Annotated in this window: 56 protein-coding genes, 2 tRNA genes and 1 riboswitch (1 of these 59 running past the window's edge); of the genes, 52 read left to right on the top strand and 6 right to left on the bottom strand. The window is 66.2% G+C overall.

Features of this window, described 5'->3' with window-relative positions:
* Together F4Y72_10015 and F4Y72_10010 are read right to left on the bottom strand one after the other, a co-directional pair.
* Window positions 1-908, bottom strand: the 5' portion of a protein-coding gene (locus tag F4Y72_10015) for an MmgE/PrpD family protein (protein MXZ28623.1). It extends 502 nt beyond the left edge of the window; only the first 908 of its 1,410 coding nucleotides appear in the window; its start codon is at window positions 906-908; its stop codon lies beyond the left edge, outside the window.
* Window positions 857-1,696 (bottom strand): hypothetical protein, encoded by an 840-nt coding sequence (locus F4Y72_10010; protein ID MXZ28622.1) that lies wholly within the window; start codon window positions 1,694-1,696, stop codon window positions 857-859. The genes F4Y72_10015 and F4Y72_10010 overlap by 52 nt, the downstream gene beginning before the upstream one ends.
* Here F4Y72_10010 and F4Y72_10005 point away from each other — a divergent pair.
* A complete protein-coding gene (locus F4Y72_10005; protein ID MXZ28621.1) occupies window positions 1,625-2,707 on the top strand; it encodes an NAD(P)H-binding protein in 1,083 nt (360 codons plus the stop codon). The two genes, F4Y72_10010 and F4Y72_10005, sit on opposite strands and share 72 nt — an antisense overlap.
* Before the next feature lie 9 nt (window positions 2,708-2,716).
* On the opposite strand, the gene F4Y72_10000 is transcribed toward F4Y72_10005, so the two are convergent.
* Window positions 2,717-3,301, bottom strand: coding sequence for a hypothetical protein (locus F4Y72_10000; protein ID MXZ28620.1), 585 nt, complete (start codon window positions 3,299-3,301; stop codon window positions 2,717-2,719).
* A gap of 154 nt (window positions 3,302-3,455) precedes the next feature.
* Here F4Y72_10000 and F4Y72_09995 point away from each other — a divergent pair, with 154 nt between their 5' ends.
* The 27 genes from F4Y72_09995 (at window position 3,456) to pmbA (ending at window position 31,550) form a co-directional block, all read left to right on the top strand.
* On the top strand, window positions 3,456-4,076 hold the full coding sequence (locus tag F4Y72_09995) for a hypothetical protein (protein ID MXZ28619.1): 621 nt from the start codon (window positions 3,456-3,458) through the stop codon (window positions 4,074-4,076).
* A gap of 67 nt (window positions 4,077-4,143) precedes the next feature.
* Window positions 4,144-4,216: transfer RNA gene (locus tag F4Y72_09990), tRNA-Ile, on the top strand.
* Between the two features lie 67 nt (window positions 4,217-4,283).
* Window positions 4,284-5,765 carry an FMN-binding glutamate synthase family protein gene (locus F4Y72_09985; protein ID MXZ28618.1) on the top strand — a complete coding sequence of 494 codons (1,482 nt, stop codon included), beginning with the start codon at window positions 4,284-4,286 and terminating at the stop codon, window positions 5,763-5,765.
* A 9-nt stretch (window positions 5,766-5,774) separates the two neighbouring features.
* Window positions 5,775-6,281 carry a tetratricopeptide repeat protein gene (locus F4Y72_09980; protein ID MXZ28617.1) on the top strand — a complete coding sequence of 169 codons (507 nt, stop codon included), beginning with the start codon at window positions 5,775-5,777 and terminating at the stop codon, window positions 6,279-6,281.
* Between the two features lie 54 nt (window positions 6,282-6,335).
* Entirely contained in the window at window positions 6,336-7,640 is a 1,305-nt protein-coding gene (locus F4Y72_09975) for an ABC transporter substrate-binding protein (protein MXZ28616.1), read from the top strand.
* Window position 7,641: 1 nt separating this feature from the next.
* A complete protein-coding gene (locus F4Y72_09970) occupies window positions 7,642-8,379 on the top strand; it encodes a hypothetical protein (protein ID MXZ28615.1) in 738 nt (245 codons plus the stop codon).
* Between the two features lie 2 nt (window positions 8,380-8,381).
* On the top strand, window positions 8,382-9,695 hold the full coding sequence (locus F4Y72_09965; protein MXZ28614.1) for an OFA family MFS transporter: 1,314 nt from the start codon (window positions 8,382-8,384) through the stop codon (window positions 9,693-9,695).
* Window positions 9,696-9,816: 121 nt separating this feature from the next.
* Window positions 9,817-12,438: a TonB-dependent receptor gene (locus F4Y72_09960; GenBank protein MXZ28613.1), complete on the top strand. Its 2,622-nt coding sequence runs from the start codon at window positions 9,817-9,819 to the stop codon at window positions 12,436-12,438.
* 127 nt (window positions 12,439-12,565) lie between these two features.
* Window positions 12,566-12,832 carry a hypothetical protein gene (locus F4Y72_09955; GenBank protein MXZ28612.1) on the top strand — a complete coding sequence of 89 codons (267 nt, stop codon included), beginning with the start codon at window positions 12,566-12,568 and terminating at the stop codon, window positions 12,830-12,832.
* A gap of 37 nt (window positions 12,833-12,869) precedes the next feature.
* Complete coding sequence (locus F4Y72_09950; GenBank protein MXZ28611.1) at window positions 12,870-13,184, top strand: 2Fe-2S iron-sulfur cluster binding domain-containing protein; 315 nt, start codon at window positions 12,870-12,872, stop codon at window positions 13,182-13,184.
* Window positions 13,185-13,220: 36 nt separating this feature from the next.
* Entirely contained in the window at window positions 13,221-14,372 is a 1,152-nt protein-coding gene (locus F4Y72_09945) for an acyl-CoA dehydrogenase (protein ID MXZ28610.1), read from the top strand.
* Window positions 14,372-15,163 (top strand): hypothetical protein, encoded by a 792-nt coding sequence (locus F4Y72_09940; GenBank protein ID MXZ28609.1) that lies wholly within the window; start codon window positions 14,372-14,374, stop codon window positions 15,161-15,163. The genes F4Y72_09945 and F4Y72_09940 overlap by 1 nt, the downstream gene beginning before the upstream one ends.
* Window positions 15,164-15,472: 309 nt before the next feature.
* Window positions 15,473-18,079, top strand: coding sequence for a leucine--tRNA ligase (locus F4Y72_09935; GenBank protein MXZ28608.1), 2,607 nt, complete (start codon window positions 15,473-15,475; stop codon window positions 18,077-18,079).
* 5 nt (window positions 18,080-18,084) lie between these two features.
* Complete coding sequence (locus tag F4Y72_09930; protein MXZ28607.1) at window positions 18,085-18,603, top strand: hypothetical protein; 519 nt, start codon at window positions 18,085-18,087, stop codon at window positions 18,601-18,603.
* Entirely contained in the window at window positions 18,600-19,982 is a 1,383-nt protein-coding gene (locus F4Y72_09925) for a cysteine--tRNA ligase (protein MXZ28606.1), read from the top strand. The genes F4Y72_09930 and F4Y72_09925 overlap by 4 nt, the downstream gene beginning before the upstream one ends.
* A gap of 7 nt (window positions 19,983-19,989) precedes the next feature.
* Window positions 19,990-20,460, top strand: a complete 471-nt coding sequence (hisI, locus tag F4Y72_09920; GenBank protein ID MXZ28605.1) for a phosphoribosyl-AMP cyclohydrolase — start codon at window positions 19,990-19,992, stop codon at window positions 20,458-20,460.
* A gap of 80 nt (window positions 20,461-20,540) precedes the next feature.
* Window positions 20,541-20,891: a SufE family protein gene (locus F4Y72_09915; protein MXZ28604.1), complete on the top strand. Its 351-nt coding sequence runs from the start codon at window positions 20,541-20,543 to the stop codon at window positions 20,889-20,891.
* Complete coding sequence (gene yidD / locus F4Y72_09910; protein ID MXZ28603.1) at window positions 20,882-21,130, top strand: membrane protein insertion efficiency factor YidD; 249 nt, start codon at window positions 20,882-20,884, stop codon at window positions 21,128-21,130. Before F4Y72_09915 ends, yidD begins: the two co-directional genes overlap by 10 nt.
* 15 nt (window positions 21,131-21,145) lie before the next feature.
* On the top strand, window positions 21,146-21,403 hold the full coding sequence (locus tag F4Y72_09905; protein ID MXZ28602.1) for a hypothetical protein: 258 nt from the start codon (window positions 21,146-21,148) through the stop codon (window positions 21,401-21,403).
* Window positions 21,394-22,419 (top strand): DNA polymerase III subunit delta, encoded by a 1,026-nt coding sequence (gene holA, locus F4Y72_09900; protein MXZ28601.1) that lies wholly within the window; start codon window positions 21,394-21,396, stop codon window positions 22,417-22,419. The genes F4Y72_09905 and holA overlap by 10 nt, the downstream gene beginning before the upstream one ends.
* On the top strand, window positions 22,416-23,075 hold the full coding sequence (gene nadD, locus F4Y72_09895; GenBank protein ID MXZ28600.1) for a nicotinate-nucleotide adenylyltransferase: 660 nt from the start codon (window positions 22,416-22,418) through the stop codon (window positions 23,073-23,075). Before holA ends, nadD begins: the two co-directional genes overlap by 4 nt.
* A 23-nt stretch (window positions 23,076-23,098) precedes the next feature.
* On the top strand, window positions 23,099-23,431 hold the full coding sequence (gene rsfS / locus F4Y72_09890) for a ribosome silencing factor (GenBank protein MXZ28599.1): 333 nt from the start codon (window positions 23,099-23,101) through the stop codon (window positions 23,429-23,431).
* A gap of 14 nt (window positions 23,432-23,445) precedes the next feature.
* Entirely contained in the window at window positions 23,446-27,420 is a 3,975-nt protein-coding gene (locus tag F4Y72_09885; protein MXZ28598.1) for a hypothetical protein, read from the top strand.
* A complete protein-coding gene (locus tag F4Y72_09880; protein MXZ28597.1) occupies window positions 27,417-28,244 on the top strand; it encodes a carbon-nitrogen hydrolase family protein in 828 nt (275 codons plus the stop codon). The genes F4Y72_09885 and F4Y72_09880 overlap by 4 nt, the downstream gene beginning before the upstream one ends.
* Window positions 28,241-29,716, top strand: coding sequence for a metalloprotease TldD (tldD, locus tag F4Y72_09875; protein MXZ28596.1), 1,476 nt, complete (start codon window positions 28,241-28,243; stop codon window positions 29,714-29,716). Before F4Y72_09880 ends, tldD begins: the two co-directional genes overlap by 4 nt.
* Before the next feature lie 42 nt (window positions 29,717-29,758).
* Window positions 29,759-30,244 carry a 5-(carboxyamino)imidazole ribonucleotide mutase gene (gene purE / locus F4Y72_09870; protein ID MXZ28595.1) on the top strand — a complete coding sequence of 162 codons (486 nt, stop codon included), beginning with the start codon at window positions 29,759-29,761 and terminating at the stop codon, window positions 30,242-30,244.
* Complete coding sequence (gene pmbA, locus F4Y72_09865) at window positions 30,231-31,550, top strand: metalloprotease PmbA (protein MXZ28594.1); 1,320 nt, start codon at window positions 30,231-30,233, stop codon at window positions 31,548-31,550. Before purE ends, pmbA begins: the two co-directional genes overlap by 14 nt.
* On the opposite strand, the gene F4Y72_09860 is transcribed toward pmbA, so the two are convergent.
* Window positions 31,530-32,192: an AhpC/TSA family protein gene (locus F4Y72_09860; GenBank protein ID MXZ28593.1), complete on the bottom strand. Its 663-nt coding sequence runs from the start codon at window positions 32,190-32,192 to the stop codon at window positions 31,530-31,532. The genes pmbA and F4Y72_09860 overlap by 21 nt on opposite strands.
* A gap of 107 nt (window positions 32,193-32,299) precedes the next feature.
* On the opposite strand from F4Y72_09860, the gene F4Y72_09855 reads away from it, so the two are divergent.
* Together F4Y72_09855 and F4Y72_09850 are read left to right on the top strand one after the other, a co-directional pair.
* Entirely contained in the window at window positions 32,300-33,574 is a 1,275-nt protein-coding gene (locus tag F4Y72_09855; protein MXZ28592.1) for a bifunctional tetrahydrofolate synthase/dihydrofolate synthase, read from the top strand.
* An 87-nt stretch (window positions 33,575-33,661) separates the two neighbouring features.
* Window positions 33,662-33,730: transfer RNA gene (locus tag F4Y72_09850), tRNA-Arg, on the top strand.
* Window positions 33,731-33,772: 42 nt separating this feature from the next.
* Here F4Y72_09850 and F4Y72_09845 read toward each other — a convergent pair.
* Window positions 33,773-34,645, bottom strand: coding sequence for an amidohydrolase (locus F4Y72_09845; protein MXZ28591.1), 873 nt, complete (start codon window positions 34,643-34,645; stop codon window positions 33,773-33,775).
* Window positions 34,646-34,733: 88 nt separating this feature from the next.
* Window positions 34,734-34,837, top strand: a riboswitch (TPP riboswitch).
* Here F4Y72_09845 and F4Y72_09840 point away from each other — a divergent pair.
* The 15 genes from F4Y72_09840 to F4Y72_09770 all read left to right on the top strand — a co-directional run bounded on the left by F4Y72_09840 (window position 34,826) and on the right by F4Y72_09770 (window position 48,863).
* Window positions 34,826-36,949: a TonB-dependent receptor gene (locus F4Y72_09840; GenBank protein ID MXZ28590.1), complete on the top strand. Its 2,124-nt coding sequence runs from the start codon at window positions 34,826-34,828 to the stop codon at window positions 36,947-36,949. Its footprint overlaps the riboswitch before it by 12 nt.
* Before the next feature lie 11 nt (window positions 36,950-36,960).
* Entirely contained in the window at window positions 36,961-37,230 is a 270-nt protein-coding gene (locus F4Y72_09835; protein MXZ28589.1) for a hypothetical protein, read from the top strand.
* 20 nt (window positions 37,231-37,250) lie between these two features.
* Complete coding sequence (locus tag F4Y72_09830) at window positions 37,251-37,811, top strand: nicotinamide mononucleotide transporter (protein MXZ28588.1); 561 nt, start codon at window positions 37,251-37,253, stop codon at window positions 37,809-37,811.
* A complete protein-coding gene (locus tag F4Y72_09825) occupies window positions 37,769-38,593 on the top strand; it encodes a phosphotransferase family protein (protein ID MXZ28587.1) in 825 nt (274 codons plus the stop codon). The genes F4Y72_09830 and F4Y72_09825 overlap by 43 nt, the downstream gene beginning before the upstream one ends.
* A 29-nt stretch (window positions 38,594-38,622) precedes the next feature.
* Window positions 38,623-40,119, top strand: coding sequence for an aldehyde dehydrogenase (locus F4Y72_09820; GenBank protein ID MXZ28586.1), 1,497 nt, complete (start codon window positions 38,623-38,625; stop codon window positions 40,117-40,119).
* A 3-nt stretch (window positions 40,120-40,122) separates the two neighbouring features.
* Window positions 40,123-40,572 (top strand): VOC family protein, encoded by a 450-nt coding sequence (locus F4Y72_09815; protein MXZ28585.1) that lies wholly within the window; start codon window positions 40,123-40,125, stop codon window positions 40,570-40,572.
* Window positions 40,553-40,957 (top strand): DUF485 domain-containing protein, encoded by a 405-nt coding sequence (locus F4Y72_09810; protein ID MXZ28584.1) that lies wholly within the window; start codon window positions 40,553-40,555, stop codon window positions 40,955-40,957. The genes F4Y72_09815 and F4Y72_09810 overlap by 20 nt, the downstream gene beginning before the upstream one ends.
* Window positions 40,947-42,515, top strand: a complete 1,569-nt coding sequence (gene actP, locus F4Y72_09805) for a cation/acetate symporter ActP (GenBank protein ID MXZ28583.1) — start codon at window positions 40,947-40,949, stop codon at window positions 42,513-42,515. The genes F4Y72_09810 and actP overlap by 11 nt, the downstream gene beginning before the upstream one ends.
* A gap of 17 nt (window positions 42,516-42,532) precedes the next feature.
* Window positions 42,533-43,504 (top strand): biotin synthase BioB, encoded by a 972-nt coding sequence (gene bioB, locus F4Y72_09800; protein MXZ28582.1) that lies wholly within the window; start codon window positions 42,533-42,535, stop codon window positions 43,502-43,504.
* Window positions 43,501-44,637, top strand: coding sequence for an 8-amino-7-oxononanoate synthase (locus tag F4Y72_09795; protein ID MXZ28581.1), 1,137 nt, complete (start codon window positions 43,501-43,503; stop codon window positions 44,635-44,637). Before bioB ends, F4Y72_09795 begins: the two co-directional genes overlap by 4 nt.
* Before the next feature lie 75 nt (window positions 44,638-44,712).
* A complete protein-coding gene (locus F4Y72_09790; GenBank protein ID MXZ28580.1) occupies window positions 44,713-45,258 on the top strand; it encodes a peroxiredoxin in 546 nt (181 codons plus the stop codon).
* 78 nt (window positions 45,259-45,336) lie between these two features.
* Entirely contained in the window at window positions 45,337-45,948 is a 612-nt protein-coding gene (gene bioD, locus F4Y72_09785) for a dethiobiotin synthase (protein ID MXZ28579.1), read from the top strand.
* On the top strand, window positions 45,945-47,246 hold the full coding sequence (bioA, locus tag F4Y72_09780) for an adenosylmethionine--8-amino-7-oxononanoate transaminase (GenBank protein ID MXZ28578.1): 1,302 nt from the start codon (window positions 45,945-45,947) through the stop codon (window positions 47,244-47,246). The genes bioD and bioA overlap by 4 nt, the downstream gene beginning before the upstream one ends.
* 244 nt (window positions 47,247-47,490) lie before the next feature.
* On the top strand, window positions 47,491-48,291 hold the full coding sequence (locus tag F4Y72_09775) for a crotonase/enoyl-CoA hydratase family protein (GenBank protein ID MXZ28577.1): 801 nt from the start codon (window positions 47,491-47,493) through the stop codon (window positions 48,289-48,291).
* Between the two features lie 125 nt (window positions 48,292-48,416).
* Complete coding sequence (locus tag F4Y72_09770) at window positions 48,417-48,863, top strand: acetylacetone-cleaving protein (protein ID MXZ28576.1); 447 nt, start codon at window positions 48,417-48,419, stop codon at window positions 48,861-48,863.
* 155 nt (window positions 48,864-49,018) lie between these two features.
* Here F4Y72_09770 and F4Y72_09765 read toward each other — a convergent pair whose 3' ends face one another.
* The gene (locus F4Y72_09765; protein MXZ28575.1) at window positions 49,019-49,876 is read right to left on the bottom strand and encodes a hypothetical protein; all 858 of its coding nucleotides are present in this window, start codon (window positions 49,874-49,876) and stop codon (window positions 49,019-49,021) included.
* 149 nt (window positions 49,877-50,025) lie between these two features.
* Between F4Y72_09765 and F4Y72_09760 the strand changes: the two genes are divergently transcribed.
* Genes F4Y72_09760 through gloA form a run of 7 tightly spaced genes read left to right on the top strand, consistent with a single transcriptional unit; the run spans window position 50,026 to window position 56,002 of the window.
* Window positions 50,026-51,423 carry a TonB-dependent receptor plug domain-containing protein gene (locus tag F4Y72_09760; protein ID MXZ28574.1) on the top strand — a complete coding sequence of 466 codons (1,398 nt, stop codon included), beginning with the start codon at window positions 50,026-50,028 and terminating at the stop codon, window positions 51,421-51,423.
* Entirely contained in the window at window positions 51,242-52,216 is a 975-nt protein-coding gene (locus F4Y72_09755; GenBank protein ID MXZ28573.1) for a TonB-dependent receptor, read from the top strand. The genes F4Y72_09760 and F4Y72_09755 overlap by 182 nt, the downstream gene beginning before the upstream one ends.
* 4 nt (window positions 52,217-52,220) lie before the next feature.
* A complete protein-coding gene (locus F4Y72_09750) occupies window positions 52,221-52,949 on the top strand; it encodes a DUF2796 domain-containing protein (GenBank protein MXZ28572.1) in 729 nt (242 codons plus the stop codon).
* A gap of 5 nt (window positions 52,950-52,954) precedes the next feature.
* On the top strand, window positions 52,955-53,683 hold the full coding sequence (locus tag F4Y72_09745) for an ABC transporter ATP-binding protein (GenBank protein ID MXZ28571.1): 729 nt from the start codon (window positions 52,955-52,957) through the stop codon (window positions 53,681-53,683).
* Entirely contained in the window at window positions 53,673-54,917 is a 1,245-nt protein-coding gene (locus tag F4Y72_09740; GenBank protein MXZ28570.1) for an FtsX-like permease family protein, read from the top strand. The genes F4Y72_09745 and F4Y72_09740 overlap by 11 nt, the downstream gene beginning before the upstream one ends.
* Before the next feature lie 26 nt (window positions 54,918-54,943).
* Window positions 54,944-55,432 carry a DUF3299 domain-containing protein gene (locus F4Y72_09735; protein ID MXZ28569.1) on the top strand — a complete coding sequence of 163 codons (489 nt, stop codon included), beginning with the start codon at window positions 54,944-54,946 and terminating at the stop codon, window positions 55,430-55,432.
* Window positions 55,433-55,450: 18 nt separating this feature from the next.
* Entirely contained in the window at window positions 55,451-56,002 is a 552-nt protein-coding gene (gene gloA, locus F4Y72_09730; GenBank protein ID MXZ28568.1) for a lactoylglutathione lyase, read from the top strand.
* Window positions 56,003-56,090: the final 88 nt, after the last annotated feature.

The following is a 56,090-nucleotide window of genomic DNA, read 5'->3' as shown; positions in this document are numbered from 1 at the left end:
GGCCGCAATGCGAGCGCGCATTCGATCGGGGCGTGGGTGATAGTTTCGGTGGGCACCGACTTGTAGCTCTGGCCGTGGATGCACCAGGGGTCCGCCAGCGAATCGAGGACTTCTTCGATTTTCCCGGCCGGTTCGTCCGAGTACGACTCGCGCATTCCCTTGTCGCCTTCGAAGGCGGTCGCGGGCGCGTCCATTCCGCGCCCGGCCAGTTCGGCCGCGGTCAGTCCCGACATGGCGGTCGCACCGGTGATGTAGGACAGCGTCATGCTCCCCACCGACTCGTAAGTGCCGAAGGCCGTGCACATGGCGATGGCCAGCGCGTTGCGCATGCGCTGGCCGTCCAGTCCCGCCAGCAGCGAGCAGGCGGCGGCCGCGCCGACCCCGCCCGTCAGTCCCGCCGGTACGAAACCGCGGTAGTAGCCGGTGGGCATCAGCGCCCGGGCGCAGGCCAATTCCACTTCGATGCCCAGCGACAGCGCGTCCACCACGTCACGCCCGCTGTTGCCGCCGGATTGTGCCGCCGCCAGCACGGCGGGCAGTACCGCGGAGGTAGCGTGCATGTAGCAGGGAATGTAGGTGTCATGAAAATCCAGCACTTCGAACAGGGCGCCGTTCACCATCGCCGCGCGGGCCGGCTCCATGCGCGTCCCCAGCCACAGTACCTGCGCATTGCCCTCGCCGCCGGTCGCGCCGGCCCAGTCGTTGAGAATGCGCACCACTTCGTGATCGGTCGCGCCCACCGAAGCCTTGAGCTGATTCAGCAACAGGCGCTTCGCCTCGTGGCGGACATCGTCCGGAACGCCGTCGCCGGCATGTTTCCGGGCAAACGCCACCAGCCGTTCGGCCACCGTGAGATTCACACGCCCTCTCCGGATGTGCCATCGCTCGCCACGGGCCCGTACATCCATTCCAGCAGGCCGGGTTCCGTCTGGTTGTCCGCGCCCAGCGCCCCGATGGCCTGGTGGGCGGCATATCCGCGTAGCCCGACGAGGGTGGGCCGGCCGGCGTAGACACTGGTGTAGCAGGCCGCCACCGGATAGGCGTGAATCGTGCGGATCGGGCCTGCCCAATCCACGCCGACCCGGTCACTGAGCAGATCCCGGCCCACCTCCCGCTCGCTCAAGACGATTTCAATTGTGGCCTGGTATTGCTGCTCCGTCGGGTGTGTCTTGATCGGATAACCGGCCTTGCGCTCGGCCTCCATGTCCGGGACTTCGAACAGGCTCATGCGGACCCGCAGCACGCCATCGAACTCCGACCAGCGCCGGGCCAGGGTCCGGACGCATGCCCGAAAAGAGGATTCGTCCGCCCGCTGCCGCATGAACAGGGCGTAAGCCGGTTTGGCCGGCGGACCCTGGGGCGCGGCGTCGGCCGTGCGGTCCACCAGGGTGAGGGCATTCGAACCCACGGCGCGATAGGTCGTGCTCCTTTCCACGATCAGATCGATGTCGCCGAGCAGGTGGGGCTTCACTTCGGGCGGCGGCATGGCGTCGAAGGCCGCCAGGCCGGCCTCGTCCAGGTAACGGACGTCCGAATTCCACATGAGCCGCTCGCCGAGGGGACAATCGAGTTCGACACCCTTGACGGCGCCGAACAGCGCGGAATCGACCTCGTCGTACTGGTAATGCCGGTAATCGTAAATTCCGGCCCGGCGTGTAATGGCGGGGCTATGGACGTCCCGCCAGTAGCGGCGCACCCAGGAAAGCGGCAGTTCCGGCTTTTTCCAGCCGCAGGTGATGCGGGCGAGTCCGGCCCGGTTTTCAATATCGGTCAGGGTGCTCATTCCTTGCGATGCTTCGGCCGTGTTTATAACATGTACGGCGCGAATTTCTTCAGTCAGACGGAACCTGTTCATATGACCATTCTCGTAGCCGGCGCGACCGGCAATGTCGGCCGCCCGACGGTGGCGGCCCTGCTTTCCTCGGGTGAAACGGTGCGCGCGCTGAGCCGCTCGGAAGACAAATTGGGCGCCCTTCCGGAGGGCGCGGAAGGGGCCGTGGCGGACCTGGAAACGGGCAGCGGCCTGGACGCGGCTTTCGACGGCGTGGACCGGTTCTTCCTGATCACCGCCAACGGGGAAACGGAGACGCAACGCGGCCTGAACGCCGTCAACGCCGCGAAGGCGGCCGGCGTCGGAAGGATCGTCTACCTGTCGGTCCACAACCCGGACCAGGAGCCCCCGATTCCGCACAGCCGCAGCAAACTGCCCATCGAGGCGGCGATCAGGGAAAGCGGCGCCGAGTACACGATCCTGCGCCCGAGTTACTTCAACCAGACCGACCTGTCCGTGGTGCGCGTCGTCAAGGACTTCGGCGTCTATCCGATGCCCATCGGGACGATCGGCCAGAACCGGGTGGACACGCGCGACATCGCCGACTGCGCCGTGCGCGCATTGACGGAAGACGGACACAACGGCGCCGAATACGACCTGCACGGCCCGGACACGATCAGCGGTCCCGGGGCGGCGGCGGTCTACGCCAGGCACTTCGGGCGCGAGGTCTTTTACGGCGGCGACGACGTGGAGAAATGGGGCGAGTCGGTCAAGGCCTTTCTCGCGCCCTGGCTGCTGGATTCGCTCAAGAAGATGTTTCTGGCCCAGCAGGCGCATGGCCCCGCGGCCAGCGAAGCCGAGGTCGCCGCGTCACAGGAGGCGGTCGGCCATCCCCTGCGCAGCTTCGACGCTTTCGTGGCCGAACTGGCCGGGTAATTGGGGCCGCTACCGCTGCTGATACCGCGCCCGGCCAGCTGGCCGGGGCGGATCGCAGAATGGGCTGCGCCCATAGTCCAGGGCGTACGCGTCATGGACATATAACGCGCCGCAGTAATCGCACTCCGTGATCACAAGTTCGTGCGTCTCCCCCAGGGCGCGTAGCAGGGTGGCGGCGAGTTCCAGCGACATTTCTCCGCCGGGCATCATGCGGCGGTGCATTTCGTAGGCGTCGCACAGGCGGCGCCCCTGCGACAGAAGGCTCAGCGAACCCGGCACCCTGCACCGGGCCGGGCCGTCCGGCACGAGCAGTCCGGCGTGCATGAATAGCGAAACCAGGACGGTCGATTCGCAATGCCGGTGGCGGGTCTTGAAGAAATGGGCCACGCGGCTGGGTGGCCGGCCCCGCTTGCGCCGGGGCAGCCTGTTTTTGCCATGCTCGGCCACATAGCTGACATAGGCCTTGCGTATGCGGTCGCTGGAGAGGCCCGTGTACCGTCCGATTGTGCTCGTGCGGGCCTGCAATCCGAGCATGCGGATGGCCAGATGGAAGCGGTCCAGTTCACCGTCATAACGGCTTTGCGTTACACGCATGGGGCAGGCTTTCTACCGAATTCCAACCGCGATTGCAATCGAAAAATTGGACAATCAGGCCACTTTTTCGGGGTTGATCGCGAACGCGGTGTTTGTCTCAATAGTAAAGGAAAGAAAAACAACGACAATATGTCGAACCCGCAAGGAGTAACGAATGGCAGACGAATCAGAAGAACGAAAGCGACTGGAAGAAATCTTCGAAATCAACCGTCGCTTTGTCGATTTGATTGCTCAACTTGACGGTGAAGCAGCCGAAAGCAAGTATGGGCTTCCCGAAGAATTATGCCGCGAAATCAGGGCATTGACGGATTCGCAGCGCGATCTGGTGGCTAGCGTGCCGCTGCTGCTGGTTACCGTTACCCGCGGCGCCGTCGAGAAGGCGGAGACGGTGCGTGACAGCGAAGAAGGAGAGGACCGGGGCATGCTCGGGAACGAGGCCGCGGAGCAGGTGTTCGGCGCGGCGCTGATGACCTGGCTCACACAGGACGCCCAGCAGAAGCACACGCTCTCGTCGCTCTGGCTGGGCGCCGCCGGCCAGGAAGGAGAACCGGTGCGCAATCTGAACTTCGGCGACATTCAGGGCCTGGCCCCCCACTCGGGTAGCATTCTGAAGGCCCGGTTCGCCGACCGGCCCAAGGTATGGAGCGAACTGCTGGAAGCTGCGAGATCCGATGATCCGCAGCGCCAGCATCTCGCCCGGCTGGCCGTGCTTCCGCACTCCTATCCCATCAGGGGCAACACCGGACCCGGTTCCTGGCGCAAACGCCGGCGCTAGAGCCGCGGCAGCGGGGTCGGGCGACCCGGCTAAAAACGCTGGTGCGGCTATACTTCGAGCCTTCGGAGGGCCTGTAGCTCAGTGGTAAGAGCAGGTGGCTCATAACCACTTGGTCGCAGGTTCGAATCCTGCCAGGCCCACTGTGTGCTGTCGGACAGCACACCAGGCCGCCCCTTCCGAAACCGGGTGGCCGCATGGGGGTTGAGCATGATGGAATTCGTTGATCAGGCCGTCGAACTCCTGACGCGCCTGTTTCTTCTTGCGGTCGGGACCACGCTGCTGGCGCTGTTCGTGCTGCTGATCGTGGACCTTGCGCAGACTGCCAACGCCGTTCGCCGCAATTACCCGGTCATCGGCCGTTTCCGCCGGATTTTCGAGGTCATGGGCGAGTTCATGCGGCAGTACATGTTCGCGATGGACCGGGAGGAAATGCCGTTCAACCGGGCGCAGCGCAACTGGGTCGGCCGGGCTTCCAGCGCCGGCTCCATGACCGTGGCCTTCGGCTCGACCCGCGAAACGCGCTGGCCGGGCACGGCCATCTTCGCCAACGCGCCCTTCGGCCTGCTGGACGAGGAATGCCGCGACACCTCGAAGGTGACGGTGGGCGCGGACGGTCCCAATCCCTACACGACCAACCGCATCTTTCACATTTCCGGAATGAGTTTCGGGGCCATATCCAGGCCGGCGGTCACGGCGCTCGGCAAGGGCGCGGCGACGGCCGGATGCTGGATGAACACCGGCGAGGGCGGGCTCTCGCCCTGGCACCTGGAGGCCGGCAACGACATCGTGTTTCAGTTCGGAACGGCCAAGAACGGCGTGCGCACGCCCGATGGCGCGCTTAGCGAGGAACGCCTCGGGGAAGTCGGCTCGAACCCGCAGGTGAAAATGATCGAGATCAAACTGAGCCAGGGCGCCAAACCCGGCAAGGGCGGGATCCTGCCGGGCGCGAAGGTGACCGGCGAGATTGCCCGCATCCGCGGTATCCGTACCGGCGAGGACGCCGTAAGCCCGAACCGCCATCGCGAGGTGAGCAACAACGGGGAACTGCTGGACCTGATCGCCAGGGTTCGGGACGTGGGCGGCAAACCCACCGGCTACAAGGCCGTGGTCGGCAATCCGCAGTGGCTGGATGAGCTGTTCGAACTGATCAACCGACGCGGGCCGGACGCGGCGCCCGATTTCATTACCGTGGACTCCGGCGACGGCGGCACGGGCGCGGCCCCGATGCCGCTCATGGACAACGTGGGCATGGTGCTGCGGGAGAGCCTGATCATGCTGGTGGACGCGCTTGAGCGCCACGGCCTTCGCGATCGTGTGCGGGTGGTGGCCAGCGGCAAGCTGATCACGCCCACGGAGGTGGCTTGGGCACTGTGCGCGGGGGCGGACTTTGCGGTGTCCGCCAGGGGCTTCATGTTCGCCCTGGGCTGCATACAGGCGATGCGCTGCAACAAGAACACCTGCCCCACGGGCATCACCACCCACAACCGGCGGCTGCAACGCGGTCTCGATCCGCCCACCAAGGCGGTGAGCGTGGCCAATTACCAGCGCCGGATCGAGGAGGAACTGAAGATCATCGCGCATTCCTGCGGTGTCGCCGAGCCGCGGCTGCTGCGCCGCGAGCATTGCCGGATCGTTCAGCCGGACGGCCGCAGCCGGCCGCTGTCGGAGATCTACCCGAAGGCAGCGTAAGATATAGACATGTCGGTATCGATACGCGCATGCCTCGTCTGCCTCTCAAGCGCCATGATGCTGGCGTCGGGGCCGGCGGTGGGGCAGAGTTCCGCATCCCAGTCGGTGTTCGGGGCCGATCCGAATCTTTCCGACGGGGCCCTGGCGCTGCGCCTGGGCGACTTCGAGGAGGGTATACGGCTGACCCTGGAGGGATTGCGTTCGCCGGCGGGAACAGCCCACAGCATTCGCACGCGCTCATCCGCGCACAACAACCTTTGCGCGGGCTACGTGATGGGCGGCAAGTTCCAGGAGGCGCTGGAGCACTGCAACGAGGCACTCCGGCTGAAGCCGAACAACTGGCATGCGTACTCCAATCGCGCCGTGCTGCATACCCTGACCGGGAGCCTGAGCAAGGCGGCCGAGGACATAGAACAAGGCAAGCGCATCAACCCCGATGCAAAGCGGCTAAGGGAAGCGGAGGAATTCCTGAATGCGCGCAGAGCCGCCCGCGACCGGACCGTGAGACAGACTTGATGGTCCCACTGTGGAATATGGGAGTTTCCTGACAGCGCGTCGCCGGATTCGTTCATGCTGACGAGAAAGGAGCTGATCCGTTACGGACTGGCGGCCGCCGTTCTGGCGCCGTGGGGAAGGGTGTTCGGCGGGACGGCGAGCCGTTTCCTCCAGGCGGACACCGATCCGGCGGACACCGGCTCCGGCGGCCCGCAGTACGCCGGCGAGATCGTGCTCGGCGTATCGGCGGCGTTTTCCGGGCCGTCCCGGGGGCTGGGCACCGAACTCTACCGCGGCGCAAGCGCCTACTTCAGCCGGGTGAACGAGAACGGCGGCATCAACGGCCGCAGGATTGTGCTCAAGATGTACGACGACGGTTACCAGCCCGACCCGTGCGTGGAAAACACGATGAAGCTGATGCTGGAGGACCAGGTCTTCCTGCTGTTCGGCTACGTGGGAACGCCTACCGTCACGCGCGTGCTGCCGCTGCTGAAGAAATTCCAGGACGAAAACATCTTCATGTTCTTTCCCTTCACCGGCGCCCAGCCGCAGAGGCAGCCGCCGTACGGCGATTTCGCCTTCAACCTCAGGGCTTCCTACGCGCAGGAGACCGCCGGCCTGGTCAACAACTTCCTGGGCATCGGCAAGGAGCGCATCGCCGTTTTCTACCAGGCGGACGCCTACGGCCGCAGCGGCTGGGCCGGCGTAAGGGCGGCCCTGGCGCCGCACGGTCTGCGCATCGCCGGCGAAGCCACCTACAGCCGCGGCGCGCCGTTCACCGGCACCATGCGCCGCCAGGTCGAGATCCTCAAGGCGGCCGAGCCGGACGCGGTCATATGCATCGGGGCCTACGCGGCCTGCGCAGCGTTTGCCCGTGACGCCGTCGACCTCGGACTGGATGTGCCCATCGCCAACCTGTCCTTCGTGGGCAGCGAGAACATGCTCAAGTTGCTGACCGAGGGGCGCGAGGACGGCGAGGCCTATACCCGGCTGCTGGTCAATTCCCAGGTCGTTCCGAGTTACGAGGACCTGTCGCTGCCCTGCGTGCGCGAATACCGCGAACTCATGGCCCGCTACGACCCACAGGTTCCGCCCGAACTGGTCAAGGAGGAGTACGCGCCCTTCCCCTACAGTTTCGGCAGCCTGGAGGGCTTCCTCAACGCCAAGCTGCTGGCGGAAATACTCAGCCGGCTGGACGGCGAGGTCGATCGGGCAAGGCTGGAGGAAGCGGTCTTTTCGGTGAGGGATTTCGATCTCGGGGTCGGCGAGGCGGTTTCGTTCGGGCCGGACCGGCGCCAGGGACTGCAGACCGTTTACTACACGGTCGTCGAGGACGGCCGTTTCGTCACTTTACAGGATTGGCAAGCCAAATTTGCATGACATGAAAATCGAGAAACTATTCCGGCGCACGCGATTCGGCATATTCGCCGTTTTCGGCGTGATCGTTTTTTCGACGTCCGCCCTCTGCGTCTATACGGTCAATACGGAGCTGTCGGCCGAGTACGAGATCAACAGCAGGAACATCGCCAAGACCGTGGCGGACTCCAGCGTGGACATTCTCCTGAACCGCGACATGGCCACCCTGCAGTCGCTGGTGGACCAGTTCATCGAAATTCAGGGGATCCGTTACATCTACATCACCAGCGAAACCGGCGAATACCTCGCGCATACCTTTGTGCCGGGCATACCCGAGGCCATTCTCGAAAGCGATCATCGCAGCACCGAACCCGTGGAGCGGGAAATTCCGGGAATGGGCTATTTCGTGGAAGTCGGCAGCCCGATCCTGGCCGGGGTGGCCGGGACCGTTCATGTGGGCATGGATCTGGACGTGGTGGCGCTCAAGATCCAGCGGGCCATCGGGCAGCAGATTTATCTTGTTGCCGGAATCCTGGTGTTCGGCGTACTGGCCGCGATCTGGCTCGTCAACCTGGCGGCGCGGCCGCTCGGCGAGTTGCTGGCCTACGCGGTGGATCTCGCCAGGGATGAGGACCAAGGCGCGGTGTCGGACAGGGAAATACTGGGCCGGGACGATGAAGCCGGCCACCTGGCCCGCCTGTTCCTGTACGTTGCCCGGAAGGGGCCCAAACCCGAGTCCCTGAAGGCCGCGCCGCTGGCGTAACGATGAAAACGATTCGCTTGCCGCGGACCGTCATCGCGCTTTTCTGCACGACGCTGCAGGTGTGCCTGGGCACGGTCTACGCCTGGAGCTTCTTTCAGACGATCCTGGTCAGGCAATCGGGTTGGACGTTTACCCAGTCCGCATGGGCATTCAGCATCACGATCTTTACGCTCGGCGTCTCGGCCGCATGGGCCGGGCAGGCGCTGCCGCGGCAGGGGCCGAGGCGGCTGGCCCTGCTGGGCAGCGCCCTGTTTTCCGTCGGATACCTGATCGGCGGCCTCGCGCTGTACCTGGACTGGATTCCGCTGTTCTACCTGGGCTACGGAGTGATCGGCGGCGCGGGCATCGGGATGGGATACGTGACGCCGGTCGCTACCGTCGCGAAATGGTTTCCCGACCGCAAGGGACTGGTTACGGGCATCGTGGTGATGGGATTCGGTGTGGGCGCCTTTCTGCTGAGCAAGGGCCTGGCGCCCCTGCTCGTATTGCAGGCGGGCCAGGACCTGTCGCTGGTGTTTGTGTGGCTGGGCGTGATTTTCGCTTGCGTACTGATTCCCTGCAGCTTCTTCCTGAGCAATCCCCCGGAAACGGAGCCGGCGCCCGGGACTCCGTCCGCGCCGCAGGCATCCGCCGCCGGCGGGACCGAGTCGGTGTGGCCGTACATCAGGTCCCCGGCTTTCGTCATACTCTGGATCGTTTTCTTCTTCAATATCGCCGCGGGCATCTCCGTGATCAGTTTCCAGTCGGAGTTGCTGCAGGAGGTCTGGGGGCTGTCCGATCCTTCGCTCGAACCGGCCATACTTGCCGAATACGGCGCAACGCTGATTGCCGTGAGCTCCCTGTGCAACGGCGTGGGACGCCTGTTCTGGGGATTGTTGTCCGACCGCATCGGACGGGTGGCCGTGTTCCGGATCCTGCTGGCCAGCCAGATGGTGGTGTTCGGTATCCTGATGACCGAAACCAATCCCATCGTGTTTTCCGCGCTGGTCTGCTATGTGCTGCTGTGTTTCGGCGGCGGGTTCGCCACCATGCCGTCGTTTGTGCTGGACGTTTTCGGTCCGAAGAAGATGTCCACCATCTACGGCGCCATCCTCACGGCCTGGGCGGCGGCCGGCATTGCCGGGCCGGTGTACGTAGGCTACCTGAAGGACGTGTATCCCGACCGGGCCGTGCTCTACTGCTTCCTGATCGGCGTGATGATGCTCGGCGCCGGCTTCGTGTTTTCCTACCTCCTGAGCGACAGCCGGATCCGGCTGGGCCGGCCCACGATGGAGGCGACGCTGCGCGAGTACGGTATCCCGCAACCCGCGACCTGACCCCGGGGGCGAAGGCGTCCCGTCCTCCGCGAAGGCGGGACGCCGCGAGGGACATGTCCTCGCTCTCCGGAAACCCGGTATCTGCTAGGATGCGCCGGCGAATGAATGCGGGGGCAGCGCAATGAATACCTGTATACGCAAGGTTCTCCTTGCATCGGCGGTTTGTTTTGTGGGCGCGCCCGGGGCTGCCGCTCAGGAGCCCGCATCGGGCGAGCAGGAGGCTTCGACGCCCGTGCTGGAGGAAATCGTCGTGGTCGGAACCCGGCGCAAGGACGCGAGCCTGGACAACGTGCCGGTTCCCGTGGACGTGGTGTCGGGCGAGGACCTGATGAACCAGGGCGCAACCGATCTTGACGATCTGCTGCGAAACACGACGCTGTCCTACAACGTGCAGCGGCACGGCATCGACGACGAAGCGACCCTGGTGCGGCCCGCCACCCTGCGCGGCCTGCCGCCCGATTCGGCGCTGGTGCTGGTGAACGAGAAGCGCCGTCACCGCTCCGGCGTGATTGCGTTTCTCGGCAGTTCGCTCAATTCCGGCTCGCAGGGGCCGGACCTGTTCGTGATCCCGGCCATCGCGATCGACCGTGTCGAGATTCTGCGCGACGGCGCCTCGGCCCAGTACGGGTCCGACGCGATTGCGGGAGTAATCAACTTTCAGCTCAGGAACAGTTCGGAGGGCGGAATGCTGGAGGCCCGCTACGGCGAGTACTACGAGGGCGACGGCGGATTGACGCAAGTGGCGGGCAATGTCGGGCTGCCGCTGGGCGCCGCCGGTTTCCTCAATCTGAGCGCGGAGTACAAGACGTTGGACCCGACGGTCCGGGCAGTCCAGCGGGCCAACGCCTCGGCGCTGGCGGCGCAGGGCTACCCGGTTGCCGAGCCGGCCCAGATCTGGGGCAACCCGGTCATCGACGATGCGATCACCACGTTCTACAACATGGCCGCCGAACTGCCGTCAGGGATCGAGCTCTACTCCTTCGGCAACTATTCGACGCGCACGTCGGAAGGCGGCTTCTTCTTCCGCGCTCCCGGGGGCAGCGCGGCGCGCAACGGCGTTTTCCGCACCGGCTCGCGGCGCCTGGTCGCGGACCTGAACCCCAATGACGCGATCGACTGCCTGGCGGCCGTTCCGGGGCTGGAGGCCGACTTCAGCGCCGTGAGCGCGTTCGTACAGTCCACGCGGGGTTCCTGTTTTCTCTTCAACGAGCGTTTCCCCGGCGGTTTTACGCCCCGTTTCGGGGCCGACATCACCGACTTCAGCCTTACCGGGGGGCTGCGCGGTGAATTTCTGAACGGCCTGAGCTGGGATTTGAGCGTTTCAGGCGCCGAAAGCCAGGTCGCGTTCTTCATGCGCAACACGATCAACGCGTCGCTGGGGCCCGAGACGCCCACCGACTTCAAGCCGCGCGAATACGTACAGAACGAGACCAACGTGAACCTGGACGCCGTTTATCCGCTCGAGGTCGGCGCGTTCTACTCGCCGCTGAACGTGGCCGCGGGACTGGAGTGGCGCAGCGAGGAATTCGAAACGGTGGCCGGCGATCCGGACTCGTACCGCGTCGGGCCCTACGCCGACGGCCGCATCGCCGGTTCCTTCAGCATCGGTTCGAACGGATTCCAGGGCCTGAATCCGCGCAATGCGGGCAAGTGGGACCGCCCGAACTACGCGGCCTACGTCGATCTGGAGGCCGACCTGACGGCCGACCTGACCATGGGCTTTGCGCTGCGTTACGAGGACTTTTACGACGATTTCGGCACCACGGTCAACGGCAAGCTCTCGGCCTTGTGGCGGGCGTCCGAAGATCTCGCCCTGCGCGCGACGGCCAGCACCGGTTTTCGCGCACCTTCGCCCGGTCAGGCGAACGTATCGGTGCTTTCGACAACATTCGGCGGTCTCGGAGGATTGCGGGAAGTCGGCAAGGTCCCGCCCACGAATCCCGTGGCCCGGGCGCTGGGCGGCGAACCGCTGAAGGAGGAGACCTCGGTCGGCTTTTCAGTGGGGCTGACCTGGGATTTCTCCGCGGACGCCCGCATCAGGGCCGACTTCTTCCGCATTGAAATCGACGACCGCATTTCGCCGACCGGCGATATCCGGATTACCGACCAGATCGCGCTGCTGCTGGAGCAAAGCGGCCTGGCGGCGGGAAGCGAGGTGACGACCATCAACTTCCTGACCAACGATTTCGGCACCACGACCACCGGCCTCGACGTGTCCCTGAACTACGCTTTCGCAGCATTCGGGGGAAGCAGCGAACTGACGCTGGCCTGGAACTGGACCCGGACCGAACTGGACGACTTCTCGCCCCCGTTTACGGTCAGCGAAGTCCTTGGGACACAGCTGGACGAAGTCCAGACCGTCAGCCTGCTGTCGATGCGCCGCCGCACCGAACTGGAAGACATGAACCCCGCGCACCGCATCGCGGCTACCTGGGACCATGCCTGGGGCGCCTGGCGCCTGCTAGCCCGGGGAAGCTATTTTGCCGGCTGGGACGCCTGCCGTTTCCAGAGCGCCGGCTGCGCCAGCCTCGATTCCTGGGGCGGCGATTTCCTGGTGGATGCGGAACTGAGCTACGACTTCGCCGGCGGATACACCGCGAGCGCCGGAGTGCAGAACCTGTTCGATACTTCGCCCGGCGCCGTCGAGGCGGAGTCTTCGGGCCAGGGTAACGCACAGCCCGAGAGTTCCCCGTACGACTACAACGGCGGGTTCGTCTACTTCCGCTTGAGTTACCGTTTCTGACGCCGTCGGTGGTACCATATGAGGGCCTCGTAAGCGTAGTGCGGGTAAGCGCATGAGTACCGATAATCTGCTGCCGGACGACTACTTCACCGGCGAAGAAGAGTATCCCGAAGGTTTCCAGGAAGCGATAGACGCCGTCATCAACGGCGGCAACAGGCTGCTGGAATCCAACGACGAGCCGGATGCTTGGGACGTCGCCTCGGGCCTGCTGGCCGGCGCGGTCCATTTCTGGCTGTTTTCGCGCCAGCCCTGCAGCGATCCGCTGTGCGAGTCCTGCGCGTCGGTATCGACCGCAGAGCAGCGGCTGGCCCGCCTCATGGAGGAGGTCAAGCAGCATTGCGAGGAGAGCGAGTACTTCCACACGCCGCTGGACCGTAACGCCGGCACGGCCTGAGCCGGCGCCCGTCAGGGGACAGCAATCTGGATCGGCAATGGCGCGCATTTACGTAACCGACCGGATGGGCGAGTCACTGGTCGTGGAAGGCCAGACCGGCGCCAGCGTCATGGAGACCCTGCGCGAGCTCGACAACGGGGTCGAGGCGCTGTGCGGCGGCATGTGTTCCTGCGCGACCTGCCACAGCTACATCGATTCCGCCTGGCGCGACAGGTTGCCGCCCCGATCGCCGGAAGAGGAAGAGTTGCTGTCGGAACTGGAGTATTTCACAGAGAGTTCGCGCCTGACCTGCCAGCTCAGGTTCTCCGAGGAACTGGACGGCCTTACCCTCACCATCGCTCCCGAAGAATAGGGAGCTTCGCCGGCTTGCGCAGCGTCAACGCGCCATATGCGGGCTGAATTTATTCCGCCGGAATTGCCCGAGGCCGCGGAGGCGCTGCGCGCGGAGGTGCGCGCCTTTCTCGCCGACGCCTTGCGGGACGTGCCGCTGAGCGAACGGGCACTCTCCTGGGACGCCTGCAACCCGGATTTCAGCCGCCGCATGGGCGAGGCCGGTTTCATCGGACTGAGTTTTCCAGAGGAGTACGGCGGAGCCGGACGCTCGCAGCTCGAGCGGTTCGTGGTGCTGGAGGAGTGCCTGGCCGCCGGCGCGCCGACCGGCTTTCACTGGTTCGCCGACCGGCAGAGCGGCCCGCTGATCCTGCGCTACGGCAGCGAGGAACTCAAGCGCAGCATCATTCCGCGCATCTGCCGCGGGGAACTGTGTTTCTGCATCGGCATGAGCGAGCCCGATTCGGGATCGGACCTGGCCTCGCTGCGCACCCGGGCGACGAGGACTTCGTCGGGCTGGCGGGTCAACGGAACGAAGATCTGGACCACCAACGCGCACCGCGCGCACTACATGATCGCTCTGTTTCGCACCGGCGAAGGCCAGCGCCGCAACAAGGGGCTGTCGCAGTTCCTGGTGGATCTGCGCAACACGCCCGGCCTACGCATCGCGCCGATCCGGGACATTGCCGGCCGCGAACATTTCAACGAGGTCCATTTCGAGGGCGCATTGCTGGCCGAAGACGCATTGATCGGGATCGAGAACGAGGGCTGGGCGCAGGTGATCGAGGAACTGGCGCTGGAGCGCTCGGGACCCGAGCGCTATCTCTCCTGCCAGGCCTTGTTCAACGAGCTATTGAGGGTCCTCAAGGAAAGCGAGGCAGGCGACACCGCCGCCGAAGCGATCGGCGGCGTGGTCGCGCAACTGGGCGCGCTTCGCGCCATGTCTCTGTCGGTGGCGGCGATGATTCAGGCCGGGGAGTCTCCCAATCTGGAGGCGGCCATAGTCAAGGACATGGGCACACGCTTCGAGCAGTCGATCCCCTCTCTTGCCCAGGAACTGGTCGATCTGCCCCCGGAGACGTCCGCCGATGCTTTGCCGTACCAGCAGGCGCTCCACCTGATGACAATCCTGGCGCCGTCGTTCTCGCTCCGCGGCGGCAGCGGTGAAATCCTGCGCGGCATCATCGCGCGCGGGCTGGGCTTGCGGTAATGAGCAGCGATTCTCTGCTCCTGGATACGGTGGAACGCCTGTTCTCCGAACTGCTCACGCCTGAATACCTCGCCGGGGCGGAGCGCTCGGGTGCGGGGGAGTTCCTGGCGCTGACGCGCGAGATCGGCCTGGACACCGTACTGGTTGGGCAGGAAGAAGGGGGCTATGGCGGGAGCTGGTCCGATGCCTTCGTCGTCGCCGAGGCATGCGGGCGCTATGCGGCGCCGGGCCACTTGCCGGAGATCATGGTGAAGCGCGGCCTGGGCGAGAGCGCGGAGCAGGCGGAGAAGCGCTCCGGAAGCCTGCCGCTGCCCGCAGGCGCCCTGTTGCGATCGGCGCAGATGGCGGGCGCGGCACGGGCGCTGCTGGAGCGGTCCGTTCAGTACTGCGGAGAACGGGAGCAGTTCGGCCGTCCGGTGGGCAGGTTTCAGGCGGTGCAGCAGCAGCTGGCCGAGTTGGCGGGCGATGTCGCCTGCATGCAGGCGGCATCGCAGCGGGCATTCGCGGAGGTACAGCGCCACGGCATGCCGGCGGGTGAGGACGATCCGGCCTGGCTGGCCGTGGCCATCGCCAAGTGCCGCTGCTCGGAACTCGTGCACCCGGTCACGCAGATCGCGCACGGCGTGCACGGCGCGATCGGGTTTACCGAGGAATTCGGACTGCAGTATTTCAGCCTTCCGCTGTGGCGCTGGCGGGCCGAATACGGCCGCCGTTCGGACTGGGCGCTCGCCATCGGCCGGCGCGCCATTGCCGACGGCCCAAACGCGACCTGGGCGGCCCTGACGCGCTAGACCGTCTGCGCGTTCCTGCTTCCTCGCCCGTCGTTCGCCCCACTCCTCGTTGGAGACGCCATCCCTGGCTCGATTCTCGCTATCCTGCTCCAACGCTCCCACGAGGAGTGGGGCGAACGACGGGCTTTGGCCGGCGCGGTGGACGGGCTGGCGCTGCGCCTTTAGGAGCTTTCAGCCGCCCCTACGTTTGGGAGCGTAAAAGCAGGATAGCGATTCCGAGCCAGGGATGGCGTCTCCCGAACGTAGGGGCGGCTGAAAGCTCCGCGCACCAGCGAAGATGCCTGTCGGCGGCCCGTACAATTCACGGCCATGAGTTCGTATCCGTTCGCCGAAATCGAACCGAAGTGGCAAGCGCGCTGGGAGCGTGACGAAACGTTCAGGACGCCGGCCCGGCCCGATCATTCGCGGCCCAAGGCCTACATCCTCGACATGTTCCCCTATCCCAGCGGCGCCGGCCTGCACGTCGGCCACCCGGAGGGCTACACGGCGACCGATATCGTTGCCCGTTACAAGCGCATGCGCGGATACAACGTCCTTCACCCGATCGGCTGGGACGCCTTCGGCCTGCCGGCCGAGCAGTACGCGGTGCGCACCAACACGCATCCGCGGGTGACCACGCGCCGGAACATCGACCGGTTCCGCACGCAACTGAAATCGCTGGGGTTCTCGTACGACTGGTCGCGCGAGTTGAGCACCGCCGACCCGGACTATTACCGCTGGACGCAGTGGATATTCCTCAAGCTCCACGAGCGCGGTCTCGCCTACCAGGACGAGCAGCCGGTCTGGTGGTGCCCCGAACTCGGCACCACGCTGGCCAACGAGGAAATCGTGGAAGGGGGTTCGGAAGTCGGCGGTTTCGCCTGCGAACGTCGGCCGCTCAGGCAGTGGATGCTCCGGATCACCGATTACGCGGAGCGCCTGCTGGACGGCCTGGACGGCCTGGACTGGCCGGAATCCACGCTGGAGATGCAGCGCAACTGGATCGGCCGCTCGGTGGGCGCGGAGATCGACTTCGAGCTGATCGGGAGCGGCGAAAAGATCCGGGTATTCAGCACCCGCCCCGACACGATCTTCGGCGCCACTTTCCTGGCGCTGTCGCCGGAGCATCCGCTGGTCGAGAATCTCGCGACCCCCGAGCGCATCGACGGGGTGCGGCGCTATTGCCGCGAAGCGGCGCGCAAGAGCCAGCGCGACCGCGCGGCCGACGCGCACGACCGCAACGGCGTGGACACGGGGGCGCGGGCCCGGCATCCGGTCACCGGCGATGAGGTCCCGGTATGGGTGGCCGACTACGTGCTGATGGGCTACGGCACCGGGGCCATCATGGGCGTTCCCGGCGAGGACCAGCGCGACTGGGAGTTCGCCCTCGAGCATTCTCTGAAGGTCGTGCGCACCGTTCAACCGCCGGAGGGCTACGAGGACGCGGCCTTCAGCGGCGAGGGCGTGGCGATCAACAGCGATTTCCTGAACGGCATGCGCATGGAGGAGGCCAAACAGGCCGCGGTGGACTGGCTTAACCGGCGCGGCCGGGGCCGGCCGAGAATCGCATACCGCCTGCGCGACTGGCTGTTCAGCCGCCAGCGCTACTGGGGCGAGCCGTTTCCGGTCGTGTTCGTGGACGGCGTTGCGCGTCCCCTGCCGGAAACCGAACTGCCGCTGACGCTCCCGGACCTGGAGGACTTCCGGCCCAGCGGTTCTCCGGAAGGGCCGCTGGCCAAGGCCGCGGACTGGCTGGAAACGGTCGATCCTTCCAGCGGCAGGCCGGCGCGCCGCGAGACCAACACGATGCCGCAATGGGCGGGCTCGTGCTGGTACTACCTGCGCTTCATCGATCCCCACAATCCGAGCCGCCTCGTGGATCCGGAACTCGAGCGCTACTGGATGCCGGTCGATCTGTACATCGGCGGCGCCGAACACGCCGTGCTGCATCTCCTCTACGCGCGGTTCTGGCACAAGGTGCTGTACGACGCGGGCCTGGTGTCCTGCGACGAACCTTTCCGCAAGGTCGTGCACCAGGGCGTGATTCTCGGCGAGCGCGAATACACCGCCTACAGGGACGATGCCGGCGCGTTGGTCTCGGCCGAACGCGCGCGCCGCGTGAGCGGTTCGCAACCGGCAGCCTACGTGGAGAAGGACAGCGGCGAGGAACTTGAACCCGTGGCCGTCAGTGAGGACGACGTGCTGAAAAGCGGGGAGAATTTTGTCCTGACCGCGGATGCGACCGTGGTCCTCGAATCGCGCGCCCACAAGATGTCCAAGTCGCGCGGCAACGTAGTCAATCCCGACGACGTCCTGAGCCATTGCGGCGCCGACGCATTTCGCCTCTACGAGATGTTCCTGGGGCCGCTGGAGAAGTCCAAGCCCTGGAGCACCCGCGGGGTGGAGGGTCCGCACCGGTTCCTCAACCGGCTGTGGTCGCTGCTCGAGCGCGGGGTGGCCGAAACGGAACCGGACGCCGAGCAGATGCGGCTTCTGCATCGCACCATCGCGAAGGTCACCGAGGACATCCGGACACTGCGGCTCAATACGGCCATCGCCGCGTTGATGGAAATGGTCAACGCAGCCGCGCGCTGGGACGAACTGCCGCGCGGCGTCGCCGAGCCGCTGGTGCTGCTGATCAGCCCCTTCGCGCCGCACATGGGCGAAGAGCTCTGGGAACGACTGGGCCACGCCGAATCGCTGGCCACTGCACCCTGGCCGGAGGCGCGCGAAGAATGGCTCAGGGAGGAGACCGTGGAAATCGCGGTTCAGATCAACGGCAAGCTTCGCGCCAGCATCCGGGTGGCGGCCGGCGCCGAGCGCGCCGACGTGCTCGCCGCTGCTCGCGGCAACGAGCGGGTGGCCGCCCACCTGGCGGAAATACCGATCCTGCGGGAAGTGTATGTGCCGGGCCGGGTCGTGAATTTCGTGGTGTGAATCTCATGTGGGCCTTTCTGCCACGCGGCGCCGCCTTGTGCGCGCTGTCGCTCCTGCTCGCGGCCTGCGGCTTTCAGTTTCAGGGGCCGCTTGAGTTCCCGGCGCTGTCCGGCGGCATCTGGCTGCAAAGCGCGCATGGGTCGACGCCGCTTCGGCGCGCCCTGAACGAGCAATTGCGCCTGGCCGGGGTCGCGGTGCACGGCGAGCCCGGGGAGGACGTTGCAATCCTGCGTCTGCTGGACGACGAGAGCGAAGAGAGCCTTGTGGCGATTTCCGCGAACAATCTGCCCACGGTCACGGAAATCAGCTATCGCGTGCGCTACACGCTCAGGCTCGGCCCGGCGAGGCTGATCGAAGACCGCGAGCGTGAAGTGAACCACACCCGCGTGCAGGACGAGTTCCGGGTGCTGGGAATGGAGCGCGAGACGGAGGTCCTGCGCGACGCCCTGGCCGAGGAACTGGCCTGGCAGATACTCCGCGACCTGGCCACGCTTCCCGCTCCCGCCGTAACCGGCGGGCCATGATCAGCCTCTACAACACCCTGGGCGGCGAGCGCCAGCCCTTTGTTCCCGGCGACGGGGACCGCGTGACCATGTACGTGTGCGGACCGACGGTCTATGGTCCCGCCCACATCGGCAACGCCCGCCCGGCCGTGGTGTTCGACGTGCTGGCGCGCCTTTTGCGCCGCCGCTACAACCTCGTTTACGCCAGCAATATCACGGACGTGGACGACAAGATCAACCAGGCGGCCGCCGAGAAGGGCGTGCCGATCGCGAGGGTCGCGCAGCGTTGGATCCGGACCTGGCGGGAAGACATAGCCGGGCTGGGCGTGCTTGCGCCGGACCGGCAACCTCTCGCGACGGAACACGTGCCGCAAATGATCGGCCTGGTCAAGAGCCTGCTGAAGTCGGGGCATGCCTACGAGGCGGAGGGCCACGTGCTGTTCCGGGTGGGCGCGTATGCCGCTTACGGCGAGCTTTCCGGGCGCAATCGTGACGAGCAGATTGCCGGCGCCCGCGTGGAGGTTGCGCCGTACAAGGAGGATCCGGCCGACTTCGTGCTGTGGAAGCCGTCTTCAGAAGAACTGCCCGGCTGGGAAAGTCCGTGGGGACGCGGGCGCCCCGGCTGGCACCTCGAGTGCTCGGCCATGGCCCGCGAACACCTGGGAGAAACGATCGACATTCACGGAGGGGGCCGGGACCTGATCTTTCCGCACCATGAGAACGAAATCGCGCAGAGCCGCTGTGCGCACGGCGCCCCGCTGGCCCGCTACTGGATGCACAACGGCATGATCCGCATGGGCAAGTCGAAGATGGCCAAGTCCCGGGGAAACATCCTGACAATCCGCGAACTGCGCGGGAAAGTCCCGGGCGAGGTTCTGCGGCTGGCGCTTCTGAGCGCGCGTTACCGGGACCCGCTGGAGTGGAGCGACGAGCTGGTTGCGGCGTCCCGGCAGCGTCTGGACCGCCTGTATCGCGTTCTGCTCGACTGCGCCACTGAAACCCGGGAGGAAGGGCATTCACGCGCAGCGGAGCCGTCGGCGGAATTCGTTCAGGCGCTCGAGGACGACCTCAACACGCCGGCGGCGCTGAGCGTGCTGGCCGCGGAGGCGCGCAAGCTGCGGGCCGGGGCCGTGGAACCGGTCGTGGGGGCGGCTGCGCTCAAGGCCGGCGGCTTTCTTTTGGGCATTCTTCAGACCGATCCCGCGGAGTGGTTTACGGCCGTGGAGAGCGAACCGGAACTCACCGCCGAGGAAATAGAAACGCGTATCGCCGAGCGGGCCGGGGAGCGTGCGGCCGGCGACTATGCCGCGGCCGATCGCATCCGCGATGAGCTCGCCGGACGCGGCGTGATCCTGGAAGACGGTCCGCAAGGCACGACCTGGCGCCGGACGGCGCTATGATTGAGCCATGAGCGAACTGTTTGCGCCCCGGCGGACCGTGGTCCAGGTGGAAGAAAGCGCCGAGCTGGCGCCGAAATTCGACGCCAACGGTCTGATCCCGGCCGTGGTCACGGACCACGGCAGCGGGGAATTGCTGATGCACGCCTACATGAACCGCGAGGCGCTCGAGCTGACCATCGCCACGGGCGAGGCGCACTACTTCAGCCGCAGCCGCAACAAGCTCTGGCGCAAGGGGGAAACCAGCGGTCTGAAGCAGCGGGTGCGCGAACTGCTGATCGACGACGATCAGGACTGCGTATGGCTGCGGGTGGAACTGACCGGCGGCGCGAGCTGCCACGTGGGTTACCGGTCCTGCTTCTATCGCCGGGTGCCGCTGACTTCTGGCGGCGGGCCGGTCGAGCTGGAATTCACCGAGAGCGACAAGGTGTTCGATCCGGAGCAGGTTTACGCCGGGCAGGAAAACCCCACCCGATTGTGAGCGTCGAACCGCCGTCCCCCGGAACTCTGCGGGACGCCCAGGAAGAACTGCTCGAAGAGCTTGGCTTTTTCGACAGCTGGATGGAGCGCTATCAGCACATTATCGAACTGGGCCGCAATGCGCCCGACTTTCCCGACGAGTGGCGGATCGAGGACAATCGCCTGCGCGGCTGCCAGTCCCAGGTGTGGCTGAAGTCCTGGCAGGACGAAGGGCGCCTTTACTTTCTTGCGATCAGCGATTCCGCGATCGTTTCCGGGCTGGCGGCGATCCTGATGCGCGTTTACAGCGGGCGGCGCCCGGCGGAGATCGTGGAGACGCCGCCCGACTTCATCGCCGGGGCCGGCCTGGACCGGCACCTGAGCCCGACCCGCAGCAACGGCCTGCATTCCATGGTGAACGAAATCCGGCAGCGGGCCGTAAAATGTCTCTAGTGTCACTTTTGAAAGCCGGGGCCATTGCGCTGATCCGCGCCTACCAGCTTTGCGTGTCTCCTTTCCTGGGTCCCCGCTGCCGCTTCCAGCCGACCTGTTCCCAATACGCCAGGGAAGCCATCGAAACTCACGGCCTGCCGCGCGGCTTCGGGATGTCCCTGCGCCGCCTGCTGCGCTGCCACCCGCTGGGCCCATCGGGCTGGGACCCGGTGCCGCCCGTCAAGATCGACCGGCCCTAGGGACGGCACACTGACGTGGACGAATCCTTTCTGTCGCTCCTGCGTTGCCCGAGGACCGGCGGCGAACTGCGCCCGGCCGGGGCGGAGGAGCTTGCGGTATACAACAAAGGCGTCGGGGAAGGGAGGTTGAGCAACGCCGCCGGCCGGAAACTCACGCAGGCGATGGAAGGCGCGCTGGTCTCCGAATGCCGCAGCTGGCTCTACCCGGTGCATGAAGGCATTCCGGTGCTGCTGGTCGAGGAAGCTGTCGCGCTCGCCGATACGTGCGCCTGACCCCGAACGAACTGCCGGCCGCCCTAGAGCGAGGGCTGGCGCCCCTGTACCTGCTGTCCGGGGCGGAGCCGCTGTTGCTGGACGAAGCGGTTGACCGGGTCCGGGCCGCCGCGCGCGCCGGCGGCTTTTCCGAACGCTCGCTTCACCTGGCCGACGCTCGTTACAACTGGAGCGAGTTGTACGCCGACGCCTGCAGCCAATCGCTGTTCGCCAGCCGGCGGCTGGTCGAAGTCCGGATGCCGGGCGGCAAGCCGGGCGCCGCCGGCGCGAAAGTGCTCAAGGAACTGTCCGGCTCGGTCCCCGAGGACAATCTGATCATGGTGGTTGCCGGAGCGCTCGACCGCAACGCCCGAAGAAGCGCCTGGGTGGGGGCGCTGGAGAAGGCCGGGACCTGGGTCGATGCGCCGCTGCTGTCCGCCCGCGAGCAGCGCGGCTGGATCAGCGAACGTTTGGCCGGCGAGGGTTTCCAGCCCGACGAAGCGGCCGTCACGCTGCTGGCCGAGCGCACCGAGGGCAACCTGCTGTCCGCCCGGCAGCAAATCGACAAGCTGGCGCTCGCCCACGATCCCGGACCGCTGTCCGTGGACGCGGTCATGGAGGCCATCGCGGACGCCAGCCGGTTCGACGTATTTCAGCTCGGCTCGGCCGCCCTGGGCCAGGACCTGCGGCGGACAGCGCGCATTCTCGCCGGGCTAAGGCGCGAACGTGCGCCTCTGACCCTGATTCTCTGGGTCCTCGTTCGCGACATCACGACACTGGCGGACCTGTACTGGCGAACGGCGCGGGGCGACAGCCTGCCCTCGGCCATGGGTGCGCTCAGGGTATGGTCGAGCCGCAAGGCCGAGTTCCGCTCGGCGCTGAAGCGCCACGGCGCCCGTTCCATCCGCCGGTTGCTCGTTCGCTCCGCGCGGGCCGACCAGGTCATCAAGGGCGCCCGGCCGGGAGAGCCGTGGACGGAACTTCAGCTTCTGGCCTTCGGCCTGGCGGAGCCTCATCGCATGGGCGCGGAGCAATGAGCGAGCGGCGGGACACGGCGCTGGGACTGCTGGGCGGCAGTTTCGACCCGGTGCACAGGGGGCATGTCGCCCTTGCGCGCCGGCTGGCCGATGCGGCGAGGCTGTCCGAGGTGCGATTCGTGATCGCCGCCACCCCGCCGCACCGCACCGCCCTGGTGGCCTCCGCGCCGCTCAGGCTGCGGATGCTCAAGGCGGCGCTGGAGGGCATACCCGGTTTCTCGGTGGAAGAGTGCGAACTGGGTCCTTCCGCCACTGGCTATACGGTGGACACTCTCGAGTTCCTGAAGCGCGCGAACCCCGGGCGCACGCTCTGCTGGATGATGGGGTTCGATTCCTTCCTTACGCTGCCGACCTGGCGCCGCTGGAGGTCGATTTTCGACCTGGCGCACGTACTGGTCGGAGCGCGCGCCGGCCATCAGGCACCGCTGCCCGCGGCCCTCAAGGCGGAAATCGAGTCGCGTTCGATTGCGGACCATCGGGAGCTGAGGGCATCGGAAGCCGGCCGCATCATGATTTGCCGCAAGCCGGTGGCGGCGGTTTCTTCCAGCCGGGTGCGCAGCGCGGCACGGTCGGGGGAGCTTGCGCAGGACCTGATACCGGCCCGTGTCGCGCGAATCATCTCGGATTCCGGCGCCTACGCCGGAGGTGAGAATTGAGCGCCCGTTCCATCGTGCCGGACATGGCCCTGGTGCGTCTGGCCGAAGGCATCCTGGACGAATTGCAGGCCTCCGAAGTGCGCCTGCTCGACGTGCGCTCGCAAACGGGGATGACCGATTTCATGCTGATCGCGACCGGCCGTAACGCGCGTCACATCCGGGCCCTGGCCGATCGCCTGACCGAACGAAGCAAGAAGGCCGGGCACCGCGTCCTGGGCGTGGAAGGCCTGCAATGGGGCGAATGGGTGCTGATCGATCTGGGCGACCTGGTGGTCCACCTCATGCGGCAGGAAACGCGGGACTTCTACAAGCTGGAGGACTTGTGGGAGTTTGACAGCGCCGCCGCGGGAACCTGACGGTCCGGCGGCATATGCCCGTCGCGTTGAAGAAGGCCCTGCGCTGGCTGGTCGGCGCCGTATGCGTGGCGTTGCTCGTGGTGGCCCTGCTGCTGGGCGTGCTGCGCGTGCTCATGCCCCTCGCGCCGAGGTTTCAGGAGGAGATCGCCGAGTGGACCAGCGACGCGCTGGGCTATCCGGTGGAGTTCGCCCGGATCGAACCGTCCTGGGGCTTTGCCGGACCCGAATTTCGTCTTCGCGGCGTGCGGGTCATGTCCGAGCGCGGCGGCGGACCGTTGTTGCTGGCCGACGAAATCCTGGTGGGCATCAATCTCCTGACGCTCCTGCCAGGATCGGGCCTCAACCTGGACCGCATGTCGATCGTCGGCGCCAGGCTGTCGCTCCGGCGGCTGGGCCCGGACACCTTCTCCGTGCAGGGGCGCGACCCCGCCTACTATCCGGGCGGCCCGGCGCGTCTGCTGGCTTTTGTTCCGCCCGAGCTGCAATTGCGCGACGTCTGGATCGATTTCGAGGAACCGGCGCGGAACGTGCGCGAAAACGTATGGCTTGAGCGGTTGTCGGTGACCACGGCGGATGGCCGCATCGTGCTGGACGGACGCCTGGTCCCGCCGGACCAATACGGCGAATGGCTGAGCGTTGGGGCGGACATCGAGCTGGCGCAATGGACCCGCGCCTTTCTGCCCGCCGGGCGCTGGCGGCTGCACCTGGAGGGCCGGTCCGTGAATCTCGCGAAAGTACGGGAACTGCTTACCGAAGCGGCCGGCCTGCCGTTGATCGGCTCCGGCGATTTCAACGTTTTCGTGGACCTCGACGGCGCCGAAATCGAACAGCTTTTCGGCGAACTCGACTTTGCGGACCTGTGGGTCGCGGGCGGCCCGAGCGACCACGTTTTTGACCGCCTTGCGGGTCAGTTCGAATGGCATCGGGAGGGAAACGTCGCGGAGTTGACCGCCGCGCGGCTTGAGGCGGCGCGAAACGGCGAGGACTGGCGGGATACCGAGATCAGCGCAAGCTGGACGCTGGGCCCCGGCGGAGAACTCGCCGCACTGCAACTGGAGGCCGGCTTTGTGCGTCTTGAAGACGCGATTCCGCCACTGCTCGGAATTGCGCGTGAGCTGGGAGTGTCTCCGGCGCTGCTGCCGGTTGCCGGCGACGTCAGCGATCTGAGCCTGAGCTGGGAGTCCGGAGGATCGTTTCCGCCGGAAATCCGCGCCGGGTTTTCCGGGTTGTCGCTTCAGTGGCCGGAGCGGGGCCTGACGCTGGCGGGAATTGACGGCAGCCTGCGGCACGAATCCGGCGCCGGCAATGCCGATCTCTCGATCCCCGGCGCCGGCGATTTCGCCGCGTCCTGGCTGGACGGGCCGGTAAGTCTCACCGGGGCGCAGGCGGAATTGAGCTGGCGGACCGGGCCGGACAACTGGTCGATCGAAGGCAACAATCTCAGAATCGGCGCCGACGGGATGGACTTCGCCGGCCGTTTCTCCCTGTCCCTGCCCGAAGGCGGCAGCTCTCCGGTGCTCGACCTGAGCGGCGGCGGCGATCGCATCGAGGACCTGCCGGCCGCGCTCGCGCTTCTGCCCTGGCAAAACACGCGCGGACTACCGTTCGGTTGGCTGGGCCGGGCCCTTCATGCCGGCCGGGCCGACGGCTGGAACATGCAGCTCGGCGGACCGCTCGATTCATTTCCGTTCGGCGGCGCGGTCCTGCGGGTGGAGATGGCCATTGCCGACGGTGTGCTGACGGTGCACGAGGCGTGGCCCGACGTAACGGACCTGTCGGGCAAGCTGGTGCTGAACGGATCCGCCCTGGTCATTCTCGACTCGGCGGGCGAGCTGGCGGGCGTGCGCTGGCGCGACGTGCGCACCGATGTCCGCGACCTGGCCAGTCCGGTCGTGGAGGTGAATGGCGAAAGCGACGATCCCTTGCCGGCGCTGATCGACGGTCTGGCGCGCATTCCGATGGCCGATCGAATTCATCCCATGCTGCTCAATGCCGAGACCTCAGGCGCGGCCGGAACCCGCGTGGAGTTCAGGCTGCCCATCGCGGACAGGAGCGCCTGGGAAATTTTCACCGAGACCGAACTCGGCGGCGGAGAAATGAAGCTGAACGACCTGATACCCGCGGTCACCAACCTGAGGGGCAGCATTCGCTTTACCCGCGCCGGAGTGCGCGTGCGCGAGTTGCAGGGACGGTTTCTCGATCAGCCGCTGCTGATCGACGTGAACAGGGCCCCCGCCGGAATGGCCGGCTACGGGTATCGGCTGGACCTGGACGGTTCGGCGACCGCGGAAACGCTGGAGGAACTGTTTGGCTGCTGTGCGCTGGACCGGCTCGACGGACAGTTCGCGTGGGACGGCAGCGTACTGGTGCCCGCGATGGAAGCGGGTCCGGCGCGTCCCGTGCGGGTGCGCCTGGAGACCGACCTGGTCGGACTGGGCAGTGCCTTTCCGTACCCAATGAACAAGCCGGCGGATGAGGCCGGGCCCACGCGGCTGGAACTGCTGTGGGGGTCCGGGGACCTGCCGCGCCTGACGGGCAGGCTGGGACTGGGGCCGGGCGTCGCCCTGGAGTTCGACGACGATGGCGACGGATGGCGGATCAGGCGCGGGCGCCTGCACTTCGGCGATTCCCTGCCGCGCCTGCCGGAAAGTCCGGGACTTGTCGTGGACGGGCGCGTCAAACGGCTGCGTCCCGCTAAATGGGCCGAGGTACTGGCGGACGAAGCCGATTCGCTTGACCTGCCATGGGCGCTGGACCTGACCGCGGGCGAGGTCTATACGATGGGCAACACCCTCAGGGACCAGTCGCTCCGCGTGCGTCCCCGCTCGGACGGATGGCTGGTGGAGCTTCAGGGCGATTTCGCCGACGGGCGCCTGTTCTGGCCGCGCGCGGGGGCCGGGAACGGGCAGTTGCTGGCGGACCTGAACCGGCTGAAGCTGACGCTACGGGACCCGGAGCCGCAACCACCGGCGAACCCGCGCGCCCTGCCGGCCGGCAAGGTCATGTTGAGCGATCTTGTGATCGGACCGATGCGACTGGGGGACGTGCGGGCCCGTTACGAGAAGACAGCGGGCGGACTGGCCGTGAACTGGTTTCGAACCGAGTCGGCGGCCTTCTCGTCCGAGGGAAGCGCGGCCTGGCTGGTCACGGACGATGAAGGTGCGGAGCAACTGGGGCGGCTCGACATGGTCCTTGAGAGTACCGACGTCGCCGCGGCCCTGGAACAGTTGGGCTACGCGCCCGGCATCTCCGGCGACCGGGGCCGGATGACCCTTTCCGCGAGCTGGGACGGGCCGCCTTCGAGGGGCTTTCTCGGACGGTCCAACGGAACGGTCCGCCTGGAGGCGGAGTTGGGCGAAGTGGCGGCCCTGGACCCCGGCGGCGGGCGGATGCTGGGCGTGCTCAGCCTGGCGCGCCTGCCGCGGCGCCTGGCGCTGGATTTCCGCGAAGTGACGGAGGAGGGACTGCCCTTCGACCGGCTGGCGGGCGATTTCAGCCTTCGCGAGGGTCAGGCTTACACCTGCAATATGGGCCTGCACGGAGCGGTGGCCGAACTCGCGCTGTTTGGGCGGATCGGACTCGAGGATCGCAGTTACGACCAGGTTGCCGTAGTATCCCCCAATCTGCCGGATTTACTTTCGCTGGGCGGCGTTATAGTCGGCGGGACCGGCCTGGGCGCAACGATGCTGTTGCTCTCGCAGGCCTTCCGCGAACCCCTGCAGGCGATCTCGGCCAACTATTACCGGGTCGGCGGCAGCTGGGACGAGCCGCTGGTGGAGCGGGTGCTGCGTGAAGAAATTGACCTGGGCGCGTTTGACGATTGCGCCCGCTATCTGGAGGAGCATTTGACCGATATGCCTGAAGTGGATTGGGATGCGCTGCTGAGTCAGGCGCAGGAGGAAGCGCTGCCGCGGCAGGCGGGCGACTCGGACAGCCCGGACCTCGCCCCCGGCGAGCCGGCGGCGGATTCCGGCCCGGGTGCGCCATGAGCAAGGTTGCGGTCATACAGATGTGCTCGGGCGACGAGCCCGGCGCCAACCTCAAGCGCGCCGCGGCTTTGCTTCGCCGGGCGGCCGACCAGGGTGCGGCGCTGGCCGTGCTGCCGGAGAACTTCGCCCTGATGTCCAGGGACGCCGAGCGCATGCGCACCGAGCATGCCGAGGACCCGGGGGACGGGCCCTGGCAGGAATTTGCGGCCGAGCAGGCCCAAAGGCTGGGAATGTGGATCGTCGCGGGGACCATTCCCATGCGCGCGGAGGACCCGCGCCGTCCTGCATCGGCCTGCTGCCTGTTCGACGGTTCCGGAACCCTGGCGGCGCGCTACGACAAGATGCACTTGTTCGACGTGTCCCTGCCCGGGCGCAAGGAGTCCTTCCGCGAATCCGCGACGACCACGGCGGGCAGCGAGCCGGTCGTGGCGGAAACGCCGTTCGGCCGGCTGGGGCTGGCGGTGTGCTACGACCTGCGCTTCCCGGAGCTGTTTCGCGCCATGGGCGAGCAGGGCGCCGAGATGGTTGCGCTACCGGCCGCCTTTACCCGTCCGACGGGAGAAGCGCATTGGTATCTGCTGGTTCGCGCCCGCGCCGTCGAGAACCTTTGTTACATGCTGGCATCGGCGCAGCATGGAAGCCATCCCGGTGGGCGCGAGAGCTACGGACACTCGATGCTGGTCGAGCCCTGGGGGCAGGTCGTGGCGGAATGCAAGCAGGGCGACGGCGTGCTCTGCCATGACGTGGCGCTGGACAATCTCGACCGGCTGCGCAGCGGCTTTCCTGCGCTCGATCATCGCAGGCTGCCGTCGGGCGTGACATGAACAAGTCTCCGGACCCTTCCACCTTCGAGGTTCAGCAGCAGGCGCTGGCGCTGGCCCGCGGCAGCCTGCTGGAGTCGGCGGATCTCGGCGACCCTCAGCTCGACCGGGCCCTGGGCGCGCTGATGCGGCCCGGCGTGGACTGGGGCGATTTGTATTTCTCGGAGTATTCAGGCGAATCCTGGGTGCTGGAAGACGGCATCGTCAAGACCGCCAGCCACGACCGCGGGCGCGGCATGAGCGCCCGCGCCGTGAGCGGCGAAAAGTCCGGCTTCGCCTATTCCGACGACCTGGACCCCTCCACCCTGTTGAGCGCCGCCAAAACGGCCGGCGCCATTGCCCGCGGCGGCGGCCGGGGCCGGATCGAGTTGCGCCGCGAAGGCGCAAGCCGCCGTCTCTACGCGGCCGGCGATCCCGGCGACGGTTATTCCGATACGTCCAAGGTGGAACTGCTGCACGCCCTGGACCGCGAGGCCCGCGCCGCGGACACGCGGGTGCGCCAGGTGATCGCCAGCCTGTCCATTGCCCGCAACCTGGTGCTGGTCTGCTCGTCCGACGGCCGGCTGGCGGCCGACGATCGCCCGCTGGTGCGGCTGGGCGTGACGGTATTGCTGGAGCAGAACGGAGAAGTCCGCCACGGCGTTGCCGGCTGGGGCGGGCGTCTGCCTTTGGCCGATCTCGTAGCGGCCGATTCCGCGGGGGAATACGCGCGCGAGGCCGTGCGCCAGGCCGTGGTGAACCTGGACGCGCAGCCAGCACCCGCCGGCGAGGAAATCGTGGTGCTGGGACCGGGCTGGCCGGGCGTGCTCCTGCATGAAGCGGTCGGCCACGGCCTGGAGGGCGACTTCAACCGCAAGGGGGTGTCCGCCTTTGCCGGGCGCATCGGGGAAGCGGTCGCCACGGACCAGTGCACGGTGGTGGACGACGGCAGCATGCCGGGCCGGCGCGGGTCGCTGGAGATCGACGACGAGGGCACGCCCACCGGCCGCACGGTGCTGATCGAGAACGGCGTGCTGGCGGGCTACATGCAGGACCGCCTGAATGCCGGCCTGATGGGCGTCGGGCCCACCGGCAACGGCCGCCGCGAGTCATACGCGCACCTGCCGATGCCGCGCATGACCAACACTTTCATGATGCCGGGTCCGCACGATCCCGAAGAGATCATCCGGTCGGTGAAAAAGGGCGTATATGCAAAGAACTTCGGCGGCGGGCAGGTGGACATCACGTCCGGAAAGTTCGTTTTTTCCGCGAGCGAGGCCTACCGGATCGAGGACGGCAGGCTGGGCGCGCCGCTGCGCGATGCAACGCTGATCGGCGACGGCCCCACGGTGCTGACGCGCGTGTCCATGGTCGGCAGCGACCTGGCGCTGGATCCCGGCGTGGGCGTTTGCGGCAAGGACGGGCAGACCGTGCCCGTGGGCGTCGGCATGCCCACCATCCGCGTGGACGGCATCACCGTCGGCGGCACCGCGTGACCCCCACGCACCAATGAATTTCAAACCACCAGGAAACCATAAATGACACAAGTAGCCATTCTCATGGGCTCGCGTTCGGACTGGAAAATCATGGAGAACGCGGCCAATACGCTGGATTCGCTGGGCATAGGCTGGGAAGCGCGGGCGCTTTCGGCCCACCGCGCCCCCCGCGAGCTTGCCGAGTACTGCGAGCAGGCCGAGGAGCGCGGGATCAGGGTGGTCATCGCCGGCGCCGGCCTGGCCGCGGCCCTTCCGGGCACGGTGGCGGCGCTCACTTCGCTGCCGGTGCTCGGCGTTCCGATGGCGACCGCCGCCTTCGGGGGCGCCGACGCCATGCTGTCCATGGCCCAGATGCCGGCCGGCGTGCCGGTGGGAACGCTGGGAGTCGGCCGGCACGGCGCCGTGAATGCCGCCCTGATGGCGACCGCCATCCTGGCCCTGGGCGACGCCGACGTGCGCGACGCGCTCAAGGCTTTTCGGGCCGCCCAGACGGCGGAAGCGGTCCGGGGCGCCGATGTCACCCAATGAACTCAGCGCGCGGGTGGCCGATGCCCTGAGCTACGCGCGCAAGCGGGGCGCCAGCCAGGCGGAAGCCTCGGCCTCCAACAACACGGGACTGACCCTGCGCGTGCGGATGCGCGAGGTCGAAACGCTGGAAAGCCACCAGGACCATTCGCTGGGCGTGACCGTGTACCGGGGGCAGCGGCGCGGCTCCGCCAGCACGTCGGACCTGTCCTCCGGGGCCGTTCGGAAAACCGTCGACAAGGCCCTGAGCCTGGCCCGGTTTGCGGCTGAGGACGAATACGCAGGCCTTGCCGACGCGGATCGCATGGCCACGGAGTTCCCGGACCTCGATCTGCACCATCCCTGGGACCTGGAGGCGGAGCAGGCCATGGACCTGGCGCTGGAATGCGAAGCCGCAGCGCTGGACGCGGACCCGCGCATCAGCAACTCGGAGGGCGCCGGCGTCGATACCGGCGAATCCGCCTTCGCTTACGGCAACTCGCACGGGTTTCTGCAAAGCGGCCGGTCGAGCAGCCACTCAGTGTCCTGTGTCGTGCTTGGCGAGCAGGACGGGCAGATGGAGCGCGACTACGATTTCAGCGTGGCCCGGGCGCCGGAGGAACTGACTCCGGTGAAGGAAGTGGGGGAGAGCGCCGCCGAACGGACGATCAGGCGCCTGGGCGCGCGCAAGACCGCGAGCACCAGGGCGCCGGTGCTGTTCGCGCCGCGCGTCGCGCGGAGCCTGGTCGGACACTTCTGCGCGGCGGTCAGCGGCCGGGCGCTGTACAACCGCGCCAGCTTCCTGCTCGACAGCCTGGACAAGCCGGTTTTCGCCGACTGCGTCAACCTGAACGAACGCCCGCATATCCCGCGCGGACTGGCCAGCCGGGCCTACGACGGCGAGGGCGTGGCGACCGCCGACCGCGACCTGGTGTGCGGCGGCGTCCTGAAGGGCTACTTCCTGGGCAGCTACTCGGCGCGCAAGCTCGGCATGGCAACCACCGGGAATGCCGGCGGCGCGCATAACCTCTTTCTCGAAAGCACCGGTCAGTCCTGGGAGGAACTGCTGGCGGAAATGGGCGAGGGCCTGGTCGTGACCGAAATGATGGGGCAGGGCGCCAACACCGTCACCGGCGACTATTCGCGCGGCGCGGCCGGATACTGGGTGCGCGACGGCGCGGTCGAGCACGCCGTCCACGAAATCACCGTGGCCGGCAACCTGAAGGACATGTTCCGCAACATCGCCGCCATCGGTTCCGACGTGGACCGGCGCGGCGGCATCTACACCGGTTCGATTCTCATCGACGACCTAAGCATCGCCGGCGCCTGAACCGCCTTCCAGCAAGTTGTCCACGGCGGCGCGGAGTTCGTCGTTGCCGAGTCGCTGGGTGTAGTCGGGCTCGGAGTGCGCGAAGCGGATCACGCCGTCGGCGTCGATGACGTACACGGCGGGCACCGGCAGGGCGTGGTGGGTCTCGCCGGAGGCCTCTTCGAGATCGATGTCGAATTTCTTTGCCCGCTGGTAGTAATCGTCGGACACGCGGAAGGCGAGGCCGAAAGCTTCGGCGGCGCCCAGCCTGGCGTCCGACAGGAGCGTGTAGTCCAGGCTCTCGGCGTCGCCGTGCAGCGCCGAGGCCAGGTTGGCGGGGCTGTCCGCGCTCAGGAAATAGACGTCCATGCCGCGTTGCTCAAGCTCGGGTACCACATGGCGAAGTTCGGCGAGGTGCCGATTGCAGTAGGGGCACCAGCCGCCGCGGTAGAAGATCAGCATGGCCGGGCGGTCCAGCGACGAGGGTTCGAAGACGAAGTCGCTGCCGTCGGCGTTTTGGGCGGTAAAGGCCGGCGACTCGCCGCCGGCCGACAGGGGTTGCGTTTCTTCGGCGCTGGCGGCGATCTCGGCGTGCGATGGGGGCACGGCTAACGCGGCGGCGATGGAAACGATGGCGAGAATGGGAAAGGCTGTCTTGCGCATGGTCTGACTCCGGAAAAGTGCGCGAATTGTAATGCGCTGTTTGCCCGGCCAGCGGTGAGGGCGGGACGCCCTCGTTCCAAGGGTGGCGGCCACTACAATTCGGCGGCATGACCGGCAGTCCCAAGCATCTGGATGAATGGCTGCGCCATGCGGCGCGGCTACACCCCAGCGAGATCGACCTGGGGCTCGAGCGGATCGCTGAAGTGATCGGCAAGCTGGATCTGAAACCGCCTCCAGGCCGCGTGGTGATCGTGGGGGGCACCAATGGCAAGGGCAGCACCGCGGCGCTGATCGACGCGGCGCTACGCCTGAGGGGAGGGCTGCGCACTGCGCTGTATCTCTCGCCTTACCTGCAGGAATTCGGGGAGCGGGTGCAGATCGGCGGCGCGCACGCCGACCCGGTGGGCCTCAGCCGCGAATTCGAGCGGGTGGAAGCGGCGCGCGGCAATGTCCGGCTCACCGAGTTCGAATTCGTCACGCTGGCGGCCTTCAGCCTGTTCAGCCGGAAGGGCTGCGAGGCCTGGGTGCTGGAGGTGGGGCTGGGCGGAAGGCTGGACGCGGTGAACGCGATCGACCCGGACGTGAGCGTGATCACGCGGATCGCCATGGATCACCAGGACTGGCTGGGCGACACGCTGGATTCGGTGGCGGCCGAAAAGGCGGGGATCCTGCGCGCCGGGCGCCCGGCGTTTTACGGAGCGGGGGTCGCGCCGGCGCCCATCGCCGCGCGCGCGGCGGAACTTGGGGCGCCGCTATACCAGGCAGGCGTGGATTTCGACTTCGAGCGGCATGGCGAGCGCTGGGACTGGCGCGGCCGGACCGGCCGCCGCAACGGCCTGGCGATTGCCCATCCCGCCAATGCGGCGGAACTGCCGAACGCCAGCCTGGCGTTTGCGGTGCTGGAAACCCTCGATTCGGATTGGGTGCCCGAAGTCGGCGATTATTCGGCAATCCTGACGGCCGGCCGCTTGCCGGGGCGGTTCGAGCGCATGGAGTTCGCCGGCGCGGAGTGGGTACTGGACGTGGCGCACAATCCCGATGCCGGCGCGTGCCTGGCGAAGAGCCTCAATGCCCTGCCGCCGCGCCCGACAATCTGGGTGCTGGGCATGCACGGCGACAAGGATGTCGCCGGGTTTTTACGGGCTCTGCCGCTCCGGAAACGCGATCACGTGATTGTTGCGCCGGCTGAAAACCCCAAGGCCTGTTCCGCGGAAGTCCTGGCCCAGGCACTGAGCGCGCGCCGGCACGCTTACGTTGCCCAGTGCGATTCCGTGGTTGCAGCTTGCGAACGGGCCGCACAGGCGGCGACCGGAGAAACCCGCGTGGTTGTGACCGGTTCGTTCAATACCGCGGGCCCGGCGCGAAAATGGCTGCATCAGTGAAATCGTCGAATGGTCGAATTCGCGGCAAACCGACACAAAAAACCGCATGTCCGGTTATCCGCTCATCACTAGAATGCGAAGAGCGTGGCCCCCGGGCTGGTGCCTGCCTCTGCCTTCGTCACGCGGGGGTAGCGGGTTCGAGTCCCGCCGGGGGCTGCGCCTCGGCGAAGTATAGCAGCAAGCAAAGTCAGGCGGCGTTCAGTCCAGGCCGTAGATGCGCAGGACGTTGTCGCGCATCAGCTTGCGGCGGGCCTGCGGGCGCAGGTTGAGCGCGTCGATGTCGTCCACCGTCCGCTCGAAGTCCAGCACCGGGAAGTCGGTGCCGAAGATGACCTTGTCCTGGCCGAATGAATTGATGTAGTGGCGGAAGCTGTCCGGCCAGTACTTGGGCCGGTGCGCGTCGCAGCCGATGAACACGTTGTCGTGCTTCCACGACATCGCGATCATCTCCTCGTGCCAGGGAATGCCCACGTGGATGCCGATCAGCTTCAACTCCGGGAAATCGCAGGCCACGGCGTCCAGCGCGATCGGGCGTCCGACGCTGCGGCGCGGCGCGTCCTTGGCGTAGATCATCGACTGGCCCACCTGCATCTGTATGGGCACGTCCAGTTCGCAGCACTTGGCGTAAAAGGGGTAGTAGCGAGCGTGGTCGGGCGCCAGTTCGAACCAGTGCGGGTAGAGGTGCGCGCCGATGAAACCCATGTTCTTCACGGCGTCCTCGAACATTCGCACACCTTCCATGCCCTGGGTGGGATCGATTCCGGCCAGGCCGGAGAATCGGTCGGGGTGTTCTTCGCAGGCGCGAGCGACAACCTCGTAAGGCAGGTGATAACAGCCCGGCAGACCTACCTGGCCGGTGCGCGGGGCGATCAGGAACGCCCGTTCGATGCCGGCGCCGTCCAGCCGCTCGATCATCTGCTCCAGCGAAAGGCCGGCCATGAGCGGGCTTTCGGCCTTCATCTTGCCGACGAAGAAATCGCCCTGCCAGCCGGGCCGGTGCGACAGGGCCTCCGGCGTCCAGATATTGACGACCGCGTCGATCGCCCGGTAATCCTGATTGGGTTCGGTCATTCGCCGCCTCCGTACTTCCGGCGGCAATTATCCTCCAAGCGCTTTCCGATGACCATGAACGCCGGCCGGATGCACGCCTTATACTCTGCGCTTACCTGGGGGGCGGCATTCCGGCCTGAGACCCTTGCATAGGGGAACCCCTTGAACCTGATCCGGTTAGTACCGGCGGAGGAACGAGGTATGCGGCATTTCAATTCGCGCAGTTTTTTCCTTACAGCAACCACCTTTTTGGCGACCGCGGTTCTTGCTCAGGAATCGGGGCAGGATTCGGCTCCGGAACCTCTGGAGGAGGTGGTGGTCACGGCATCGCTGAAGGAGGTGCGGAGCCTGGACCTGCCCTCCAGCGTCACCGTGCTGGACGCGCAGACCATCCGCAATTCGGCGGTGCAGCACTTCGAGGAGCTGGCCCAGCTTACGCCCAACCTGCACTGGGCCGGCGGGTCTTCGCGGGCCCGCTATTTCCAGGTGCGCGGCATCGGCGAGCGCTCCCAGTACGAGGGCGCGCCGAACCCGTCGGTGGGGTTTCTTCTCGATGACATCGACTTCTCGGCGATCGGCGGCGTGGCCACACGTTTCGACCTGGGCAGCGTGGAGGTATTGCGCGGGCCCCAGGGTACGCGCTACGGCGCCAATGCGCTGGCCGGTCTCATTTACGCGCGCTCCCGGGAGCCCTCCCGGGAGCGGGAGGCCGAAGCGGAGGTTTCGCTGGGCAACGACGATATGCGGTCCGTGGGGCTGGCGTTGGGCGGCCCGCTGGGCCCGGCGGCCGCCGGACGGCTTTCCGCGCATCAGTACCGCGCCAACGGTTTTCGGCGCAACGCCACACTGGATCGCGACGACACCAACGCACGCGAGGAGCTGAGCCTCAGGGCCAGGCTCAACTACGAGCCTTCGCCGGAACTGGCGCTGCGCCTGACGCTGCTGCACATCGACCTGGACAACGGCTACGACGGCTGGTCCATCGACAACGAACTGACCAACTGGTCGGACCGGCCGGGGCGCGATTCGCAGGCGTCCACGGGCGCGTCGCTGCGCGCCGACTTCGCGTTCGGCGGCGGCCATAGCCTTGTAAGCATTACCGGCGCGGCGAGTTCGGACATCGAGCACAGCTACGACGCGGACTGGGGGGAAGACGGCTACTGGTCGGATATCGCCGGCTTTCCGATGCGCTACGACTACACCTCGCGCACCTTGCGCGAGCGCTCGGGTTTCAGCCAGGAACTGCGCCTTTTGTCTCCGGCGGAACGCGATACGGGCTATGTGCTGGGCGTCTGGTATCTGAACCTCGATGAAGACAATGACCGCGTGGACACGGGGCTCTACGCCGAGCCGGGCTACGCGCCCGGACCCAGCGAGGACCGGTTCGATTCCGGCTACGGCGCCGACAGCCTGGCGCTGTTCGGGGAACTGTCGCGCGCGTTCGCGGACCGGTGGCTTGTGACGGCGGGCCTGCGCTGGGAACGGCGCAACTCCGACTACGTCGACTCGAACGGCGAGCGGTTTTCGCCGTCGGACGACATGCTGGGCGGCCATCTGAGCGTGTCGCGTCCCTTCGGCGAGGACGCGAACGTCTATGCGCGGATTGCGCGCGGCTACAAGGCCGGCGGGTTCAACCTGGGCCTGGGAGGCCGGGGACTGACCAGCGACGAACTGCTGTACGAGCCGGAATTCCTCTGGAACTACGAGATCGGCGCCAAGGGCCTGTGGCTGGACGGGCGGTTGCGCGGCGAACTGGCCGTGTTCCATTCGCAGCGCGTGGACGTGCAGGTGGACACGTCCCGGCAGATCGATCCCCAGGACCCGAACACCTTCCTGTTCTTTACCCGGAACGTCGGGCGCGGAGTCAACCGCGGCGTCGAACTGACCCTGGAGTACCGGCCCGGCGACGCGTTGCGCATGAGCGCGGCGCTCGGACTGCTGGACACCGAAATCACCCGCTATCCGGGCCGTCCCGAACTCGAGGGCCGCGAGCAGCCCCACGCGCCGGGCTACGGTTATGCGCTCGGCGCGCTGTGGCGCCATCCGCAAGGCTGGTTCGCCGGCGGCGAACTCACCGGCAGCGACGGCTTCTATTTCTCCAACAGCCACGACCGCAAGTCGGGGGCGTACTCGCTGTTGAACCTGCGCGCCGGGCGGGCCTGGAACGGCTGGGAGGCGTTCGCCTGGGCCCGCAACCTGCTGGACGAGTACTACGCGGTCCGCGGTTTTTACTTCTCCAACGTGCCGCCGGACTGGCCCGAGCAGGAATTTCGCCAGCAGGGCGATCCGCGGCACTTCGGCGTTACCATACGGCGGCGTTTCTAGAGAAGGGGACCATGCGCATCACCGCCGAACTCAGCCTTTACCCGCTGGCCAGCGAGCAGCCGATCGAACGCATCACGGGGTTTATTCGCGAGTTGCGCGGGCAGCCCGGCGTCGAGGTGCTCACCAACCAGATGAGCACCCAGCTTCGCGGCGAGATGGAGGACGTTCAGCGGGCTGTGGACGCCTGCATGAAGTCGGTCATGCAATCCGGCGACCGGGTGGTGCTGGTGGCCAAGTACCTGAACGCCGACCTGCCCATCGACTCGCCCCCGCAGCTCTAGCTGCCAGCGCCTGATTCCGCATGGACCTGATGGCGATCCTGGAGGTCGTGGCCGTCGTGCTCGGCTTCGTCTACGTGGTGCTGGCCATACGCCGTCATATCTCGTGCTGGCTGGCGTCGTACGTCGCTTCCGGGCTGTTCGTGGTGGTCTTCCTGGACGCCGGGCTGATCTTCCAGCCCTGGCTGCAGGTTTTCTACATGGTCATGGCCGTGTACGGCTACCGCAAGTGGCGCAGGGGAGCGAAGAACCCCGCGACGCTGGGCTTCTGGGGCTGGCGCAACAACCTGATCGCGGTGGCCGCGCTGCTGGCCGTATCGATCCCGATCACGATCTTCGGCGCGCAATACAGCGAGTCGTCCCTGTTCTTTATCGACGTGGTTACCGCGCTCGCGGCGCCGCTGGCCACCTTCATGCAGGCGCGCAAGTACATCGGCAACTGGATCTGGTGGATGGTGCTGGACACGACTTACGTGGCCCTTTACCTGGAGAGGGGCCTTTATTTGACCACCCTGCTTTACGCCAGCTACTTCGCATTGGCATGGGTGGGCTACCGTTCCTGGCGCAAGGCCCTGCCGGCGTGAAACGGCCGCGGCTGCTTGACGAGTGCCCGGCGCTGGCGGACGTCAAGCTCATCCGCAGGCTCGGCGGCGGCGGATGGAACGAGACGTGGCTGGCCGCGCGGGGCGATGAAAGGCTGATGGTTCGTTTCGACACGCCTGCCGTGCGCCTGCTGGGGCTGGACCGGGCCGCCGAAGTCGACGTCCTGCGTGCGATCGAAAGCCGGGGACTCGGCCCGGAACTTGTTTTCGCCGATCCCCGCCGCGGAGTGCTCGTGACGCGACGCCTGCCGGGCCGCGCCTGCATGCCCGGCGGTCTGCGCGATCCACGGCTTCTGCGCAATCTGGGAGCGAACCTCCGGCGTCTGCACGAGACGGTTCTTCCACCCCCTGACATCGCGCCGCTGGACATGGCCCGTTCCCTCGATCGCTACGCATCGCTGGTCGGGAATGTCCGGGCGCGAAGAACGGCGCGTGAAACTTGCCGTTCCCTCAGGGCGGCCGCCGGTCACCGCAGAAAACCGGCGCTGTGCCACAACGACCCCGTGGCGCAGAACATTCTGCGCGGACCGGCATTGCGCCTCATCGACTGGGAGTTCGCCTGCCCGGGCGACCCGCTCTTCGACCTCGCCGTCGTGATCGGTCATCACGATCTCGACGAGGGACGGGCCCGCGCGCTCCTGGGCGCGGCCAGGGGCCGCGTTTATCCGTCCGATTGGCGCGGTCTGATGCACCTGGTGGAGGGCTACGAAAACGTGCGCGTGCTTTGGGAGGCGGCCGTGAGGGCAGTCGCGCAGATTGATTAGCCGCCGCCGATTCTTTATGCTCGCCCGCCATGAACGACGTGGCATTCGACGTACGCGAACGCGTAACCAGCATCATCGACGGCGAGCCGGTGGGCGCGTCAAGGCGCGGGGTGGACTTTCCGATCATCAATCCGGCCAGCGAGGAGCCGAACGGGGTCCTGAGGGAGGCGGACGCACAGGAAGTGGATGCGGCCGTGCGCTCGGCGCGAAAGGCCTTCGAGACCGGTCCCTGGCCGCGCATGGGCGCCGACGAGCGCAAGGCGATCTTCCGCTCCATGCACGAGGCGCTGCACCGGCACCGCGACGAGCTGGAGTTTCTTGACAGTCTCGACACCGGCGTGCCGATCAGCCAGGTCCGCGCCATGCACGTGGCGCGCGCCGCCTACAACTTCGAGTTCTTCGGCGAGGTCCTGAGCCAGGAATCGGGCGAGGTCTATACGCAGAACCCCAACTACCTGACCTACGTGACCCGCGAACCGGTCGGGGTGGGCGCCATGATGGCGCCGTGGAACGCGCCGGTACCGCTGGCTTCCATGCGGGTGGCCACCTGCATCGCCTTCGGCAACACCTGCGTGCTGAAGCCGTCCGAATACACCCCGCACTCGATGGAGCGGATGGTGGAGATCTTCCACGAGGCCGGGCTGCCGCCGGGAGTCGTGAATCTCGTCAACGGCCGGGGACCGGTTACCGGAACGGCGCTGGTCAACCACCCGGAAGTGGACATGGTGGGGTTCACCGGCGGCTCGGAGACCGGAAAGATCATCATGTCGGAGGCCGGCAAGTCGCTAAAGCCGGTGCTGCTGGAACTGGGCGGCAAGTCCGCCAACATCGTGCACGAGAGCGCCGACCTCGACCGCGCGCTCGACGGCTCGCTGATCGGCATCTTCTCCAGCAACGGCCAGCAATGCCTGGCGGGCTCGCGCATCCTGGTGCAGAAGTCGATTGCCGGCGAGTTCATCGAGCGGTTCGTCGAGCGGGCCCGCAAGCTGCGCATCGGCGATCCGCTCGAGGCGGAGACCGAAATCGGACCGCTGTGCTACGAGAACCACATGAACCGGGTGCTGGGTTACGCGAGCCTGGCGCGCGAGGAGGGCGCGAAGCTGCTGACCGGCGGCGGCCGGCCCGAGGGCATGGAGCAGGGCTGGTTCGTGGAGCCGACGGCGGTTCTCGCCGAGGACAACTCGGCACGCATCTGCCAGGAAGAGATCTTCGGCCCGTTCGCGACTTTCCTGGTCTACGAAGACCTCGACGAGGCACTGCGCATCGCCAACGACTCGGAGTTCGGGCTGGTGGCCTACCTGTGGTCGCAGGACCTCAACGTGACGATGCGCGCGGCGCGCGAGCTGCGCGCCGGCACGATCTGGGTGAACACGCCGATCTATCGCGAATTGCGGGCGCCATTCGGCGGCTACAAGCAGTCCGGCATCGGCCGGGACGGGGCCAGGGGGAGCCTGGAGTTCTTTACCGAACCCAAGACCGTGAGCATTCCGCTCACCGATTTTCCGATGCTCAGGATGGGAGAATGAAAGATGACCAGTGACCTTCCGGTGCGGGTGCAACGCACCAATCTTGTCGTTGCGGACCTGGAGCGCGCCTATCGCGTCTACCGGGACATCCTGGGCTTCAAGCTGGATTTCACGCTGGGACACCGCCCCGAGTCGTATTCGTTCGTGGTGTTTCAGATCCCCCGGGAAGCCACGACCGGGTTCGCCGCGCTCAGCTCCAAAGACCAGGTGCGCAGCCTGGCCCTGACCGAGATCAAGGGCGTGGAACTGCCCGAGCCCAACCTGCCCAGCAGCCACGCGCTGGTCCTGGAGGTGGACGATATCGACGGCGTCCTGGAAGCCGCGCGCGCCGAAGGCCTGCATGTCTTTCCGGAAGAAACGCTGCGCACGCACGACGGCCGCGTGGGCCGGGAAATCGGCATGCTCGATCACGACGGCCACCTGATCGTGCTCTATTGCATCCTGCAATCGTAGCCCGGGAGCGAGGTCGTCCCGACCTCCGAGAGGGCGAGACGCCCTCTTTCCCGGGGCAAAGTTGAATACCGTAGCGAAACTTAGCCGGGATCCGGACTTCATCCGGCTGCGCCGTCTCCAGCGGCGCTACGCTTTCGCCATTGCCGGCAGCGTAGTGGCGTTCTACGTCAGTCTGGGCGTGACGATGGCCTACTGGCCGGAAGTGCTCGACATACGCCTCGTGCCCGGGCGCTGGATCACCGTCGGTCTGGTCTGGAACGTGCTGGGCCTGCTCGGCTGGTTTGCCGCCACGGCCACCTATGCGGCGCTCAGCACGCGCCGGCTGACGCCGTTGCGCGCGCAAGTCAGGGAACGCCACGGATGGAACAGTCCCGATGGCGCCTAACCTGGCTTCCATCCTCACGTTCGTCCTGATCCTCGGGGCGTCGCTACTGATTACCTGGCAGGCGGGACGGCGGACGCGTTCGTCCTCGGAGTTCTACGCGGCCTCGCACTCGGTGGGCGGCTTCAGCAACGGGCTGGCGATCGCCGGCGACCACCTCTCGGCCGGAACGCTGCTGGGAGTGACCGCCGTCATCTACACGGACGGATACGACGGCCTGATCTACATGACGGGCGGGGCGGTCGGCTACCCGCTGTTGATGTGCCTGCTCGCGGAACGGCTGCGCAACCTGGGCAGCTATACCTTCGTGGACGTGCTGTCGGCGCGCTTTCGCGAGAACTCGATCCGGGTGCTGGCCGCCACCGGCACGCTGGTGGCCGCGGTCCTGTACCTGATATCGCAGATGGTGGCGGGCGGGGCGCTGTTCGAGGTGCTGTTCGGCATTCCCTATCCCTGGGCCGTCGCCATGGTGGGCGGCCTGACCGTGCTCTACGTAAGCGTGGGCGGGATGCTGGCGACCACCTGGGTGCAGATGACCAAGGCCGTGTTGCTCATGTTCTCGATCCTGGTGCTGCTCGCCCTGCTCATGCTGAATCTGGGCGAGGGCCCGCTGTCGCTGCTGGAGTCGGCGGCGCGCGTGCATCAGCGGGGCGAGGCGTGGCTGAGCCCGGGACAGTTCCTGCCCGACCGGGTTTCGATCTTTGCGTTTGTCCTGACCGGCATCGTCGGCATGGTCGGGCTGCCGCATCTGCTGATGCGCTTCTTTACGGTTCCCGACGCCCGGCAGGCGCGCCGGTCCGCGGTCTTCGCCACCGGCTACATCGTGACTTTTTCCCTGCTGCTCTGGATTACCGGCCTCGGCATCGTGGTGCTGCTGGCCGGCAACACCGAAATCCTGGACGACCAGGGCGGAATGATCGGCAGCACCAATATGGCGATCATGCATGCGGCGCGAATCATCGGAGGCAACGTGATGCTGGGATTCATGGCTTCGGTGGCTTTCGCGACGCTGTTGGCGGTGGTATGCGGACTGGTGCTGGCGGCGGCCGCGGCGCTGGCGCACGATCTCTACAGCGGGGTCTACAAACGTGGCCGCGTCGACGACAGGACCGAGGTCCGGGCCTCGCGGATCAGCGTCGTGGCGCTGGGCGTGCTGGCCGTGGCGCTGGGGATGCAGTTTCAGGGACAGAACGTGGCCTATCTGACCGCGCTCGCCTTTACCGTGGCCGCCAGCGTCAATACGCCGGCGCTGGTCGCGGCGCTGTTCTGGCGAGGAGCCAGCGCGCGCGGCCTGATCCTCGGGGGCTGGGTGGGGATGGTCGTGTCGGTGGCATTGCTGGCGCTGAGCCCGGCCGTCTGGGAGGGCGCCCTGGGCCTGGAAAACGCACCATTCCCGTGGATTTACCCCGGTCTGTTCTCGATACCGGCCGCGGCGCTGGTAATCGTTGTAGTATCGCTGGCGGACCGCAGCCCCGAGGCGATGCTGGGGCGCCGGCGTTACGATGAACTGCTGGCGCCGTCCGTGCTCGGGCGGCGGGACACACCTGAGATAAGGCATTAGTGCACCAGGAGGCGAGCATGCCGGACTTGACAAGGGCGGACGTCGCGGCGATCTACCATTCGCCGCTGCTGGACCTGATATACAGGGCGGCGACGGTGCACCGCGAGCATCATGCGCCCGGCCAGGTGCAGCTCTGCACGCTGCTTTCGGTCAAGACCGGCGGCTGCCCCGAGGACTGCGCCTATTGCCCGCAAGCGGCCCGCTACCACACCGGCATCGACCGGCATGGCCTGCTGAAACTCGACGCGGTGCTGGAAGCCGCGCGTGAAGCCAGGGAGGCGGGGAGCACCCGCTTCTGCATGGGCGCCGCCTGGCGCGAAGTGCGCGACAACCGCCATTTCGACGAGGTGCTGGAGATGGTGTCCGGCGTCCGCGACCTCGGCCTTGAGGTCTGCTGCACGCTGGGCATGCTCACCGAGTCGCAGGCCGAGAGGCTCAAGGAAGCGGGCCTCTACGCCTACAACCACAATCTGGATTCCAGCCGCGAGTTCTATCCCGAGATCATCGGCACCCGCACCTATGACGATCGCCTCGAGACTCTGGCCAACGTGCACAAGGCCGGGCTGTCGGTCTGTTGCGGCGGCATCATCGGGATGGGCGAGACGGTCGATCAGCGCATTGACCTGCTGCACACGCTGGCCACCCTGCCCAGCCCGCCGGAATCGGTCCCGGTCAACGCGCTTGTTCCGGTGCCCGGGACTCCGCTGGAAGACTGCCCGCCGGTCTCGACCTGGGAAATGGTCCGGATGATCGCGAGCGCGCGCGTGCTCATGCCCAGGGCCATGGTTCGCCTGTCCGCCGGGCGCTCGCGCATGAGCGCCGAGCAGCAGGCCCTGTGTTTCCTGGCCGGCGCCAATTCGATCTTCACCGGCGAAAAGCTGCTCACCACGCCGAACCCCTCGTTCGACAGCGACGAGGGGCTGCTCGAGCTGCTGGGCCTTACCCCCAGAGAACCGTACACGCAGCAGGATACGCACGCGGCTGCATGAGCGCTGCGATACGGCGCGCCATACGGGAGGCGCTCAGGGAGCGCGAAAAGGTCGGCCTGCTGCGCAGCCTCGAGACGGCGCCCGGCGGCATTGACTTCTGTTCCAATGACTACCTGGGCCTGGCCCGGGACCGTCGCCTGCGCGGAAGGATCGCCGCGGTCGCGGCCGAGAGCGCGGCGCCGCAGGGCGCGACCGGTTCCCGGCTTATCTCCGGGAATCACCCTGAAATCGAGGCGCTGGAGGCGCAGCTCTCCGGGTTCTACGCGTCCGAGGCGGCGCTGGTTTTCTCCAGCGGATTCGCCGCCAACCTCGGATTGCTGGCGAGCCTGGGCGGAGTGGTGCAGACGCTGGTCTGCGACCGCCTGCTGCATGCCAGCGCCATCGACGGCGGCCGCCTGAGCGGCGCGAAGCGGGTGATCTTCGTGCACAACGACATGCGCGACCTGAAGGCCCGGCTGGGCGAACTGCCTTCCGGGGAAACCGCCGCGGTGGCGGTGGACACGGTCTATTCGATGGACGGCGACTTTGCACCGCTCAAGGAAATAGCCGTTCTGGCCGAAGAACAGGATGCCGCGGTCGTGGTGGACGAGGCGCATGCCAACGGGGTGCTGGGGCCCGCGGGCCGCGGCGGCGTGGTCGCCGCCGGACTGCAGGACCGGGTGCTGGCCCGGGTGGTGACTTTCGGCAAGGCGCTCGGACTGCAGGGCGGCGCCGTGCTGTGTTCGAAGGACCTGCGCGATTACCTCGTGAATTTTGCCCGTTCGTTCGTGTTCTCCACCGGGGTCTCCCCGCTCTGGGCGGCGAGCGTGCAGTCCGTCTACGACATGCTTCCGGACCTGAATGCGGAGCGTGAACAGTTGCTGGATAACGTCTCCCATTTTCGCGGGCGCGTGGCGGAGTCCGCACAGCCCTGGCTGCCGAGCGAGTCCTGGATCCAGTGCCTGCGCGTGCCTGGCGCCCGACGCATCAGGCGCGTGGGCGGCGTTCTTCGCAGCCGGGGGCTGGCCGCCCTGCCGATTCGCGCGCCCACCGTTCCGGCGGGCGAGGAGCGAATCCGGGTGTGTCTGCACTCGCACAACACCAGGGAGGAAATCGACCTGTTGTTCAGTGCCGTGGACGAAGCGCTGCGTTAGAACCTGGGGGAGGGCGGCGAGTGGATATAATTTTCCGCCCCCAGCCACTACCGGTAATGCCCCATGAAAAACCTGATGGCCGTTGCGACACTCGCCCTTTCCGCCGCGGTTCTCGCCGACGAGGCGCCGACTGCCAGCCTGGAGGCAGGCATGCAGGCCCCGGACTGGACCCTGCCCGGCTCCGACGGGGAAACTCATGCCCTTGCGGACCTGCTCAAGAAAGGCCCGGTGGTGCTGGCCTGGTTTCCCAAGGCCTTTACGCCGGGCTGCACGGCCCAGTGTCAGTCCCTGGCGCAAGACGGGGACATGATCCGCGAATACAAGGTCAGCTACTTCATGGCCAGCGTGGATCCCATCGGCGACAACACCGATTTCGCGAGCAAGTACGACGCGGACTTCCCGATCCTCTCCGACGAAAGCAAGGAAGTGGCGAACGCTTACCAGGTGATCGGGCAGTATGGCGTGCCGAGGCGCGAAACCTTCTATATCGGAACGGATGGCGTGATCCTGGCGGTGGACCGTGAGGTTGACGCCCGGGGTGCCGCCGAGGAAACCGCCGCGATACTGGCAAGCCTGGGCGTCGAGAAACGCGCGTCGCCGGCTTCGTCCGCCGGCCGGTAACCGCACCGATACGGATCCGGATGCGGGGGCGCCGCGCCGCCGCATCCTTCGGAGGCTTTCCGGCGCAGGCGGAAATCGATGGAGCGCTGCGCAGTTGCGGGCATCGGAACCAGCGTAGGCAAGACCCTGGTCTCCGCGCTGCTGGTGGAGCGCCTGGGAGCCAGTTACTGGAAACCCATACAGGCCGGCGGCCTTGTGCATACCGACACCGAGGAAGTCCGGCGGCTGGTCACGCTCAGCCGCGCCCGCTTCCTGCCCGAGGCGTACAGCCTGAAGGCGGCGATGGCGCCGCACGCCGCAGCGGCCCAAGAGGGTGTGACCCTTCGCAAGGAAGACCTGCGCCTGCCGGAAGTGGACGGCCCGCTCGTGGTGGAACCGGCCGGCGGAGTGCTGGTGCCGGTGGCCGATGGCCTGCTCAATATCGATCTCCTGAAATACTGGAGCCTGCCGGTGGTCGTTGTTTCCAGCTACTACCTGGGCAGCATCAATCACACGCTGCTTACCGTGGAGGCGCTCAAGTCGCGTGATCTGGCGCTGGCCGGTATCGTATTCAACGGCGAGCGGAACGACCATTCCCGCGGCGTGATCCTGCGCGAGACGGGATTGAAGTGCCTTCTCGATCTTCCCAACCTGCGCCAGCCGGTAAGCCCCGGGCACGTTAAGTCTTACGCAGCGAGAATCGACCTGTGAACGACCGCCCCTCCGCCGCCGACCTGGATTTCGACCGGCGGCACATCTGGCATCCCTACGAGTCCATGCGGAGTCCTACGCCGGTCTATCCCGTGGTCTCCGCCCGCGGCGTGCGCCTGACGCTGGCCGACGGGCGGGAACTGATCGATGGGATGTCGTCATGGTGGTCGGTAATTCACGGCTACAACCATACGGCGCTGAACCGCGCCGCGCGCGAGCAGATATCGCGCATGCCGCATGTGATGTTCGGGGGGCTGACACATGCCCCGGCGATCCGCCTTGCGCAACGCCTGGTCGAATTGACTCCAGGCGACCTGGACCGGGTCTTTTTTTCCGATTCGGGGTCGGTGGCGGTGGAAGTGGCGATCAAGATGGCCCTGCAGTACTGGCGCGCCCGCGGCGTGGAGGGCCGGACCCGGCTGCTGACCATACGGGGTGGCTATTACGGCGACACCTTCCAGGCCATGTCGGTCTGCGATCCGGTAACCGGCATGCATCACCTGTTCTCCGGGGTTGTGTCCGAACAGCTGTTCGCCGACCGGCCGCGCGTGCGCTTCGGCGAGTCCTGGGATCCGTCCGACCTGGCTTCGCTGGAGGACCTGGCCGCCCGGCACAACGATGAGATCGCCGCGGTGATCCTGGAGCCGATCGTGCAGGGCGCCGGCGGTATGCGCTTTTACCATCCCGAGTATCTGAAGGGCGCCCGCGAACTGTGCGATCGTATGGGGCTTCTGCTGATCGCCGACGAGATCGCCACCGGGTTCGGCCGCAGCGGCGAGCTGTTCGGCTGCGATCACGCCGGCGTTGTTCCCGACATCATGTGTGTGGGCAAGGCGCTCACCGGCGGTTACCTGAGCCTGGCGGCCACGCTGGCGCGGCCGCACGTCGCCGGGACGATCTCCGCCGCGCCCGGAGCCGCCGGCGTGCTGATGCACGGACCGACCTTCATGGCGAACCCGTTGGCCTGCGCGATCGCCAATGCCAGTGTGCAGTTGTTGCTGGACTCGCCGTGGAGAAAACGCGTGGCGCGGGTCGAGCGCGAATTGCGCCGTGGCCTCGCGCCTTGCCGAGATCTGGCTCAGGTGGCGGACGTGCGCGTGCTCGGCGCCATCGGGGTAGTGGAGACGCGCAAGCCCGTGGACATCGCCCGCGTCCAGCACCGGCTGGTGGAACGGGGCGTATGGGCGCGGCCGTTCGGTCGGCTGGTTTACCTGATGCCGGCCTACGTGATGTCCGTGCGGGACCTCAGGCGCCTCTGCTCCGCCGTCTGTGAAACGATCGCTCTAGAGTCCGCATAGCCCGCCTTTCCTTGCTCCCGTCCTTCCGGCCCCCAGCGCCTGCCGCAGCTTTGTCTTCACCCCCTTCTTCAGGGAGTATTGGAGGCAGGGGTGAGCGCCGTTGTCCCGGCGCGAACGAGCAAGCTACAGGGATGTATTCATGGTGGATTGCATGAATCCACCCCGGAAGAAGGGGGTGAAGATAAAGCGGTATCGAAGCGGTGCGAGGGGGTACTATCCGTGCGGTCATCCGGGAAACATCGAAATGAGTGAAGAGCTGCTGTACGAGAAGGACGGGGCCGTGGTCCTGCTGACGATCAATCGGCCCGACGAGCGCAACCTGCTGGGGCGGATCGGCGACGGCGCGTTGTTCGAGAAGGCGGCCAAGCGCATACAGGCGGACTCAGAAGTGCGTTGCGCCATCCTCACCGGCGCGGGCCGAGCATTCTCGTCCGGCGGCGACGTCAAGGCCATGCGCGACCGCAGCGGAGCGTTCGAGGGCGGGTCCGCGGAGTTGCGCGAGAGCTATCGGAGCGAGATACACCGCATGGTCCGAGCGTTGTGGAACCTGGACGTGCCTATGATCGCGGCGGTGAACGGGCCGGCGATCGGGTTGGGGAATGACGTGGCCTGTCTTGCCGAAATCCGACTGGCCTCGGACAAGGCGTTGTTCGGGCAGACCTTTCTGAAGCTGGGCCTGATTCCGGGCGATGGCGGCGCCTGGATCCTGCAGCAATTGATCGGCTATTCGCGCGCCGCACAGCTATTGCTTACCGGCCAGCTCATCAACGCGGAAACGGCGAAGGACTGGGGGTTGGTCAGCGAAGTCACGTCGCCGGAAGAACTGCTGCCGAGGGCCCGCGAACTCGCCGGCGAAATCGCGCTGCAGCCGCCCGTGGCGCTGCGCATGGCCAAGCAACTGCTGCGCGCCGGCAGGCAAGACCGGTTCGAGTCGGTCATGGAGATGTCCGCGAACCTGCAGGGTATTCTGCAGCGCACCCGTGACCACGACGAGGCGGTGGCAGCGTTCTTCGAAAAGCGCCCGCCCAGGTTCACGGGCGAATAGCCGAATTTCGGGGCGCGGTCCGAAATTGACGCGTAGTCTATTCGTGGTTAGGATTGATGCCCCTTTTTGGAGGCTGCCGTGCGCGCCGGGTGGTTCGGCTGCGGCGGCAGGCGAGGAGTAAAACAATGGCTGACAACTCTCCCACCGGCAGTTATGTCCAGATGGATGCCGTGGACTGGGTGCCGTTTCCCCAAGGTCTTTGTCAGGGCGATATCAGCTGGAAACTGCTGCACGTTTCGCCCGAGGCCGGCGCCTGGACCGCGATCTTCGATTGCAAGGCCGGATCGTCGTTCGCCAAACATGTCCATATGGGTCCCGGCGAGTATTTCCTGACCAAGGGCCGCATGAATGTGCGCGGCGGCACTGCCGAAGGCGGCGACACGGCGGTTGCGCCGGGCTATGGCTACGAAGCCTGCAACGCCCAGCACGATCACACCGAGTTCCCCGAGGACAGCGAGTTCTACATGACCTTCCTGGGTCCGCTGAACTTCCTGGACGACGACGGCAACACCGTGGCGGTGGTAGGCTGCAAGCAGGTCCTGGACGCCTGGAACGCCACAGCCGACGGCTGATTTCCTGCTTGAGTACTTCTGGTCCGTAGTAAAAACCGGGCCAAGAGGGTTGCCGTGGTTCCGTCAGGGCGTCCGCGAGGTTTGCCGGTTCGGCAATTTTCCTGAAGAGGCCTTCGACATCGTGCGTCCCTGCCCGAACCTCCGTACTCCGGTCCCTAGTGGCCGTGGCTGTGGCCGTCGTGCACCGCGCCGGCCTCAACGAAGTGCAGCGCGAAGGCGAGGCCGATTCCCACCAGGAAGGCAATGATCAGCTTGAAGCGGTCGTGGGTATGAAAGTGAATTTCCGGCAACACGTCGCTTAGCGCCACACAGAGGAAAGCGCCGGCGGCAAAACACAGCGCGTAACCTGCCAGTTCGCCTCCACCCGTGGCCGCCAACTGAGCGCCCAGCCAGAAAGTGCCGAGAGCCACTACCGGGCAGAGCAATGCAAAAGCGATGTTCGCGATATTGCATGTTCTGCGCCGGTAGCCGGCCGAACGCATGACGCTGAGAATCGAATAGGCGTCCAGGGGCTTGTGCAACAGGATCGCCAGGAAAACGCCGAGTCCCGGCAGCGCTCCGATTGCCGTTGCGTGCGTGCTCTCCTGGACGCTGGCCCCCAGGGCGACGCCCTCGGTGATCGTGTGGACGGCCAGGCCGAAAGCGATGCCGGCCACGCTGCTGGCGCCGATCGTCGCCGGGGAGTGCCCCCGACGATCCTGCAAGGCCTGCGCTTCACTGCTGAAATCGTGCTGGTGAAACTGGAAAATACGCTGCAGGGCGACCATGAAAATGATGCCCAGCGCGGTCCAAAGCATGCCGTGCTCGATATTCTCGGGGCCGGGTATCCGCTCCAGTCCATGCGGCAGCAGGTGAAACAATGCAATTCCCAGGATAAAGCCCGCAACCAGGCTCATGATGACCTGCGTGCGGGTGTGCGTCAGTGCGCCGAGAACGGACAGACGCCCTCCCAACACCGCCGCGACGAATATCGCCGGACAGTAGACCGTAAGTAGCAGCAAAAGCGGGTCCATCTGCGCGGCTATTCTACGAAAGTTGTCAACAGCACACTGCATCCGTGGCGTAAGAGCGGATACGTTATACCGTTTCCTTATCGCATAACATTGGAGTCGCGCGGCGGCCGCTGCAGCCGCGCGCGTACAAGTGAATCAGGAGATGGTAGATGGAACGTAGCAGGATTTTTTCTGCGGTCGCGCTGATGTGCATCGCGCCCGCCGCACCGGGGCAGGATGAGGCGCAAGAGAATCGGTCCGAGGCGATTGAAGAGGTCGTGATCGTGGGACATCCGCTTTCCGCGGAAGGACTGGCCACGCCCGCCGATGTGCTGGCCGGAGAAGAGTTGGAACGCAAGCTGGCGGACACCCTGGGAGCGACGGTTGCCGGGGAACCGGGCATCCATAACGGTTCAAACGGGATTGCCGTGGGCCGGCCTGTCATCCATGGCCTGGGCGGCCCGCGCGTCCGCATCATGGAGGACCGCATCGACACGATGGACGTGTCGGTTACCAGCGGCGATCACGCGGTCACCGTTGACCCCTTTATTGCCGAGCGGGTGGAGTTGTTCAAGGGGTCCGGCACGCTGCTGTACGGTTCGGGATCGATCGGCGGAGTGGTGGACACGCACACGGGACGCATTCCCGACGCCGTTGTGGAAGAATTGAGCGGACGACTGGACCTGCGCTGGGCCGACAACGGCGATGCAGGCAGCGGCTCGTTCCGGCTGGACGGCGGCGCGGACAACTTTGCCTGGCATCTCGACGGGTTCCGCCGCGAGGCCGATGACTACGAGATACCGGGCTACGCCGAATCGGCACTGTTCCGGGCCATGGAGGAGGAAGAGCACGAGCACGAGGAGCATGAAGACGAAATGGGGCATCATGACGATGACGACGAACATCATGATGAAGAGGAGCACCACGAGGAGGAAGAGGAAGCTTTCGGGGTTCTGCCCGGCAGCGCCATGGACATGAAGGGCGGCGCCGCAGGCTTCTCGTTCATAGGCGAGCGCGGATTCATCGGCGTGTCCGTCAGCACCATGAATGGCGAGTACGGAATACCCGGACACGCTCACGAACACGGTCATGAGCATGAAGAAGAGGAACACCACGATGAGGAGGCCCACCACGACGACGAAGAGCACGAGGAAGAAGAGCACGAGGACGAACACGAAGATGAAGGCAATCCCTTTATCGACCTGAAACAGACGCGCGTGGATCTGGAGGCGGCCCTGATGGATCCGCTGCCGGGCTTTTCGGATCTGAACCTGCGGCTGGGCGTCAACGACTACGAGCACCTGGAGATCGAGCCTTCCGGAGAAGTGGGCACGGCGTTCGAAAACGAGGCCTGGGAGGCGCGCGTTGAACTGACCCACCTTCCGGTTGGCGGCTGGGGAGGTGCGGTGGGTCTGCAGCTCTCCGACCGCTCATTCTCGGTTGTGGGCGAAGAAGCCTTTACGCCGCCGGTCGATTCACGCGCGATGGGCGTGTTCTGGGTGGGCGAAAGATCGTTCGACAGTTTCGCCATCGAGGCCGGCGCGCGCCTGGAGAACGTGGAACATTGAGCCCGCAACCGGCGCCGATGCGGACTTCACGACGCTGAGTGCTTCGCTGGGGGCGATCATTCCGCTGGAAGACGGCTGGACGGCCACCGTGCTGGCCGACTACTCGTCGCGGGCGCCGGTAGGCGAGGAATTGTTCTCCGACGGGCCGCACCTGGCGACCCGCAGCTTCGAGATCGGCGATCCCGGACTCGAGGAAGAGCAGGCGCTGAACTTTTCGGCGACGCTGCGCGGAGCGGGTCCGCGCTGGTCGGTTGCGGGCACTGTGTACTACACGCAGTTCAATGACTTCATCTACCAGACCGCGACCGGCGAGGAGATGGACGAGTTGATGGTGCGCGCCTTTGCGCAGGCCGACGCGACCTTTTCCGGGCTGGACCTGGAGGCGTCCCTGGTTCTGGCGGACTGGGGAGACGCGAGGCTCGAGCTCAGGGGTTTCTTCGACACCGTGTCCGCCGACCTGGATGTGTCCGGCAATGACCACCTGCCGCTCATCCCACCCGATCGCGCCGGTATCGGATTAGAGTACAGTGCAGGCGCGTTCAGTGCGAGCGTCGACTTTTCCCGGGCTTCAGAGCAGAACAGTGTTGCGGATTTCGAACTTCCGACAGACGGCTACGATGACCTTCGCGCCTACGTCCGTTACGGGTTTGAGCGTGGCGGCACCTGGACCGAACTGTATCTGCGCGGCAGAAACCTTACGGATGACGAGCAGCGTCATCACACCTCCATCGTCAAGGACCTGGCCCCGGCGCCCGGCCGCACGATCGAGGCAGGATTGCGAGTGAGGATCTAGAACGATGTACAAGATTTCGAATAATCCATCCCGGCGGCGGCCGCCGCTCCTTTATGCCCTGGCGATCTGTTTCCTGGCTCCCGCCGGCGCGCCGGCTCAGCACGTCCATGGCGTTGTGGAGCTTGGCGTCGTGGTTGAGGGCGGCACGATTGCCATGTCGCTGAACGCGCCGCTGTCCGATGTCGTCGGCTTTGAGCATGCGCCGGAGAGCGACGAACAGCTTGAACTTATTCGACAGGCTGCAGCGACCCTGGCGAATGCGGACGCGATGTTCGGGCTGCCCGACTCGGCGAGTTGCACCATTTCGGACACGTCCATTGACGGGCCGGCGTACGTCCTGGAACATATCGGGGACGACGATGCCGGCGAGGTGCTGAGCGATCACGATCACGACGATCCGCATGATTCGCACGGCACGGATCACGACAACGACGAGCACGACGAATCGGCCGATCATGACCACGACGAGCACGACGAATCCGCCGCACACGACCACGACGAACACGAGGAAACCGACGAGCACGACCACGGCGATTCCGAACAGCACTCCGAAGTCAGCGCAAACTACGAATGGAGATGCGCCAATGCATCGAATCTCGATTCCTTCGCGCTGCGTTTCACGGAAAGCTTCGCGGGCGTCGAGACGATCGAGATTCAGATTCTCACCGCTGCCGGAGCGCAGGTTTTGACGGTAGAGGGGCGGGCGCCCTCGGTTTCGCTGTCACAGCCCTAGAAGCCATGCCGGGCGCCGGCGTCGATCCAGGGGACGCGATAGCCATATCGGGGCTGCGTTTCGGCTACGGTTCGGGCGATGACATACTGGTCATCCGCGAACTCAAGGTTCGGCCGTCGCAACGGGTATTCGTTTTCGGTCCCAGTGGATGCGGCAAGAGCACACTGCTCGCGCTGGTCGGGGGCGTACTGGTTCCGCGCGAGGGCGTCGTCGCCATTCTGGGTGAGAATCTCTCCGGCATGAAGAGTGCGGCCCGCGACCGGATTCGTGCGGATCACGTCGGCTTCATCTTTCAGCAATTCAATCTTGTTCCGTACCTTTCGGTGGTCGAAAACGCATCCCTGCCGTGCCGCTATTCCCGGCGGCGGTTGAAGCGCGCCTGCGATGCCGACGGCTCGGTCGAAAAATCGGCGGCCCGGCTGCTATCGGCGCTCGGCATCGGCGAGGAGCTTCGTTCGCGCAGGACGACGGACCTGAGCGTTGGACAGCAGCAACGCGTCGCCGCCGCACGCGCCCTGATCGGCCGGCCGGAACTGGTTATCGCCGACGAGCCCACCTCGTCGCTTGACGCGGACCGTCGCCGCGAGTTCATCAATCTGCTCCTGTCCGAGGCCGGCCGGGCCGACAGCACTGTCATCTTCGTCAGCCATGACGCTTCGCTCGCGACGCACTTCGACGTTGCGATCGATCTGGGGCTGAGCAATGCCGCGCCGGACCCTTCCAATGCTGCATAACTTCGGCAACGCAGTTTCGCTCGTTTTCAAGAGCCTGCTCAACCGGCGCGCGACGGCCATTCTGACCATAGCATCGATTGCCGTGAGCGCGGGCCTGTTGTCCATAGTGGATCGGGTCAGGACGGACACGCAAACCAGCTTCGCCAATACAATTTCCGGCACCGACCTGATCATCGGCGCGCGCAGCGGCGATCTGAACCTGCTCCTGTATTCGGTTTTTCGTATCGGCAATCCCACCAACAACGTCACATGGAACAGCTACCGGACGATCGGCGCCAGACCGGAGGTGGAATGGACCATTCCGTTCTCATTGGGCGACGCGCACCGGGGCTATCGGGTCCTCGGGACGGACCTCGGCTATTTCAGTCATTACCGGTATGCGGATCGCCGGTCGCTGGCGTTCGAAAAAGGCGGTCCGTTCACTTCGGCGACCGAGGCGGTGATCGGCGCGGAGGTGGCCGAGCGGCTTGGATACGACATCGGCCGGCAAATCGTCGTGTCCCACGGACTGGCGGACACGAGTTTTCTTACCCACGACGAGGACCCGTTTACGATCATCGGAATACTCGCGCGCACCGGCACGCCGGTCGATCGGACCGTGCACATCAGCCTGAGCGGGATGGACCTGATCCATTCGGCTGGCGGCGCCGATCGCGTGGCGCCGCCCGTCGAGGGTTACGAGCCGGAGGAAATCACGGCGTTCCTGGTCGGGCTCAAATCCAGGACGGCCATATTCGGGCTGCAGCGGTACGTCAACGAGTTGGAGGACGAGCCGATGACCGCGGTCATACCGGGCGTGGCCCTGCAGCAACTCTGGGGCCTGGTCCGCGTTGCCGAATACGCATTGCTGGGCGTGTCGGCGATGGTCGTGCTGGCCAGCGTGCTCGGGCTGCTCTCGACGCTGCTGGTCAGCCTCAACGAGCGCCGCCGCGAAATGTCCGTCCTGCGTTCCGTCGGCGCCAGGCCCGGTCACATATTTGCATTGCTGCTTTCGGAGGCGGCCATGCTGGCATTTCTCGGCGCACTTTCCGGCCTGCTGCTGGTCCAGCTCGGCATCCTGGCGATACGGCAGTTCGCGCTGGCGGAATTCGGCATTCAACTGAGCGTTCAACTGCGGGCTTTTGATCTCTATGTGCTGGCGGGTATCCTTGTCATCGCGGTCATGGTCAGCATCATTCCGGCCTGGCGGGCATACCGGAATTCGCTCGCCGACGGCCTGACGGTAAGGCTTTAGCGCCGCCGCGCTAAAATGGTGAGAACATGAGCATTTCGAATCGGGTCATTTGGCGGGGGCTGGCGGTAACGCTGCTTTTCGGCGGCCTCGCATTTGCGGACGATGCCCGCGAGCTCACCTGGGATGATCTGATTCCCGACGCCGAAGCGACCGAGCAGCCGGGGGACAGTTCGTTCGACGATCCGTTTGCGATGCCGGTCCTGCCCATGGGCGTGGTCGAGGAGCTCGACGGCGTCCTGGTGAAGATTCCCGGATTCGTCGTGCCGCTGGAGGTTTCCGCCGAGGGCAAGGTGAGCGAATTCCTGCTGGTGCCTTATTTCGGGGCATGCATTCACTATCCGCCGCCGCCCGCCAATCAGATTGTCTACATTACGGCCGAAGAACCCATGGATCTCGAGTCCACCTGGGAGCCCATCTGGGCGACGGGCGAACTCAAGACCGAATTTCGCGAGTCCGACCTCGCCTATTCGGGTTACACGATGGCGGCCCAGGCGATAGAAATATACGAGTACTAGCCGACAAGGGGAGGGCATATGTCGAGCGAATCCAACGTTCAGGAGGGGCAGGTCGTATCGGTCCCCGAGACAGAGGGCTACGTCATGAACCAGACGATGCTGCGGATCAAGGATCCGCGGCGGTCGCTGGATTTTTATTCCCGGATCCTGGGGATGACGCTGATCAAGGAATTCCGCTTTCCGGATATGGAGTTCTCGCTGTATTTCATGGGATACGTCACGGAAGACGACGAGCCCATTCCCGACGGTGCGGAGGCGCGCGCGGCCTATGCCTTTCGTCAGAAGGCGATGATCGAGTTGACCCACAACTGGGGCACGGAGAGCGACGACGACTTCGCCGGCTATCACGACGGCAACGCGGACCCCCGGGGCTTCGGCCACATCGGGCTGTCCGTGCCGGATGTCTACGAAGCCTGCAAGCGCTTCGAGGAACTGGGCGTGGAGTTCGTCAAGCGCCCGGACGACGGCAAGATGAAAGGCCTGGCCTTCATCAAGGACCCCGACGGCTACTGGATCGAAATCCTGGAAGCCAAGAGCTGCGGCTCCATGGCCGTCGCAATGACCGGCTGATCCCCCAGCGCTGCGGTGCTGCCCCGCCGTCTTTGCCGCCCAGAGTGCCGGTTAGGCGGAGATTACGCGGCCGGGGTTGAGGATGCTC

Source organism: Gammaproteobacteria bacterium, assembly GCA_009838035.1.
Lineage (GTDB): Bacteria > Pseudomonadota > Gammaproteobacteria > Steroidobacterales > Foliamicaceae > Foliamicus.
This window is presented reverse-complemented; position numbering and strand designations above follow the sequence as displayed.

What these genes read in the sequence shown, in the direction of transcription:
- actP (MXZ28583.1), top strand. Translation starts at nt 40,947, where the DNA reads ATGGCGCCTAACCTGGCTTCCATCCTCACGTTCGTCCTGATCCTCGGG.
- F4Y72_09775 (MXZ28577.1), top strand. Translation starts at nt 47,491, where the DNA reads ATGAGTGAAGAGCTGCTGTACGAGAAGGACGGGGCCGTGGTCCTGCTG.
- F4Y72_09830 (MXZ28588.1), top strand. Translation starts at nt 37,251, where the DNA reads ATGGACCTGATGGCGATCCTGGAGGTCGTGGCCGTCGTGCTCGGCTTC.
- F4Y72_09855 (MXZ28592.1), top strand. Translation starts at nt 32,300, where the DNA reads ATGACCGGCAGTCCCAAGCATCTGGATGAATGGCTGCGCCATGCGGCG.
- bioD (MXZ28579.1), top strand. Translation starts at nt 45,337, where the DNA reads ATGGAGCGCTGCGCAGTTGCGGGCATCGGAACCAGCGTAGGCAAGACC.
- F4Y72_09840 (MXZ28590.1), top strand. Translation starts at nt 34,826, where the DNA reads ATGCGGCATTTCAATTCGCGCAGTTTTTTCCTTACAGCAACCACCTTT.
- gloA (MXZ28568.1), top strand. Translation starts at nt 55,451, where the DNA reads ATGTCGAGCGAATCCAACGTTCAGGAGGGGCAGGTCGTATCGGTCCCC.
- F4Y72_09995 (MXZ28619.1), top strand. Translation starts at nt 3,456, where the DNA reads ATGGCAGACGAATCAGAAGAACGAAAGCGACTGGAAGAAATCTTCGAA.
- F4Y72_09925 (MXZ28606.1), top strand. Translation starts at nt 18,600, where the DNA reads ATGATCAGCCTCTACAACACCCTGGGCGGCGAGCGCCAGCCCTTTGTT.
- F4Y72_09765 (MXZ28575.1), bottom strand. Translation starts at nt 49,876, where the DNA reads ATGGACCCGCTTTTGCTGCTACTTACGGTCTACTGTCCGGCGATATTC.
- F4Y72_09940 (MXZ28609.1), top strand. Translation starts at nt 14,372, where the DNA reads ATGAGCAGCGATTCTCTGCTCCTGGATACGGTGGAACGCCTGTTCTCC.
- F4Y72_09860 (MXZ28593.1), bottom strand. Translation starts at nt 32,192, where the DNA reads ATGCGCAAGACAGCCTTTCCCATTCTCGCCATCGTTTCCATCGCCGCC.
- hisI (MXZ28605.1), top strand. Translation starts at nt 19,990, where the DNA reads ATGAGCGAACTGTTTGCGCCCCGGCGGACCGTGGTCCAGGTGGAAGAA.
- purE (MXZ28595.1), top strand. Translation starts at nt 29,759, where the DNA reads ATGACACAAGTAGCCATTCTCATGGGCTCGCGTTCGGACTGGAAAATC.
- nadD (MXZ28600.1), top strand. Translation starts at nt 22,416, where the DNA reads ATGAGCGAGCGGCGGGACACGGCGCTGGGACTGCTGGGCGGCAGTTTC.
- pmbA (MXZ28594.1), top strand. Translation starts at nt 30,231, where the DNA reads ATGTCACCCAATGAACTCAGCGCGCGGGTGGCCGATGCCCTGAGCTAC.
- F4Y72_09740 (MXZ28570.1), top strand. Translation starts at nt 53,673, where the DNA reads ATGCTGCATAACTTCGGCAACGCAGTTTCGCTCGTTTTCAAGAGCCTG.
- F4Y72_09985 (MXZ28618.1), top strand. Translation starts at nt 4,284, where the DNA reads ATGATGGAATTCGTTGATCAGGCCGTCGAACTCCTGACGCGCCTGTTT.
- F4Y72_09945 (MXZ28610.1), top strand. Translation starts at nt 13,221, where the DNA reads ATGCGGGCTGAATTTATTCCGCCGGAATTGCCCGAGGCCGCGGAGGCG.
- F4Y72_09975 (MXZ28616.1), top strand. Translation starts at nt 6,336, where the DNA reads ATGCTGACGAGAAAGGAGCTGATCCGTTACGGACTGGCGGCCGCCGTT.
- F4Y72_09735 (MXZ28569.1), top strand. Translation starts at nt 54,944, where the DNA reads ATGAGCATTTCGAATCGGGTCATTTGGCGGGGGCTGGCGGTAACGCTG.
- F4Y72_09930 (MXZ28607.1), top strand. Translation starts at nt 18,085, where the DNA reads ATGTGGGCCTTTCTGCCACGCGGCGCCGCCTTGTGCGCGCTGTCGCTC.
- F4Y72_09760 (MXZ28574.1), top strand. Translation starts at nt 50,026, where the DNA reads ATGGAACGTAGCAGGATTTTTTCTGCGGTCGCGCTGATGTGCATCGCG.
- F4Y72_09745 (MXZ28571.1), top strand. Translation starts at nt 52,955, where the DNA reads ATGCCGGGCGCCGGCGTCGATCCAGGGGACGCGATAGCCATATCGGGG.
- F4Y72_09935 (MXZ28608.1), top strand. Translation starts at nt 15,473, where the DNA reads ATGAGTTCGTATCCGTTCGCCGAAATCGAACCGAAGTGGCAAGCGCGC.
- F4Y72_09885 (MXZ28598.1), top strand. Translation starts at nt 23,446, where the DNA reads ATGCCCGTCGCGTTGAAGAAGGCCCTGCGCTGGCTGGTCGGCGCCGTA.
- F4Y72_09815 (MXZ28585.1), top strand. Translation starts at nt 40,123, where the DNA reads ATGACCAGTGACCTTCCGGTGCGGGTGCAACGCACCAATCTTGTCGTT.
- rsfS (MXZ28599.1), top strand. Translation starts at nt 23,099, where the DNA reads ATGGCCCTGGTGCGTCTGGCCGAAGGCATCCTGGACGAATTGCAGGCC.
- F4Y72_09825 (MXZ28587.1), top strand. Translation starts at nt 37,769, where the DNA reads ATGGGTGGGCTACCGTTCCTGGCGCAAGGCCCTGCCGGCGTGAAACGG.
- F4Y72_09790 (MXZ28580.1), top strand. Translation starts at nt 44,713, where the DNA reads ATGGCCGTTGCGACACTCGCCCTTTCCGCCGCGGTTCTCGCCGACGAG.
- F4Y72_09950 (MXZ28611.1), top strand. Translation starts at nt 12,870, where the DNA reads ATGGCGCGCATTTACGTAACCGACCGGATGGGCGAGTCACTGGTCGTG.
- F4Y72_09820 (MXZ28586.1), top strand. Translation starts at nt 38,623, where the DNA reads ATGAACGACGTGGCATTCGACGTACGCGAACGCGTAACCAGCATCATC.
- F4Y72_09750 (MXZ28572.1), top strand. Translation starts at nt 52,221, where the DNA reads ATGTACAAGATTTCGAATAATCCATCCCGGCGGCGGCCGCCGCTCCTT.
- tldD (MXZ28596.1), top strand. Translation starts at nt 28,241, where the DNA reads ATGAACAAGTCTCCGGACCCTTCCACCTTCGAGGTTCAGCAGCAGGCG.
- F4Y72_09880 (MXZ28597.1), top strand. Translation starts at nt 27,417, where the DNA reads ATGAGCAAGGTTGCGGTCATACAGATGTGCTCGGGCGACGAGCCCGGC.
- F4Y72_09970 (MXZ28615.1), top strand. Translation starts at nt 7,642, where the DNA reads ATGAAAATCGAGAAACTATTCCGGCGCACGCGATTCGGCATATTCGCC.
- bioB (MXZ28582.1), top strand. Translation starts at nt 42,533, where the DNA reads ATGCCGGACTTGACAAGGGCGGACGTCGCGGCGATCTACCATTCGCCG.
- F4Y72_09960 (MXZ28613.1), top strand. Translation starts at nt 9,817, where the DNA reads ATGAATACCTGTATACGCAAGGTTCTCCTTGCATCGGCGGTTTGTTTT.
- F4Y72_09845 (MXZ28591.1), bottom strand. Translation starts at nt 34,645, where the DNA reads ATGACCGAACCCAATCAGGATTACCGGGCGATCGACGCGGTCGTCAAT.
- F4Y72_09835 (MXZ28589.1), top strand. Translation starts at nt 36,961, where the DNA reads ATGCGCATCACCGCCGAACTCAGCCTTTACCCGCTGGCCAGCGAGCAG.
- F4Y72_09795 (MXZ28581.1), top strand. Translation starts at nt 43,501, where the DNA reads ATGAGCGCTGCGATACGGCGCGCCATACGGGAGGCGCTCAGGGAGCGC.
- F4Y72_09915 (MXZ28604.1), top strand. Translation starts at nt 20,541, where the DNA reads ATGGAGCGCTATCAGCACATTATCGAACTGGGCCGCAATGCGCCCGAC.
- F4Y72_09965 (MXZ28614.1), top strand. Translation starts at nt 8,382, where the DNA reads ATGAAAACGATTCGCTTGCCGCGGACCGTCATCGCGCTTTTCTGCACG.
- F4Y72_10000 (MXZ28620.1), bottom strand. Translation starts at nt 3,301, where the DNA reads ATGCGTGTAACGCAAAGCCGTTATGACGGTGAACTGGACCGCTTCCAT.
- F4Y72_09980 (MXZ28617.1), top strand. Translation starts at nt 5,775, where the DNA reads ATGTCGGTATCGATACGCGCATGCCTCGTCTGCCTCTCAAGCGCCATG.
- F4Y72_10005 (MXZ28621.1), top strand. Translation starts at nt 1,625, where the DNA reads ATGCCGGTAATCGTAAATTCCGGCCCGGCGTGTAATGGCGGGGCTATG.
- yidD (MXZ28603.1), top strand. Translation starts at nt 20,882, where the DNA reads ATGTCTCTAGTGTCACTTTTGAAAGCCGGGGCCATTGCGCTGATCCGC.
- F4Y72_09770 (MXZ28576.1), top strand. Translation starts at nt 48,417, where the DNA reads ATGGCTGACAACTCTCCCACCGGCAGTTATGTCCAGATGGATGCCGTG.